Origin of the sequence: Burkholderia sp. HMSC10F09 (genome assembly GCF_001806955.1) — a bacterium.
GTDB classification, from domain to species: Bacteria; Pseudomonadota; Gammaproteobacteria; order Burkholderiales; family Burkholderiaceae; genus Burkholderia; species Burkholderia multivorans.
The window spans coordinates 1-56,769 of sequence record NZ_KV786504.1; the positions used below are offsets into that span (position 1 = coordinate 1).

A 56,769-nucleotide genomic window follows, 5' to 3' on the forward strand; every position below is an offset into this window, starting at 1 on the left:
CGCCGAACGCGGTGCGCAGGACACCGCGCGCATGACGCCGCGCGCCGGCCGTGCGAGCTACCTCGGCGAACGCGCGATCGGCACGCCCGACGGCGGCGCGGTCGCCGTCGCGTACTGGCTGCGCGCGCTGCTGCCGCACGTCCGATAACGCGGCGTGTCATGGCCGCGGGTCGCCGGCGAGCGGCCCGCGCGGGTCTTCGGCACGGGGAAAACCCCAATCCCGACATCGTCCTATGACATCGGGCATGGCAAATTGGCGGGATTACTTTGAACCTCGTCGGCGCCCGCCCGGGCGCATGCTGCCAACGAGGATCCCTTATGCGATACGTGCCATCGTGGACTTCCGTCTCCGCGCCGTCCGTCCCGGACGATACGGTTTCCCATCGCGGCGACGAGCCGCACAGCCTGCCGCGCGTCGCGATCGCGGCCGCCGCGCTCGGTAACGCGACCGAATGGTTCGATTACGGCATATACGCGTACGGACTCGCGTATATTTCCGCTGCGCTGTTTCCCGGCAACACGGCCAGTGCGACGCTGTTCGCGCTCGGCACGTTTGCGATTTCGTTCCTGATCCGCCCGCTCGGCGGCCTGTTCTGGGGCCCGCTCGGCGACCGGCTCGGCCGCAAGCGCGTGCTTGCGCTGACCGTGCTCACGATGTCGGGCGCGACGCTGCTCGTCGGCCTCCTGCCGACCTACGCGACGGCCGGTTGGCTCGCCCCGGCCGCGCTGATCCTGCTGCGCATGGTGCAGGGTTTTTCGACCGGCGGCGAATACGGCGGCGCAGCGACCTTCATCGCCGAATACGCGCCCGACTCGCGGCGCGGGCTGTGCGGCAGCTTTCTCGAATTCGCGACGCTGGCCGGCTTCTCGCTCGGCGCGCTACTGATGCTCGGCTTCGCGCTGCTGCTCGGCGACACGGCGATGCATGCCTGGGGCTGGCGCCTGCCGTTCCTCGTCGCGGCGCCGCTCGGTCTCGTCGGCTTCTATTTGCGCTCGCGTCTGGAAGAAACGCCGGTGTTTCGCGAACTCGAGGAGCAGGCGCACCGCCGCGAACAGGCCGCGCCGGCCGCGATGCCGATCGGCCGCCTGCTGGTTCGCTATGCGCGGCCGTTGCTGCTGCTCGGCGGGCTCGTCGTCGCGCTGAACGTCGTCAACTACGTGCTGCTCGCCTATATGCCGACGTACATGCACAAGGAGCTCGGCGTCAGCGAGAACATGTCGCTGCTGATCCCGCTGATCGGGATGCTCGCGATGATGGTGCTGCTGCCGTTCGCGGGCTGGCTGTCGGATCGCGTCGGCCGCAAGACGATGTGGTGGATCTCGCTCGTCGGCCTGTTCGTCGCCGCCGTGCCGATGTTTACGTTGATGACGCATGGCGTGCTCGGTGCGTTCATCGGCTTCGCGGTGCTCGGCGTGCTCTACGTACCGCAGCTCGCGACGATTTCCGCGATGTTTCCGGCGATGTTCCCGACGCACGTCCGCTACGCGGGCATGGCGATCGCCTACAACGTGTCGACGTCGCTGTTCGGCGGCACCGCGCCGATCGTCAACGACTGGCTGATCGCGCGAACCGGCAATGCGCTGGTTCCCGCCTATTACATGATGGCCGCGTGCGCGGTCGGTCTGGTGGCGCTGGTCGCCGTGATCGAGACGCGCGGATGTTCGTTGCGCGGCGATACGGTGCCGGGACAGGCACGTTGAGGTGCTGCGACGCGAGCGTGCGTCGGTGACGATGAACCGAACCCGGCTGCGGCCGGGTTCGTCGTTTCAGGGTTCATCGCGGGCGGCATCGATGTGACAACAAACGCCCTCTCCGCGACCTCCGAGCCCGTTGTACACTTGGCCAGTCCCGCATTGCACATCACGACGAAGGCTCTCTACCTTGACCGAAAATGCCTCGGTAGAAGCCACCGTCGGCATGACTGCAAGACGTGCACCGAATTCCTTTTTCACTTCGCATTTGGCCGCAGACAGCGGCCGATCCGGATCCTTGGCCCGTCCACCGACATGCGCTCGCCGTTCCCGTTGCAGGCTCACGTCCATTTGATGAATCGGCTCGCCGCTCGCGCGCCGACGCGTCGGCGCATATGCGACTGCAAGGTGTCACATGAATGACGACGCGCTGACCTTCGACGCGCTTCGCCCGCGCCTGCAGAAGATCGCGTACCGCATGCTCGGCTCCGTCGCGGATGCCGAGGACATCGTGCAGGACGTGTGGCTGCGCTGGCACGAGGCGACGGGCGAGGCGATCGAGAACGCCGAGGCGTGGCTTGTCACGGTGACGACGCGGCTGTCGATCGACCGACTGCGGACGGCCAAGAGCCGGCGCGAGCAATACCCCGGCATTTGGCTGCCGGAACCGGAACTCGGAGATCCGCTCGCGACGCCGGAAGAATTGACGGAGCGCGCGAACGACGTATCGGTCGCGTTTCTGATGCTGCTCGAACGACTGACGCCCGAGGCGCGTGCGGCCTTCCTTCTCCACGAAATCTTCGACGTCGACTACGAGCAAATCGCGAAGGTGATCGGCAAGACCGAAGCGGCCTGCCGACAGCTGGTCAGCCGGGCGCGGGCGCAACTGCGCGACGAGCGCCGGCCGGGCCGAGCCGTCCCGCGCGCGACGCACCTCCAGTTGCTGCAGACGTTCTCGCGAGCTGCCGCGCAAGGCGACTTCCCGTCGATCCAGGCGCTGCTCGCCGAAGATGCAATGCTGATCGGCGACGGCGGCGGCAAGGTGCAGAGCTTCCCGAAGCCGATGCTCGGCGGCCGGCGTATCGCTCAGCTGTTCTACGCGGCGTGGCTGCGCTACGGCAGCGGTGTCGAGATGCGGCCGGTGGTGCTGAACGGTCAGTGGGCCATGCTGCGCTTCATCGTCGGACAGCTTGAATCTGCAATGGCGTTCGAGACGGACGGCACGCGCATTGTCCGGATCCTCGTGCAGCGCAATCCGGACAAACTGGCGCGCATCGCGGCCGTCCACCCCGCCGCGTGACGGCGGACGATCGGCGATCGGGCGTGGGCCACCCTGCGCCGATTGATGCAGCCGACGCAACACGATGCGTCCCTTCCCGTACCTTCCGCACCCGGCGGCGCACTCCTAAGATGACTTCGCGCGGCTCACTGCCGCTCGCGGCACCCGCGCAGCGCGGGTGATCCCCCTCTTCATCGCCAGGAGCCGTCATGACGCAGCGTCTCAACTACGTTCAGCAATCGCCTGAACTGTTCAAGAAATTTATCGAGCTCAGCAACCTGCTGCGCAGCAGCACGATCGAGGAATCGATCCGCGACCTGGTGTCGATCCGGGCGTCGCAGATGAACGGCTGTGCCTTTTGCCTCGACATGCACGTAAAGGAGGCCCGCCTTCATGGCGAGCGCGAACTGCGCGTGCACCATCTCGCGACATGGCGCGAATCGACGCTTTTCTCGCCGCGCGAGCGAGCGGCGCTCGCATGGACCGAGGCGCTGACGAAACTCGGTGAACACGGCGTCCCGGACGACGTCTACGACCGCGTGCGCGGCCAGCTATCCGAAAAGGAATTGTCGGATCTGACGTTCGAGGTGATGGCCATCAACGGCTGGAACCGCGCGAACGTGGCGTTCCGGACCGTGCCCGGTTCGTCGGACAAGGCCTTCGGCCTCGACAAGGCGAATCTCGCCTGAGCCTCGGGCCTGCCGTTTCGTCCATCCTTTTATCGCCGCCGTCCGACTGCGGCCGGCGGCTCACAGGAATCCCCAGATGATCCGCATGAAACACGCGCTGCTGCTCGCGCTTTTGGGCGGCGTGATGGCCGCCGGCGCGCAGGCGGCACCCTCGGCGATTGTCGCGCCGCTGATGACGAAGCCGCTCGACGACTATCCGGGCAAGGAAGCCGAGATGATTTCGGTCGAGTACCCGCCCGGCGCGGGCGATCCCGTCCACCGCCACTACGCGCACGCATTCGTGTACGTCGTCGAGGGCTCGATCGTGATGCAGGTGAAGGGCGGGCAGTCCGTCACGCTGAAGCCGGGCCAGACGTTCTACGAAGCGCCGGGCGACCTGCACACGGTCGGCCGCAACGCGAGCCTGACGCAATCCGCAAAGTTCATCGTGCTGTTGTTGAAGGACAAGGGTGCGCCCGTGCTCGTGCCGGAAAAGTGAACCGGACATGACCTCCCGCTTCCCCGAAAAAAAAATCGACCGACGGTGTCACAGGCGGCGGAGCCGAAACGTCTTGTCGAATACGGAACCACGACTTTCGCGCCCCCATGTCCGACACCTCCATCCGCCGCACTGACGCCGACGATCCGTTTGCCCGCAGCTTCTCGAGCTGCTATGCGGGCGTCGTCACCTTTCTTGCCGTTGTCACCGAAGGGAGCTTCGCCCGCGCGGCCGACCGCCTCGGCGTCGGCCGCTCGTCGGTCAGCCGCCACGTGCAGCGGCTCGAGGACCGGCTCGATACGCGGCTGTTCCAGCGCACGACGCGCAGCATGTCGCTCACGCGCGAGGGCGAACTGTTCTACGAGAACTGCCGCCCGGGCATCGACCATCTCGCGCAGGCGCTCGAGGACATGCGCGAACTGCGCAGCGGCCCGCCCAGCGGCCACCTGCGGATCGGCTCGACGCCCGGCTTCGGCCGCAAGGTCATCGCACCGCTGCTGCGCGACTTCCACGCGCGGTACCCGGACATCTCGCTCGAGCTGCTGCTCAACGACCGGCCGGTCGACTTCTCCGCGGATCGCATCGATGTCGCGTTTCGCGACGGGCGCATGGAGGACAGCGCGATCGTCGCGCGCCAGTTGATTCCGATGCAGATGATCGTGTGCGCGTCGCCGGCATACGCGCATCGATACGGCTTGCCGCGCCACGTCAACGAACTCGCGCAACATCGATGCATCAATCTGCGCACCGCGTCGGGCCGCGTGAAGGAATGGGAATTCAAGGTCGACGGGCTCGCGCAGCAGGCGCAGCTCGCCGCGCATCACACGTTCAACGACATGGATCTCGTCGTGCGTGCCGTGCTCGACGGGCTCGGCATCGCCCAGCTGCCCGCCTACCAGGTTTGCGACCTGCTGGCCGACGGGCAGCTGGTGAGCTGCCTCGGCCAGCATGCGCCGGACGATGGCGGCCATTACCTGTGCTACCTGAGCCGAAAGCACCTGCCGACACGCATCCGCGCATTTATCGACTACGTGATCGAGCAGACGCGCGCACGCGACCTGCAGTGCCCGACGACGATGACCACGATGACGACGACGTTCGAGGCGGTCGATTGATGCATGCGCGACAACACTGTAGGGGCCTGTGGTGCGCTACCGGGCCGAACGGTCCGTGCCTACCATGCGCACTGTTCGAACGGCGCGCAATTCGATGCGTACGCCGTTCGGCAACAGACAGGCGTCGTCGCGACCACGCGACGCACGCCGGATTCGGTAACACGCAGCGGCGCGCGACGCGCACGCTCGTTCAAGGAGAACATTCGTGAAGATCGTCGTCATTGGTGGGACCGGGCTCATCGGCAGAAAGGTCGTCAAGTATCTCGGCGCGCGCGGCCACGAAGCCGTCGCGGCGGCGCCTGCGACGGGCGTCAATACGATCACCGGCGAAGGACTGCGCGACGCGCTGGCGGGTGCGGACGTGGTGGTCGATCTCGCGAACGCGCCGTCGTTCGAGGAGGCGGCCGTGAAGGCCTTCTTCGAGGTGTCCGGGCGCAATCTGTTCGAAGCCGAGCACGCGGCCGGCGTGCGCCATCACGTCGCGTTGTCGGTGGTCGGAACCGATCGTCTCCATCAAAGCCCGTACTTTCGCGGCAAGATCATCCAGGAGAACCTGATCCGGGAGTCGGGCATACCGTTTACTATCGTGCGCTCGACACAGTTCTTCGAGTTCCTCGGCGCGATCGCTCAATCGGGTACCGACGGCGAACGGATCCGGCTGACGACCGCCCACTTCCAGCCGATCGCGTCGGACGACGTCGCCTCGGCCGTCACCAATTTCACGCTCGGTGCACCGCTGAACGGCATCGTCGAAATCGGCGGTCCGGACCGCGTGGCGATCGCCGACCTCGTTCAGCACTTTCTGTCCGTCACGCACGACGCACGCACGGTGATCCGCGACCCGGCGGCTGGCTACTTCGGCGCGACGGTGCAGGACGATACGCTCGTGCCGGGGCCCGCCGCGCATCTCGGCGCCACCACGTTCGACGCATGGTTCGCGCAGAACCGCGCGGCAAGCTGAGCGAATACCGACGATCGCGCGTGCCATGACTCCGTTGCGCCCACCGCCGCTATCGCTGCTCGACAAGTATCGCGGACGCGAGCCCCAGACGCTGTATTCGGCCACGGTGACCGTGACGGGCGGCGCCGCGGCGCATGGCCGCGCATCGGGCATCGCCCGCTCGGACGACGGTCAGCTCGAGCTGGCGTTGCGTCTGCCGCCCGCGCTTGGCGGCCCCGGCGACGGACCCAACCCGGAACAGTTGTTTGCCGCGAGCTATGCCGCGTGCTTTCACGGCGCGCTGAGCCTGCTGGCCGCGCAGGCGGCCGTACCGATGGACAGCGCGTCGGTGTCGGCGTCGATCGACTTCTGCCGCGATCCGATGGACGGTCTGTTCATGCTGAACGCCAATATCCGGGTTCGGTTGCCGGGCGTCGAGCGCGCGGTCGCGGAAGAACTCGTTCGAAATACCGAGCGCTTCTGCCCGTACACCAAGATGGCGCACGACGGCATCACCCAGGTCGTGGCCCTCGCGTCCGCCGACGATTCGCGCGAAGACTGAGCGCGTGTCGTCATTCTCGCGCGATGCTCTTCCGTGCCGGAAGTCTGCGTCGCGCCACGTTCACCTTCGTTTCCATGAGGGACTCATGCCGTCATTCGACAAGCAAGTCGTACTGATCACCGGCGGTGGCGCCGGCATCGGGCTCGCGGCCGCCGTCGCGTTCGCGCGCGAAGGCGCGCACGTCGTCATCACGGGGCGCCGCGAGGCCGCGCTGGCCGCCATCGCGCAAAGCGTGCCCGGCGTCAGTTACGTCGTCGCGGACGCCGGCAATGCGGCCGATGCGGCTCGCACCGTGGATGCCGTGATCGCGCGCTGCGGACGGCTCGACGTGCTCGTCAACAACGCGGGTGCCGGCGCCATCCTCCCGCTCTCGTCGGCCAGCTTCGAAGCGATCAGCGCGATCTTCGCCGTCAACACGCTCGGGCCATCGTTGCTGGCGAGCGCTGCGCTGCCGCATCTGACCCGCGTGCGAGGCAGCATCGTCAATGTGTCGAGCACGTACGGGCACAAGGCTGCGGCGCTGCTGTCGCACTACGCGGCCAGCAAGGCGGCGCTCGAACATATGACGCGCTGCTGGGCGCTGGAACTCGCACCGGCCGGCGTACGCGTCAACGCGGTGGCGGCCGGCCCGACCGAAACGGAATTCCTGTCGGAGCGGATGAGCCTGTCGACCGCCCAGGTCGATGCGATCAAAGCACAAGAGCGCGAGCGCATCCCGCTCGGCCGGCGCGGCGAGCCCGAGGACGTCGCGGCCTGGATCGTCGCAATGGCCTCACCGCAGGCGGCATGGATGACGGGCCAGGTCGTGACGGTCGACGGCGGGCTCGACGCCACGTGAGCGGCGGTTGTTTCCGCCGATCGCGCGTCGGATGCAGTGCCGTTCAGATTCCGTATGGCACGGCTGACAATCTGAATCTCGGCTCGCCCGATGGTTTCCCCGCAGCGAGGCGTACACCATGCACCTACGAAAAGCGTACACGCTGCCCGAGTTCATCTACTGGTCGAGACGGCAACTTTACGCGTTGATCGCGTGCGGCTCGGTGCCGATCTGCCGTCAGATCGAACGTGAACTGCTGGATATGCTCGGCGAAACCCGTCACGCCTCCGACGGGGAGCCTGACGCGTGCATCGTTCTCTAACGCGTGCCCAAGAACAACGTTCGCCATCGTGGCTTGTTGTCTTTAGAACAACATCGTGTGGGCATTCGCGACGCTACTGGCGTTCGCCTCCGCTCACTAGAATGCTTCGCATGCCCGGTCGAATACGAGCAAAAAGGAAGCGCAAACGCTTCGCACTCGTGCTCGTGAACCGCGCTGCCCGGTGCGAATGACTCCACTCAATCAACAGGACTATTGAATATGAGCGCAACCATTCACAATGTGCGACCCGTCACCGACAATCTCGGCAGAGGCGGTTCGGGCGAGCTCGTGCCTTCCCGCTACGCCGTGCGCGTCGGCGACGTCGATGTCGTGCTGATCAGCGACGGCGTTCTGCCGCTGCCGACCTCCACCATGTCCACCAACGTGAGCGAAGCGGACCGCAACGCATGGTTCGACGGTCGCTTCCTGCAACGCGACATGTTCGACTGGGCGTTGAATATCGCGCTCGTGCGCAGTGGCGAACGCCTGATCTTGATCGACTCGGGCGTCGGCGACGGTTTCGAATACTTCACGCGCGCCGGTCGGTCGATGATGCGCCTGGAGTCGGCCGGCATCGACCTGGCCGCGATTACCGATATCGTGATCACGCATATGCACATGGACCACGTCGGCGGCCTGAATGTCGATGGTGTGAAGGCGCGGCTGCGCCCGGACGTGCGCATTCACGTGTCGGCGAAGGAAGTCGCGTTCTGGAAGGATCCGGACTTCAGCAAGACGGTGATGCCCGAGACCGTTCCTCCGGCGCTCCGCAAGGCCGCCGCGAAGTTTGTGGAACGCTACCGCGAAAACATCGTGCCGTTCGATCAGCGCGTCGACATCGCGGCGAGCGTATCGGCGCGCGTGACGGGAGGGCACACGCCGGGGCACTGTGTCGTCGATGTCGCATCGAAAGGCGAGAAACTGACCTTCGTCGGCGATGCGATTTTTGAAGTCAACTTCGACCATCCCGATTGGCAGAACGGCTTCGAGCATGATCCCGAAGCGTCGGTGGACGTGCGGATCGCGCTGCTGCGCGAAGCCGCCGAGACGGGCGCGATGCTGGCCGCGGCCCATGTCGCGTTCCCGTCCATCGGCCACATCGCAAAGAACGGCGATCGCTTTCGTTTCGTGCCCGTGACGTGGGATTACTGATCGATTCCCGCGTATCGTGCGTCCGGCGACGTTGCACTGACAATTGGTGAAAGGTCGCCGCGCGTTCACGAGATTCGCGGCGCTTCCCCGGCAGGCAGCGTTTCGAGACTCGCAAAAAAAACGCCGCCGTACTTTCGTACGACGGCACCCGTTATGCGCTGCCGCAGCGAGAACGCGCACAGCCGAATCGCGCGCTTACCCCGCCACGGCGAGATTCCGCTCCGCGACCTCGTCGACGGCTTCCCGCACGATCGCGACGATCTCGTCGGCCTCCGCACGCGTCATCACGAGCGGCGGCGCGAAACCGAGAATGTCGCCGTGCGGCATCGCGCGCGCGATTACACCGCGCTGCAACGCGGCGGCCGACACCTGCGCGCCGATCTTCAGCGCGGGATCGAACGGCGTACGCGCGTCCTTGTCGGCCATGAACTCGAGCGCCGCGAGCATCCCGACACTGCGCACTTCGCCGACGAGCGGATGCGCACCGAACGCGTCGCGCAGCTTCGCGCCAAAATACGCGCCGACTTCGGCCGCATTGCCGACGAGGTTTTCGCGTTCGAGAATCGCGAGGTTCGCGAGCGCGGCGGCCGCGCAGACCGGATGCCCCGAATACGTCCAGCCGTGGCCCATCGGCCCGTGCTCCTGCGAGCCGCGCGCGATCACGTCCCACACCTTCTCGCCGACGATCACGCCCGACAGCGGCGCATAGGCACTCGTCAGCCCCTTCGCGACGGTGATCAGATCCGGCTCGATGCCGAAGTGCTGCGCGCCCATCTTCGAGCCGAGGCGCCCGAACCCGCAGACGACCTCGTCCGAGATCAACAGAATGTCGTGCTTGCGCAGCACCGCTTGAATCGCCGGCCAGTAGCCGGCCGGCGGTTCGATGATGCCGCCCGTGCCCATCACCGGTTCCGCGATGAACGCGGCGATCGTTTCGGCGCCCTCTCGCGCGATCAGCTTCTCGAGCTCGTCCACGCAGTACGCGACGAACTGCGTTTCGCTCATCCCGACCGGCGCCTTCCGGTACCAGTGCGGACAAACGGTGTGCTTCACGCGGTCGATCGGCAGGTCGAAATGCTGATGGAAGCTCGGCAGGCCCGTGAGGCTGCCCGTCACGATGCCCGAACCGTGATAGCCGCGTTCGCGCGAGATGATCTTCTTCTTGTTCGGACGGCCGAGCACGTTGTTGTAGTACCAGACGATCTTGACCTGCGTCTCGTTCGCATCGGAACCCGACATCCCGTAATAGACCTTCTTCATGCCGGCCGGCGCCCAGTCGATGATGCGCGACGAAAGTTCGATGATCGCGTCGGACGAGTGCCCGACATACGTGTGGTAGTACGCGAGCTGCTTCGCCTGCTCGTACATTGCGTCGGCCACTTCCGTGCGGCCGTAGCCGATGTTCACGCAGTACAGGCCGGCGAACGCGTCGATATAGCGCTTGCCCTGATGGTCCTCGATGCGAATGCCCTGGCCGCCGCGCACGATCTTGCCGGGCAGCGCGCCGGTTTCGTGGTCGTACGCGTGCGTCGACGGATGCATGAAGTGGGCACGGTCCTCGCGCAGCAGCGCGTCGATGGATTGCGTCATGATGAACTCCTTTGAATGATCAGGCCGCCGCCGCGACGGGCAGGCCGAGGTTGCCGAGACAGAAGTACTTGGTTTCGGTGAACGGTTCGAAGCCTTCGATGCCGCCTTCGCGGCCGAGGCCCGACGCCTTCATGCCGCCGAACGGAATCGGCGCACCGGTGAATTTCACGCCGTTGACCGACACCATCGCGAAATCGAGCCGGCGCACGAGCTGGAAAATCGTGTCGATGCGCGTCGCGCACACATACGCGGCGAGCCCGTACTCAGTGTCGTTCGCCTTCGCGACGACTTCATCGAGCGTGTCGAATGCGCATACGGCCGAGATCGGCGCGAAGTTTTCCTCGTCGTAGACGCGCATGCCGGGCGCGGCGTCCGCGATCACCGTCGGTTCGTAGAACCAGCCGCCGAGCGCATGCGGGCGACCGCCGGCCACGATGCGCGCGCCGCGCGCACGCGCGTCGTCGACACGCGCGACCGTGGCGTCGAATGCCGCCTGATGCATCAGCGGCCCGACATCGACGTCCGGCTCGAACGCCGGTCCGGTCTTCAGTTCGCGCACGGCATCCGCATAGTGCGTGACGAATGCGTCGTAGAGCGGGCGCGCGACGAAGATCCGGTTCGCCGCGCAGCAGTCCTGCCCCGACGTCTGAAACTTCGCAGCGACCGCAATTCGCACCGCCTGATCGAGATCGGCGTCCTCGGTCACGATGAACGGCGCGTTGCCGCCGAGTTCGAGCGCGACCTTGCGGATGCCCGCACGCGCGGCCGTTTCGGTCACGAGGCGGCCGACACGCGTCGAGCCGGTGAAGCTCACCGACCGCACGCGCGCATCGCCGACCAGCGTTTCCATCGCCATCTGCGGCTCGCCGAGCACGACGTTGAACACGCCGGCCGGGAAGCCGGCTTCGTCGGCCAGCTGCGCAAGGGCAAGCGCCGAGAACGGCGTCTCGTGCGCGGGCTTCACGACGGTCGTACAGCCGACCGCGATCGCCGCTGCGGCCTTGCGCGTGATCATCGCGGCCGGGAAGTTCCACGGCGTGATCAACGCGGCGACGCCGACCGGCTCCATCACGGTGCCGAGCTGCGCGCCGTCGATATGCGTCGGTATCGTGCGGCCTGCGACGCGCTTCGCCTCGTTCGCAAACCATTCGACGAAGCTTGCCGCATAGCGGATCTCGCCGCGCGCCTCGGCGAGCGGCTTGCCCTGCTCGAGCGAGAGCAGCGCGGCGAGGTCGTCGAGGTGGCGCAGGATCAACGCGTGCCAGCGCAGCAGCGCCGCACTACGCGCGGCCTGCGGCGTCCAGCGCCACGTTTCGTAGGCACGCTGCGCGGCATCGATCGCCGCGACGATCTGCGCACGCTCGAGCATCGGCACGTGGCCGATGACGGCCTGATCGGCCGGATTCACGACGGCGACCGTCGCGGCACTGTCGCTGTGAATCCAGCGACCGTCGACATAGCACATCGACTTGAACAGAACGGGGTGTCCGGGCAGCATGCTGTGTCTCCTCGTTGGTTGGGCACGAGCTTCATTCTGTCGTGCCGCCGGCTCCGGAAATTTCGGTTTATGCGGCTGGCGCTTGCGGTTTTTTCGGTATTGCCGCGCGCCGGCGCGAAGTTTTCATTGCCAGTCCGGCGCGCCGCCGGATTCGCACTTCACGACCTTCGTCACGATGTACGTGAAGTAGCGCTCGATGCCGAGGTCTTCCATCAGCAGCGCATCGATGAAGCGCTGGTAGTGATCGATGTCGCGCGCGACCACCTGCAGCACGTAGTCGACGCCGCCGCCCGTCGCGTAGCATTGCGCAACCTCGGGCGCCGCGCTCACGCGTTCCTCGAAACGCCGCATGTCGGGCGCGGTATGACGCGACAGCGTCACCTCGACGACGATGCGGCTGCCCGAGAACGCACCGACCCAGTCGACGTCGGCCCGGTAGCCGCGAATCACGCCGCTTTCCTCGAGCTTGCGCACGCGCTCCCACGCGGGCGAGATCGACAGGTTCACGGCTTCCGCGAGCTTCGATTTCGTGATGCGCCCGTCACGTTCGAGAATGCGCAGGATCGCGAGATCGTATCGGTCGAGCTTGATCACGGCGTGCGCATCCTATGCGGCGACCGGAATGTTGCGCTCGACGATGTCGGCGACCACCGCGATCGTGTCGCCGGCCTGCACGAGGCCCGGGAAATGCCGCGCGGCCAGCAGCCCGCGTCGCTTTGCGACGTATTCGACCGGTGCGACGCCGGTGCGGTCGATGTCGTGCACGCGCGCGAGCACGTCGCCGGCCTCCACTTCGCTGCCGAGATCGCAACACATCTCGAGCAGCCCGCGATGCTCGCTCGTCGTGAAGCACGCGCCGTCGGGCATGTCGAGCAGCGTCGTCGTACGCGGCGCCGTGCGCGCGACGCCGCCGTCTTCGTTCGGATGCGTCGCCAGCACGCCGGCATGCGCGAGAAATCCGCGCACGCCGCGCTCGGCGATCGCGACGCTCGCCGCGGTCGACGTGCCGCCGCCGCCGAGTTCGGTCGACACGAACACCTTGCCGGCCGCTTCGGCCGCCGTGTCGTACAGGCCGACGCTGTCGAGTTCGAGCATGCGCATCGAATACGGCGCGCCGAACGCGCGCATCGCACGCTCGCAGCGCGCTTCCTGCTCGCGATCGTCGAGCACGTGAATCGCCGCGAACGGCACGAAGTCGAGCGTGCGCCCGCCCGCGTGGATGTCGAGCACGTGCGTCGCGAGCGGCAAGAGGTGCCGCTGGAAGTAATCGGCGATCTTCTCGGTCACGGTGCCGTCGGGCCGCCCGGGAAAACTGCGGTTCAGGTTGCCCGCATCGATCGGCGACGTACGGCGCCCGGCACGAAACGCCGGATAGTTCATGAACGGCACGATGATCACGCGGCCCGTCACGTCGGACGCCTTCAGCGAACCGGCGAGCTTCGCGAGCGCGACCGGTCCTTCGTACTCGTCGCCGTGATTGCCGCCCGTCAGCAGCACGGTCGGCCCGTCGCCGCGCTTCACGACGGTCACCGGAATCATCACCGCGCCCCAAGCGGAGTCGTCGCGCGAGTACGGCAGCTTGAGGAAGCCGTGCTGTTCGCCGTCCGCGTCGAAGTCGACGGTCGGCACAATCGGTGAAGCACGCATCGGTCTACTCCTTCACGAACAGCTTGCGCGGCGTGTTGCAGAACGTCTCGACACCGGTTTCGGTGATCAGGATGCTTTCGGTGATCTCGAGCCCCCAGTCGTCGAGCCACAGCCCCGGCATGAAGTGGAACGTCATGCCCGGTTCGAGCACCGTGCGGTCGCCCGGTCGCAGGCTCATCGTGCGCTCGCCCCAGTCCGGCGGATAGCTCGCGCCGATCGGATAGCCGCAGCGGCTGTCCTTCTCGATGCCCGCGCGGCGCAGCACCGCGAAGAACGCGTTGGCGATGTCCTCGCAGACGTTGCCCGGCTTCGCGGCCGCGAGCCCGGCCTCGATCCCTTCGACCACCGCGCGCTCGGCCTCGATGAAGTGCGCCGGCGGCTTGCCGAGATAGACCGTGCGCGACAGCGGACAGTGATAGCGGCGGTAGCAGCCGGCGATCTCGAAGAACGTGCCGGCGCCGCGCTCGAACGTCGTGTCGTCCCAGGTCAGATGCGGCGCGGCTGCGTCGGCGCCGGTCGGCAGCAGCGGCACGATCGCCGGATAGTCGCCGCCGAAGCCGTCGGCGCCGCCGATGCCGGTCGCGTAGATCTGCGCGACGAGATCGCTCTTCTTCATGCCCGGCTCGATCGTTTCGACGATATGCGCATGCATCCGTTCGACGATGCGCGCGGCCACGCGCATGTATTCGATCTCGCGCGGCGACTTCACCGCGCGCTGCCAGTTCACGAGTGCCGTCGCGTCGACCCAGCGCGCGGCGGGCAGGTGCTTCTGCAGCGACGCGTACGCGGCCGCGCTGAAGTAGTAGTTGTCGAGTTCGACGCCGATGCGCAATGCGCCCCAGCCGCGCGCCGCAATTACTTCGGTCGACAGATAGTCCATCGGGTGGCGATCCGGCGACTGCACGTAATGATCGGGATAGCCGACGATGTCGTCGTGCGCCATGAACACGGTGCGCTTCGCGCCGTTCGCGTCCTGGCCGCGGCCGAACCAGACGGGTTCGCCGTCCATCGGCAGCAGCACGCACTGGTGTACGTAGAACGACCAGCCGTCATAGCCGGTCAGCCAGCCCATGTTGGTCGGGTCCGTGACGATCAGCAAGTCGATGCCGGCCCGCTGCATCGCCGCGCGCGTCTTCGCGATGCGCGCAGCGTATTCGCTGCGCGCGAACGCAAGACGCGGCGCGGCTTCGTAGGTTTCGATGACTGCAGACATCTGTCTCCTCTCAGGTCGTGAGGTCGTTGTGAAAAATCGTTCCGGCGCCCGCGGCGCGGGCGCGCTGCAGCGCGAGAACGGCAATGGCAGTGTCCTGCGCGCCGGTTCCGGTCAGGTCGCAGATCGTGATCTCGTCGCGATGCGTGCGGCCGGCGCAACGGCCGGCAATCACTTCGCCGAGTTCGGGAAAGACCGCGTCGGCCGCGACGGCGCCGGCCGCGATCGCATGTCGCAGCTCGCCCACCACACGGGTCTGCTGCAAGCGGTCGCAGACGTAGCGCGCGGCCGCGAATACCGACGGCGCGAGTTCGGTCTTGTATTCGGCATCGGAGCCCATCGCAGTCACGTGCAGCCCCGGATGCAGATCCTCGGCATTCACGAGCGGCTCGCGGCTCGGCGTCGTGGTGACCGCGATGTCGGCATCGGCGAGCGCCGCATGCACCGATCGCGCGACGGTCGCCTCGATCCCGTGCGCGCTGCGCACGTCGGCAGCAAATTGCGCCGCGCGTGCGGCATCGCGCGCCCAGACCGTCACATGCGCGACGTCGCGCACGAGCCGCAATGCGTCGAGCTGCAGCCGCGCCTGTTCGCCGGCGCCGATCACGGCCACGCGCCGCGCATCGGCCCGCGCGAGATGACGCGCGGCGACCGCGCCCGCGGCGGCGGTGCGCACGGCGGTCAGATAACCGTTGTCGAGCAGCACGGCCTCGGTCAGGCCGGTACGCGCGGACAGCACGAGCATCAGCCCGTTCAGGCTCGGCAGGCCGAGCGACGGGTTGTCGAAGAAGCCGGGGCTGATCTTGATCGCGAAGCTGTCGAAGCGCGGCAAGTAGGCGGTTTTCACATCGACTTCGCCGTGACGTGCCGGCAGCGCGAGATTGAGGATCGGCGGCATCGCGACGGGCTCCGTCGCGAGCGACACAAACGCGGCTTCGACCTGACCGATCGCGTCGAGATCGAGCGGCACCAGCGTGTGCAGTTGCGCCTGGCCGAGCAGCGTGATGGGATGCGCCATATCAGTTCTCCGCAATCAGCCGGCGATGCGCGGCCATGTCGATGTTCGCGCCGCTCACGACGACCACGATGGGCCCGTCGCGCCGGCTGCGCGGAACGGCTTCGTCGAGCAGCGCGGCGATGCCGACCGCGCCCGCGCCTTCGACGACGAGCCGCTCTTCGCGATAGGCGTGCGCGATGCCGCGTGCGATCGAGCGCTCGTCGAGCAGCACGACGTCGTCGGCCAGCGCGCGCGTGAGGTCGAACGTGTAGCGGTTGTCGAGACCGATGCCGCCGCCGAGCGAATCGGCGAGCGTCGGCTGTTCTTCGACGTCGACGGGACGACCGGCAGCGAGGCTCGCATGCATGGCTGCGCCGCGCGCCATCGACACGCCGATCACCGCAATCGACGGCCGGATCGCTTTCGCGGCAAATGCGACGCCGCTGAACAGCCCGCCGCCGGACAGCGGGACGATCAGCGTGCCTGCATCGGGCAGCGCTTCGAGAATCTCGACGCCGATCGTCGCCTGGCCCGCGATGATGCGCGGATCGTCGAACGGCGGCACGTACGCATAGCCTTCGTCGCGTGCGAGGCGTCGCGCCTCCGCCTGCGCGTCGTCCTGGCTGGCGCCGACGATCGCGACGCGCGCGCCGAGCGCGGCTACCGCATCGACCTTGTTCGCCGGCACGAGCGACGACATGCAGACGGCCGCTTCAAGGCCGAGCGCGCGTGCCGCATGAGCGACCGCGCGCCCATGATTGCCGGTCGATGCGGTAACGACGCGCGTCACGCGCTGCGCCGCGAGTTCCGCGAGCACATTGGTCGCGCCGCGAATCTTGAAGCTGCCCGTCGGCTGCAGCGTTTCGAGCTTCAGGTGGACGGGGACGCCGGCGCGCGCCGACAGCGCAGCGGAAGCGACGAGCGGTGTGACGCACGTGCGCCCGGCGATGCGTTGGCGCGCGCGGTAGACGTCGGACAGCGACAGGAAGGACATGGAACGCACGCCTCATTGATGTGGTGCGATCCAGTCTAATGTTCCAAATTGCGCTTTCGAATGTCCTGGTACATTGTGCGGCGCTTGTGTGCGGCGCCGCATCGCTGCAGCGGAAAGTCAGTGGAAATCGTGCACGTGCGGATATTGCTCGAACACGCCGGCCATTGTCTCGAGCGCCGCATTGCACGCGGCGTCGGTGGTTTCCGCGCCGATGCACACGCGCACCGCGTTCGGCCGCTCGGTACCGCCGACGAGAAACGGATCGGGCGACGTGACCGCGATCTTGCGCGTGCGCAATTCGCGCACGAGGCGATCGGCCTGCCAGTAGTCGGGCACGCGCAGCCACGCCGACAGCGCGTTCGGATGCGCGCCGAGCAGATATGGGCCAAGCGCGGCCTTCACCATCTCCTGCCGCACCGCGAGCCGCTGCCGCTGCAGCTCGACGAGCCGGCGCGCGGTGCCGTCCGCGATCCAGCGCGTCGCGATCTCGGCGATCGGCGACGTCGCCATCCAGCTGCTCACGCGCAGCACGCTCTCCACGCGCAGAGCAAGGCGCCGCGGCATGGCCAGGTAGCCGGTGCGCAACCCCGTCAGCACCGATTTCGTCATGCTCGTGCAGTAAAAGCCGAGCTCGGGAATCATGCTCGCGATCGGCGTGGCGGTTTTGGCGGGAAGCGCGCCGTACACGTCGTCCTCGATCACGTACACGCCGTAGCGCGCCGCAATCCGCGCGATCGACCGGCGTCGCGAATCGGACATCATCGAGACGGTCGGATTGTTGAGCGTCGGCGTGCAAACGAGCGCGCTGATCCGCTCGCCGTCGCACATTTCCTCGAAGTGTTCGGGGCGGATCCCGTGCTCGTCCATCTCGAGCCCCTTCAGCGTAAACCCGAGCACGTTCGCGGAGCCGATCACGCCATGATCGGTCAGGCTTTCGCAGAGCACGGTGTCGCCCGGGCCGACGATCGACGCGAGCGCGAGAAAAATGCCGTGCGCGGCACCGTTCGTGATCAGCAACGATTCCGGGTGCACGGGCATGTTCAGCGACGCGAGCCATGCGGCGCCGGCTTCGCGATGCGCGTCGAGGCCGGCGATCGGCCGGAACGAGCGGATCCACGGCTGATCCTCGGTGCCGGCCAGCTCCGCGCAGACGGCCCGCCATGCCGCGTCGTGTTCCGGCGTATGCACGATGCGCGCGATCGAGAAATCGACGAGCTCGCGTTCGGCCGTATCGAGCATGTAGTTCGACATCGACTCGGTCACGCGCGCGGCGACGAAGCTGCCGCGCCCGACCTCGCAGCGGATCAGGCCCTGCCTTTCGAGCTCCTTGTACGCGTTGGTCACGGTCTGCACGCTGACGCCGAGACTGGCCGCGACGTCGCGCTGCGGCGCGAGCCGTGCGCCGGGCGCAAGCGCGCCGCTCTCGATGTCGGCGGCGATCGCCTTCACGAGCCGCTTGTATTTCGACTCGATGCCATGCACGGCGCCGATCGCGTCGTGCCAGCGTGTCGATACCTCGGTCCGTCCCATCTCGATGTCTCCGTCGTTGCTTCCGCATGGTCGCTCAGAAAGACACCCGAAAAATATTGTCCTAGTGCAATCGCGTGCGAAAGCAGGACGCTGCGGGCCGTACCGCGGCGTGCACTTTGCGTGCCTGCTACGCATGTCTTACGAAAAGATGACAGTCCGGCCTCCGCACGCGCGGCGCCCGCGCCGTGTCCGAGCGCGGGGTCGCGGAACGGCTGACGTCAGACTATTCAATATTGAGCGCACCGGACCGGACGAAGGCACAGCCTCGGCATCGCGCCGCTTGACCGTGCGTCGCGCGCGGCCTAGATTCGTCGTTGCGGGCGGCCGAACCGCACGACGACGTGACAGCCGGATGACACCGAACGATAGTTTGCTATCGAATGGTTTTGCCCTATCATCTCGCCCATGACGAATCTGCACGATCTCCGCCTCGCCGTCAGCAGCCTGCTGGTGCTCAGCGCGCGCAAGTGGCGCCGCGCGAGCGACAGCATGCTCACCGCGTACAACGTGTCCGAAGCGTGCGCGACGCCGCTGCTGATCGCCGGTCGCCTCGGCGAAGGCGTGCGTCAGGGCACGCTCGCCGAGTACGTCGGCATCGAAGGCCCGTCGCTCGTGCGTCTGCTGGATCAGCTGTGCGCGGCCGGCCTCGCGCGCCGCGACGAAGATCCGCACGATCGCCGAGCGAAAACGATCTCGCTGACGGCCGAGGGCCGCGCCGTCACCGAGAAGATGGAGGAAGATCTGCGCGTGCTGCGCGCGCAGGTGCTCAAGGGGATCTCGCGCAGCGACCTCGAAGCGACGCTGCGCGTGCTGACCGCATTCAATGGCGCCGACGCACATGCATCGACGCCGCGCGCGCCGCACTCCGCCGCTTCCGCGTCATGACCTACCCGAGCCTTCGCGACTGGCTGTTCTCGGGCAAGACATTCGCCGCATCGATGCTGGCGCTGTATCTCGGCCTGTACTTCCAGCTGCCGCGTCCATACTGGGCGATGGCGAGCGTCTACATCGTGTCGAACCCGTTCGTCGGCGCGACGCGCTCGAAGGCGCTGTATCGCGCGCTCGGCACCGCACTCGGCGCGGCGGCGGCGATCTTCTTCGTGCCGCCGTTCGTCGAGACGCCGCTCCTGTTCAGCGTCATCGTCGCAACATGGTGCGGCACGCTGCTCTACCTCGCGATCTCCGACCGCACCGCGCGCAGCTACGTGTTCATGCTTGCCGGCTACACGATGCCGCTCGTCGCGCTGCCGACCGTGACGAACCCGGCCAGCGTGTTCGACGTCGCGATCGCGCGCACCGAAGAGATCGTGCTCGGGATCGTCTGCGCGAGCGTGGTCGGCAGCACGGTGTTTCCGAACCGGCTCGCGCCGACGCTGATCGAGCGCACCGACGCCTGGTTCAGGGATGCCGCGTTCTACGGGCGCGAAACGCTGTCCGGCCGTATCGCCGGCAAGGCATTGAGCGCCTGCCGGCAGCGGCTCGCGACCACGATCACGGGCCTCGAATTCCTGCTGAGCCAACTGAGCTACGACCATGCGCATCCGCGCGTGCTGTCGCGCGCGCAGGCGCTCGCGGGGCGAATGCAGCTGTTCCTGCCGCTGATGTCGTCGCTTGCCGATCCGCTCATCGCGCTGATGCGCGACCTGCACGTGCGGCCGCCCGCACTCGATGCCTTGCTCGCCGACGCCGCGGCATGGTTCGACGCACCGCTGCCCACGATCAAGCCCGGCACCGACGGCGACATGGCCGACGATCCGGTCGCGGACCGCCTGCGCGCCGGCATCGCGGCGCTGCAGCCGACCGACGAGGCACTCGCGAGCTGGGACGGCGCGCTGCTGTCGAACGCGCTATGGCGGCTGCGCCAGGTGATCGACATCTGGCAGGACTGCCGTTCGCTGCGCGCGCTGATCGCGAACGAATCGGGCGTGTGGCAGCCGCGCTACCGGCACTGGCGGCTCGGCGGCACCGAGCGCTTCTTCGATCGCGGCATGATGCTGTTCTCGACGCTGACCGTCGTCGGCGCAATCGTGTTCGCATGCTGGCTGTGGATCGAATCGGGCTGGCACGACGGTGCCGGCGCCGTCACGCTCGTGGCCGTCGCGTGCAGCTTCTTCGCGGCGCTCGACGAACCGGCGCCGATGGTGTTCCGGTTCTTCCTCGCGACGGCCGCGAGCGTCGTGTTCGCGGGGCTTTACCTCTTCGTCGTGCTGCCGCACGTGCACGATTTCCCGATGCTCGTGCTGATGTTCGCGGGCCCGTTCATCCTGATCGGCACGCTGCTGCCGCGACCGCAGTTCAACATGGTCACGATGCTCGTCGCGGTCAACACGGCGACGTTCGTCAGCATCCAGGGCGCCTATGACGCCGACTTCTTCGTGTTTCTGAACAGCAACCTTGCAGGCGTCGCGGGACTGCTGTTCGCCTACGTGTGGACACGCGCGACGCGGCCGTTCGGCGCCGAGCTCGCGGTGCGGCGGCTGCTGCGCTCGGGCTGGGAGGACGTCGCACGCTCGGCCTCGACGCAACCGCTCGAGGACCAGCGCAACCATGCGTCGCGCATGCTCGATCGCGTGACGCAACTGCTGCCGCGTCTCGGCGCCTCCGACGACCACCGTCATCCGTCGATCGAGAGCTTCCGCGACCTGCGCATCGCGCTGAACGCGCTCGATCTGCGCCGGCTGCGGCGCAAATTGTCCGGCGATCTGTCCGACGCGATCGATCGCGTGCTCGCCGGCGTAACCGACCACTACGCGCGCTGCGCCGCGGCGAATGCGCGTCAGCCGGTACCGCCCGCGCTGCTCGAATCGATCGACGATGCGCTGCGGCGCGTGGTCGGCCGCAATCTGCCCGGCGCGGCACCCGCGCCCGGCGATGCGCCGCCGGCCGGTCACGCGATCCCGGTCATGCATCGCCGGCTGCGCGACGCGCTGCATGCGCTCGTCGGCCTGCGTCTGTCGCTGTATCCGGCCGCGTCCACCCGCGCGCCGCAAACGCCCGACGGAGCGCAGGCATGATGCCGCTTCCCTACCCGACTTTCCGACCGCGACCATGATCGGCGAAATCGACATTCTCGGCGTGTTCGTGCCCGCTCCGCTCGTGCTGATGCTGATCGCCTACCTGATCAACGTCGCCGTGCGCACCGTGCTCGATCGCATCGGCTTCTACCGCCTCGTCTGGCACCGTTCGATCTTCGATCTCGGCATCTACGTGTTCGTATTCGCCGCCGTCGTGATCGTGTCCCACCATTTCGTGGCTACCTAACGTGAACGTGAAAAAACCCTGGCTCTCGGCAGGACAGGTCCTGCTCACCCTGATCGTCGTCGTCGTCGCCGCGCTCGTGCTATGGCGCGTGATCGACTACTACATGTTCTCGCCATGGACGCGCGACGGGCACGTGCGCGCCGACGTAATTCAGGTCGCGCCCGACGTGTCGGGGCTGATCACGTCCGTCGAAGTCGCCGACAACCAGGCCGTCACGCGTGGGCAGGTGTTGTTCGTGATCGACCGCGCGCGCTACGCGCTCGCGGAACGGCTCGCCGAAGCGACGCTCGCCCAGCGCCGCGCGACGCTCGCGCAAGCGAAGCGCGAATATGCGCGCAACCTGCAGCTCGGCAATCTCGTCGCGAGCGAGCAGGTCGAGGAGAGCCGCACGCGCGTCGAGCAAGGCGAAGCGGCGGTGCAGGATGCGCAGGTGTCGCTCGACACCGCGAAGCTGAATCTGCAGCGCACGACCGTCGTGAGCCCCGTCGACGGCTATCTGAACGATCGCGCACCGCGCGTCGGCGAATACGTGCCGGCCGGCCGTGCCGTGCTGTCGGTCGTCGATCGCAACTCGTTCCGCGTCGACGGCTATTTCGAGGAAACCAAGCTGCGCGGCATCCATATCGGTCAGCCCGTCGACATCTTCGTGATGGGCGAACCGCACTCGCTGCGCGGTCACGTGCAGAGCATCGTCGCGGCGATCGAGGATCGCGACCGCACGCAAGGGTCGAACCTGCTGCCGAACGTGAATCCCGCCTTCAGCTGGGTGCGGCTCGCGCAGCGCGTGCCGGTGCGCGTCGCGCTCGACGAAGTGCCGGACGATTTCCGCATGATCGCGGGGCGCACCGCGACCGTCGCCGTGCGCGCGCCCGATACGCAGCGCCGCGACCGCGCGCAGCCGGTCGCGCCGGCCGCACCTGTCGCACCTACCGCGTCCGGCACGGCCGCCAGCGCGGCGGGAGCGTCGCAATGAAGCGGCCCGGTCTTCGCGTCGCGGCGACGCTTGCACCGCTCGCCCTCGCGCTCGGCGCATGCAAGTCGGTCGGCCCCGACTACACGCTGCCGCAGCAGGCGTACGTGAACGCACCGCTTGCCAATCACGCGCTCGACGATGCGAACGGGACGCTCGTTTCGCACGATGCGGTACCCGGCAACTGGTGGCAGCTGTACGACGATCCGGCGCTCAACGACCTCGTGCGCAGCGCGCTGACGTCGAATACCGACCTGCGCGTCGCGGCGGCCAATCTCGCGCGATCGCGTGCGGCGCTCGAGGTCGCGAACCAGCAGGGCGGCTTCTCGGGCCGCACCGAAGCCGCGGTGCAACGCGCGCAGGAATCGGCCGAGCAGTATCTGCTCGAGAACAAGCTGCCGGTCGTCAACGAAGGGTCGGTCGGCATCAACGTGTCGTACGAGATCGATCTGTTCGGCAAGCTGCGGCGCGGCGTCGAAGCGGCGCGCGCGGACAGCGAGGCCGTGCAGGCCGCCGCCGATCTCGCGCGCATCACGGTCGTCGCCGACGTCGTGCGCGCATACGTCGAAGCGTGTTCGGCCGGTGAGGAGCTCGAGATCGCGAAGCAGTCGGTCGCGCTGCAGCGGCAGCGTGTCGCGCTGTCGCAGCGGCTGCGTGACGTCGGTCGCGGCAATCAGACCGAGGTGACGCGCGGCGTCACGCAGGTCCGCACGCTCGCCGCCGACATCCCGCGCTTCGAAAGCCGCCGCAAGATCGCGCAGTACCAACTCGCCGCACTGCTCGCGCGCGCGCCGGCCGACTTGCCGAAGGCCGTCACCGAATGCGCACGGCTGCCGAAGCTGCGCCGGCCGATTCCGATCGGCGACGGCGCCGCGTTGCTGCGCCGCCGTCCCGACGTGCGCGAGGCCGAGCGTCAACTTGCGGCTGCGACCGCGCGCATCGGCGTCGCGACCGCCGCGCTGTATCCGTCGATCAGCATCGGCGCGTCGGCGGGATCGGTCGGCGTCGCCGCCGATCTCTTCTCGTCGACGACGAATCGCTGGTCGTTCGGCCCGCTGATCAGCTGGACCTTTCCGGTCAACGGACAGCGCGCGCGTGTGCGCGAGGCCGAAGCCGCGACCGGCGGTGCGCTCGCGCATTTCGACGGCGTCGTACTGAATGCGCTGCGCGAAACGCAGTCGAGCCTCGCCGCGTATGCGGCCGACGTGCAACGCGCGGACGAACTGCGTACCGCGTACGAGTCGGCACGCAGCTCCGCGGACGAAACGCATCGGCTCTATCGCGCCGGACGCGAGTCGTTCATCGCCGATCTCGACGCGACACGCACGCTGACCAGCGTGCACGCGCAAGTCGCGGCCGCCGAAGGACAGGTCGCGGCCGATCAGGTGAGATTGTTTCTCGCGCTCGGCGGCGGATGGGAAGGTGACGCGACGCCCGCTGCGTCGCAGCAGGAGACGTCGTCGGCACGGCCGGCGACGGCGGACGGCGGACGGCGCGGCGAATAACGCGCGATAAGCGTGTCGTGCAGGGCGAATGCCGCACGCCGGTCGCATCGGCGGTAAACTCGACCGCACTTTCGTTGTTCATTTGCCGCGCGCGATGCGGCCCGTCCCCGGAGACTCGCCATGCGAACCAGTGCCCGCAATCAATTCACCGGTCAGATCAGCGCCGTCAAGACGGGCGCCGTCAACGACGAAATCACGCTGCGCACGCAGGACGGCCTCGAGATCGTCGCGGTCATCACGCACGGCAGCGCCGCGTCGCTCGGCCTGTCGACCGGCACGAAAGCGTTCGCGCTCGTGAAGGCGTCGTCGGTCATCGTGATGGTCGATGTCGATGCCGGCAAGGTCTCGGCGCGCAACTGCATCGCGGGCACCGTCGCGTCGGTCGCGAAGGGTGCCGTGAATTCGGAGGTCGCGATCAGGACGGCCGGCGGCACCGAAATCATCGCGATCGTCACGAACGATAGCGTCGAGCGACTCGGACTCGCGAGCGGCAGCGCCGCGACGGCGATGTTCAAGGCATCGAGCGTGATCGTCGGCATCGAGTGAAGGATTCGAAGCCGGTTGATGCGAGCGCGTGTACGGAAGGTGCCGAGACATTTCGCTCGCTGCTGTCGGGCGCGGTCGATCCGGGCAGCCCCGACGCGCGGTTGTTCGCCGCGCTCGTCGCGGCGCGCGCGAGCCGCAACGAGCTCGCGCTGCTCGGTCTGTCGCACGCGCAATTGACGCGGCTGCTCGCGCGACATTTTCCGGCGTTGTCCGGCGACGTCGCCGCGGCATTGGCAGCGCCTTTTATCGTTCGCTCCTTGCCGCCCGCACATGCCACGTTCGTCGCGACCTTGCATGCACTGCTGATGCGCGATGTCGGCGCTGCAGTGGCGGTCGACGACGCCGACTGCGTCGCTTCGATCATCGCGCATGCGTGTCTGCGCGGCGATCATCTGTGGCGCGACCTCGGGCTCGACGGCCGTGGCGCGGTCGCGGCGATGCTCGATCGCTATTTTCCGGCGGTCGCGGCGCGCAACGTCGGTCAGCTGCGCTGGAAGAAATTCCTCGCGCAGGAAGCCGCTGCATCGCTCGGCTTGCCGCCGGGGCCCGCGCCCGGATGTCCGGGCTGCGAGGACTTTCCTGTTTGCTTTCCTCCGCAGCGATAGTCGGTCGCCACGGTTGCGCGGCTGCGTCGCCTCGGTCCGCTGTGCCGCTACTCGGAGCATCTCGCCATGACCGATATTGCCAGCCCCAATCTGCCCTCGCGCGATTTCGACGCGACGTCGCGCTTCTACGCCAAGTTCGGTTTTATCGAAACCTGGCGCGATGAAGACTGGATGATTCTGCGGCGACGCGATCTGTTACTCGAGTTCTTTCGGCATGCCGATCTCGATCCGGCTGAAAGCTGGTTCAGCTGCTGTTTTCGCCTCGACGACGTCGACGCGTTCTTCGATGAAGTGATCGCGGCCGGCATACCGGAGACGACGACCGGATGGCCTCGCGTGCATCGGCCAAAGCCCGAGGCGTGGGGTGGTAAGGTCGGTGCGCTGGTTGATCTCGATGGAACGTTGATTCGGCTGGTTCAGAACGGCGGGTGAATGTAGGCCGTTGGGGGCTTGTGGGGCGAACGGTGGGCGGTGCGCCGTGCGCGGATGCTGTCGGTACGGTGGTTACGCCTGGTGCGTCGGTCAGTGAAGATTGCGCCCGATTGATGAACGCGTGCGCCTTGCTTACCAGGCGTCGCGTTGCTCATCGAGAGATGGGCGAAGGTATCGCATCATTTCCGGCGAGCCTCGCGTCGAAAGGGACCATGGACGATGGCGATGTCGGCGCAGGATGTGGTCTCGAACACGGAGCATCGGCAGCGCAATGGGCTCAAGTCCGTTCGTTCATGGCGAACGGTATGTGTCGTCGCTCGATCAGGATCACGAATTTTCCGAGCTGCACTTCGCACGAATCGTGTGCCGACTTCGCTTGGGAACGCGAAATGCTACGCGTCGATGAACCGTGCAAGCGTCCATGCCGCTGCTCGCGCGTGACGTTTGTCACTTCGCGTTTACGGCGCCGCAGTTCAGAACGACGCGACAGGTCGGCTGCATGCCTGCCGCCGATGGACGTCGCCGCGCGATGGCGCAGCGACGTATCCGACCTTACTCGTTACCAGCCGCTTGCTGTTCGACTTGCGGCGCCGGTTCGACCGACGGTTGCGTGTCCGCGGCGGCCGGCTGCTGCACGGCGGCGTCCGTCTGCGCGTCGGCCTTCGGCTGCTGCGCGCCCTTCGCCGGCTTCGCAGCACCCTTGCCGGGACGCCGCGACTTCAGGTGTCGCGCACGCGCCGCATCGTCGCGCGTCACGCGCCCTGCTTCGTTGCCCTGCAGGTCGACGCGGACCGCATCTTCAACGAGGCACGACCAGTAACGGTTGCCGCGACACCACGTCGACATCGCATCGCGCAGCTCCGCTTCGCTCAGACCGAGCGTCTGTGCTTCGCGCGCGAGGTCTTCCCAGATACCGACCTTCAGCGGCACCTTCGGTGCCGGATTCTTCGGGAAAGCGCGCGGAAAACGCCGTTGCAGTTTTCCGATCGCGACGATCACGGGATCGACGGGCGCCGACGGCTTTGCCGGCGCGGCCTTCGCGCTCGTCGCTGCTTTGGTGCCGGCACCCGATTTGGCCCCGCGAGGCGGACGATCGCCGGACGGCTTCGCGCCGGTGTCCGGACGCGTTGCCGGCCGCTTCGCGTTCCGTTCCTGCTTGGCCTTCGCTGCGAGCTGCGCCCGCAATTCGGCAAGTTGTTCAAAACCCATAAATTCAATCCACCAGGAGTGTAAGGCGTGATTCGCGCGGCCATCGCGCGTATCGACGTCGGACCACGCGCTTCGCCGCATCGGCTGCAGCATCTGCCGCCGACGCGGATCGCGACGAAACCGCATCGCGCACGCCACTGTTTCAGGCACCGGCCAAGATGCCGGACAAGGCAGGAGTCGAAGTATACCGGTACGCGCGGATGACGGCTGACTCACTGGTCCGGATCGGCCGGAATGCGTGGACGTGGACGGCGACCGACGGGTCGGTGAGCGCAGGAAAGCGGCGGTGCTGGGTAACGAAAATGGACGGGATGTCAGGCGCAATTGGGCACGATGATTTCCGGTGTGGCGGCGTGCTGCGCGACGGGAAGGAACGATTCTCCAATCGTGAGACGGAGGCATGGTGCCATGAGGAGTCGAGATCGCGTTGCGCAAGATCGCGCGAATGTTGTCACCTATATCCCGTCGCCTCAGCGGTGCGATGAACGGACGGCGCGAAACGCGCGTCGATGCCCCCGTCTATTTCGTTGCGTACGCATCCTTTTCGTCCCGAGTCGCATCGCTGCCGAAAAGCACGAAAGTGCGTAGTATGTCGTGCAGCGTCCGGCTGTTGTGCGTCCATGTCATCGCGTGCCCGGCCGCATACACATCGCCTATGCAAACCCGGTTGCGCAACGGAGCAGATCCATGGTTTCCCCACACGACACCGCGCAGGAAGACGTCACGCGCGAGGAAATTCATCATCGGCAGATCGACATGCGCGGTTATCGACGCAGCGACGGCTTGTTCGAAGTGACGGCGTGTCTGACGGACCGAAAGCCTGTCGACTTTACGCCGCCCGGCGATGCACGGATGATCGCCGCACATGCGCCGATTCACGATCTGGGCGTCACGCTTGTCTTCGATGGCGACATGATCGTTCGCGCGGTTTCCACCTTCATCAAATCGCATCCGTACGCGCAATGTCCCGGCGGCGGCGATTCGCTGCAGGCGCTGGTCGGCCTGCGCATCGGTGCCGGGTGGAACAGCGAGGTCCGCAAGCGTCTGCCGTCGTGCGACACCTGCACGCATTTGAAGGAGATCCTTACGCCGCTCGCGACGGCCGCGTATCAGACGATGGTCGGATTTCGCCCGTCGTCGCTGAACGAGTACGACAGCAACGGCAAGCCGGTGAAAATAGACAGCTGCTATGCCTACGGCGCTTCGCGCGATCTCGTAAAGCGTCTCTGGCCAGAACATCATCGACCGGAAGCGGCGAAGACGGGAGATTAGTCGAGCGCGCATCCGGCGACGGCATCACGAATCAAAAGATGCCGAGCGCCAGTCCTGCCGCGAGCGCTGCGCCGAGCTCCGCGCAGCGCGCCAGATCGTCGGCGCCGATGGTCTTCGGCGCAAGAATGCGCTCCGGTGTTTGCGCATGCGTGCATACGATCAGGCCCGGCGCCACGTTGTTGAGTCGCCAGCCGGTCGCGATCCGATCGATCTGGCGTAGCGCGTTCTGACCATCGCTGCCCGCGCAGATCATCGCCGCATACGGCCGGCCGTTCACGCGATCGAGGACGGGGTAATAACAACGATCGAAGAAATCCTTCATGACGCCGGACATCGCCGCAAGATTTTCCGGCGTCGCGAAGAGATACGCGTCGGCGGTCAATACGTGCTCCGGCGTAGTCGCATCCGCGCGCTGCAGCCGGACGTCGACACTCGATTCGTCGCGTGCAGCCGCGGCAGCCGCCTCGGCCATCTGCCGCGTCCCGCCGGTCATCGTGTGATAGACGATCAGCAGCGTTTTCATTGATCGGTCCTCACGCTCCGATGCGTCCGTACTGGTGATATGCATATCGGTGTCGATAAGCGCAGCAGGCTTCAGCGATTCCGGCCTCGCCGCCCCGCGCAGGAAGTGCGCTCAATCTCACGATTTGACCGGGGCGTCCTTGCCGTCGGCGCGCGAGTAGCGCGCGAGAAACATGTCGGCCGCCGATTCAGCAACCCTGAGTCGCTCCTGCGAATCGAGCGGCGGCTGGCCCATCGTCAATTGCGGCCAGAACGCAAACGCCTTCACGATGCCATGCAGTTGTTGGGCGGAGAATATAGGGTCCGATACAGACAAACGTCCAGCGGCGGACGCTTCGCGGATCCATACGGTGACATCTTCTTCGCGCTCGCCGAGGCGCGCGACCATGTCGCGTGCGCGCTCCGGCGAATGCATCGCCGCGCCGATCGCGACACGCGCAAGTGCCAGGAACGACTCGTCGTTCAATAACTTTAGTTTGCGATTCAACAGCGCGACGAGTTGCTCGCGCAACGGGACATCGTCGCGATATGCAGGTGTGCCGTCGTCCTGCGTCGCGTTCCACAGTTTCTGCAGGATCGCGACGAACAGCGCGTCCTTGCTCGGAAAATGATTGTAGACCGTGCGCTTCGATACGCCGGCGTGGGCAGCGATTCGATCCATGCTCGTTGCGTCGTAACCGGAAGCGAGAAACGCCTCGATCGCCGCATCGACAATGGCGGCACGCTTGCGGTCGGTGAGGCGCTGTGGAGACGAGGTGGTGTTCATTCGAAAAATTTTACACCGCGTAGTTTACTTTTTCGAATAAGAAACTACACTGCTGAGTGTACTTTTTCGGACGAGTCGAACATGGCCTCACCTTTTACTTTTGTGCAGCGCGCGCTAGGGCTTACGGCCGGGAAGCGTAGTCGCGCGTATGGTCGTCGTTCAACGCAGCATAACGGCGAGCGCTTCGTCAACGTGAGGCCGCGGCCAGCCGAGGGATTCGGGAAGATGCTCCGGATCGCATGGAACATGCTCGTCAATAAACCACAAGGCACGATGCCCGCCGCCGCACTGCCCGTCGATCGGCTGACCGTATCCGAACTCGAGGAAGCGCCGGACCGCAGCCTGTACCGTCTTGGGCATTCGACACTGCTCATCAAGTTGCGCGGCGAATGGTGGTTGACCGATCCCGTGTTTTCGGAGCGCGCATCGCCGTTCCGCACGCTCGGTCCGAAGCGGTTCCACCCTACGCCGATCGCGCTCGGCGACTTGCCTCCGTTGCGCGGAGTCATCCTGTCGCACGATCACTACGATCACCTCGATCGTGAAACGGTGCTCGCGCTCGCTTCAACGACTCGCGTATTCGTCACGCCGCTAGGTGTCGGCGACCGCTTGATCGAATGGGGCGTCGATGCAGCGAAAGTGCAGCAGCTCGATTGGTGGCAAAGCGTCGAGATCGATGGGCTGGCGCTGACGGCCACCCCCGCGCAGCATTTCTCCGGCCGAAGCCTGTTCGATGGCGACAGCACGCTTTGGGCATCATGGGTCATCGTCGACGATAGTCTGCGCTTGTTCTTCAGCGGGGACACCGGTTACTTCGATGGCTTCAAGGCAATCGGCGATCGCTTGGGGCCGTTCGACGTGACATTGATCGAGACTGGCGCGTACGACGCGCAGTGGCCGTACGTGCATATGCAGCCAGAAGAAACGGTTCAGGCTCATATCGATCTACGCGGACGACAACTCGTACCGATACACAACGGGACATTCGACCTTGCCATGCATCGTTGGCAAGATCCGTTCGAAAGAGTGACGGCACTGGCTGTGGCGCGTGGCGTTGCACTGTCGACGCCGCGGATGGGTGAACGTCTCGATCTCGATGCACCGCATCGCGGCGAGCAATGGTGGCGTGCCGTGCCTGAGGAGAAAAGCGCGTCCGGAAGGAAGGCGCGCCGCTGGCGGTTGTGTCCGGCGGAAGCCGAGAGGTAAGCTCACGGGCGATATCCCCTTGCGAATATCGGCAATGCGGTCGTCCCGCGGCCCTCCTCCAAACCGTGCGTTGCGTCGGTTTGCACACGCGTTGTCACGTGACAACCGGCCGGGATCGGCGCGCGGCATGACCGCCGTTTCGGGCATCAGACTCGGCAATGAATCTTGTGCACGGGCGATTCGTATCGATCACGACCCCACACGTATCAATCAATACAGCGTCACTCTCAAGAAGCTCACCGGGTAATGTCCTGAGGCGTGGGCCGTCATCCGCCCCCGTTTCCCGCCCTAACGCGGTGTATTCTCCGTGAAACAGCTTGAGCAATCCAGCGTAAACCCTTGTGTCCAAAGGATCCCGGCGGCGCGTCAATTTTTGGCGATTGTTTCACGGTTGCGCTCAAAGCCAGCGGAGGGCGGTTTTCACGTCACTACGCTCGGCCCACTCGAGCACATTGGCGGAGATCGCCAGCGTCCGACGTGTAATCAAGAGCGTTGCGATGTAAGGCGGGGTTTCCGGTGCCCTTTTATTAGGGACACATCATTGCATGATGCGACAGCTGCTAACTCAGCTGGCGTGCAGTTGAGCCCGATGCCGCCCGGCCCGATTCCAACGGCTGTCTTTCCGCGGCGAACGTAGCGCCCTCTCTTCTTTCGAGCCGCCCGGAGCGATATCCAACGGCCCACGTCGTTGTCACGTGACAACTCGACTCCCGCAGCCGTGCTACGCACTTCTGCAGTTACGGAGCGTCGTAGGCGTCAGGGACCTACTGACACGATCGTCGAGGAGATGAAGCAGCAAAAGGGGCGTTGATTTAAGGCGGCAGACCCCGGCAGCCCGCTGAGCGTCGCCGGCGGGAGTTGTCACGTAACAACCGCGAACCAGAGGGGCCGCGACAAGCGCAACGGGAGCCCAATTTATCGAAAAGGCGCCTAACTCAGCGTCGTTCTCCTGCGCGAGCGCCGTGGAGGTACGTCGCTACGGGCATCCCGGTTGTCACGTAACAACCGCCCGCCCTACTGTCGCACTTCTATAGTCCCGCGTTCGCGAAGCGCAATTTAACGAGACCTATCAACCCTCGTGCTCCGGAATCACCGCACGATCATTTTTCTATCCAGCGTCGTTATCCGAGCCACCCAGCCATTCGACCTACTTGTCACGTGACAACCACATTTCGTAAAAAATCGAGCTTTGTGAAAGCGTTTGTCTGGACAATCAGCGTTTCGCTGAATATATTACGCAAAACTCCGTGGAGAATTTAATGGCCTTCAAAATCGCCGTAAGCAATCAAAAAGGTGGAACGGGGAAGACAACCATCTCCGTCAATATCGCCGCGGCATTCGAAGCCGGCGGGAACAAAGTGGCGCTGATCGACGCGGACCCTCAAGGCACTTCGGTCCGCTGGGTAACGAGCGGCGAGAACACGCTCCCGATGACAGTCCTGTCGCTGGCACCTGCCGGGCGCGGCATCGGCGCCGAAATTAAAAAACAGGACGCAAACTTCGACGTCATCGTCGTCGACTGTCCTGGCAACCTCGAGGACCCGCGCATTGCCTCCGTGCTCGAAGTGGCCGATTTCTGCCTGGTGCCGTTGTCGCCGTCGCCGGCCGATCTGTACAGCACCGTCGCGATGATCCGCATGATCGAGTCGATGCGCGCCGTTCGCAATCCCAATCTCTCTTCCGCATTAATGCTGAATAGCGTCAATGGAAAAACTAAAATGCGTGAAGAAATTTTAAAAATTCTAAGAGCAGAAGAAATAGGGGAGCATCTGCTCGACAGCCAGATCGCACAACGCGAGGTCTATCGCCAAACGTTCGCGCTCGGCACGACCATTCACCATCACAACCGGTATCTGAAGGGGCTGAAAGAGGCTCGTGCCGAGATCGAAAAGCTCGTGACCGAAATGGCCCAATACATCGCATCGACGCGCGCAACGGGAGCCGCTCATGGCTAAGGACACATCCAAAGAGAAAAAGCCGACCGGCAATCTGCATCTCGCGGCAGGCCTGCTGCGCGGGCTCGCGCAAGAAAACGCGGCGCTCGAAACGCGCATACCCGAGCCGCCCTCGGCGGCGAAAACAGGCGTCGGCGCCGCGGTGGCGGCCGCCCCCGGCGTCACGCCACCCGATGCGCTGGATCTCGGCGCGCCGCAACGCGTCGCGGTCAAGGACTGCATTCCGAACCCGTTCAACCCGCGCGTGTTCTACTCCGAATCGAGCCTGCACGAACTCGCGTTGACGTTGAAGCGGGAAGGGCAGATCGAGCCGATCAAGGTCACGCGGCTGCCGGAGTTTCCGGGCAAACTCGTCGTGATCGACGGTCAACGCCGCTTGCGCGCCACGAGCATCAACGGCGACGAAACGATCAACGCGACGTTCCGCACCGATCACACGCCGGAGCAACTCTATACGATCGCGTATCGCGCCAACCACGATCACGAACGCCAGACGATCTTCGACGACGCAGTGGCATGGAAGCGCCTGCTCGACGAGAAGGTCTTCCCCGACCAGAACACGCTCGCGGAAAAGATCGGCAAGGACAAGGCATCGATCAGCAAGACGCTGTCGCTGAACGCCCTGCCGAATACGCTGCTCGAGCGCATGGCGGCCGCGAGCGACGTCGTCGGCCTGCAGGCAGCGTATTTCCTTAAGCTGATCTTCGAGCGCCTGGGCGAGGCGACCGCCGACCGTCTGCTGACGGCCGTCATCGATCGCAAGAAGTCGGTGCGCGACCTCGAGAACTTCCTGCGCGCGCAGAGCGACGACACCAAGAAGGCGGGACGTACACGCTACAGCGTCCGTCACGATTTCGCGCTCGAGTCACGCGCGATCGGCCAGTTGAAGACATATCCCGACGGGCGTCTCGACCTGCAGCTGAAGGGCGTGGACGCAACCCATCAGGAAGCGCTCGCCGACAAGCTCAAGGCCGTCATCGACGAATACGTCGCCGCACTGACCGCCGCACAGCAGTAAAACGAAACAACGCAGACCTCGCGTCCACGCCGCACGCCACGTCGGAGCGATCCGACGTACGTGGACGCGGATCCGCGCGGTCTCGTTCAGTTGGTGGCGAGGCTGCTCTTGAGCAGGAACTCGAGCAGATCGTCCGACGTCGGCTCGCCCCAGGTGTCGAGCGCGAGCCAGCGGAAGAAGCTCGTTTGTGCGAGCTTGCTTGCCTTCTTCTTCGGCGACAGCGTCAGGTCCTTCGACCCGGCAACGGTCTCGTTGTAGCGTTCGATCAGCTTGGTCTGATCGTCGATCTCGAGCTCGCGGAAATACGCGCCGGCTTCCTCGACCTTCGCGGCCAGATACTTGTCGCGAATCTGCTCCTGCTTGCTTTGCGCGGATTCCTGGACTGCTGCGCCGGTCTCGGCGCCTTGTCCGTCGGACAGCGTGTAGCCGTGCGTCAGCGCTTTGCGGAAATACGCGGCCACGTTGTCGATCGGCGCGGCGTTCTTTTTCGTAGTCCGATTGAGCGTATAGGCGATCGCCGCCTTGATCCGCTGTACGCCGTATTGCGTAATGAGCCGACGCGCTTCGGAGCGCGGGATGCCGAACTTCGCGACCTCATCGACGAGCGCTTCGTTCTTGACGTCGCCTTCCTCGACCGTATCGGCGCTCGGCTTGCGCGTGACCTTGAACTGCACGGCCTCGACACTGCGGCCCGACTTGTGTTCGATCAGTTCAAGCGTGTGGTCCGATACTTCGTTCACCTCCTGAATGCACGGCACGAGGACCTTGCTCTTGAACAGCTTGTACTCCTTGTACGACTGCGATGCCTTGTCCTGACCCAGAATGAGGTCGCGGAACTTCGGCAGCGGGATCTTGGCGGTGATGCCGATCCCTTCGTAGCGCACGGTGTTTTCCCACAGCGCAAGCGAATGCGATCGACGAAACTCGCGCGCGATGCGCATATCGATCAACGCATAGATCTCGGGGTTGAGCAGTTCGCTGCGAATCTGGTCGGAGAAGCTGTACTTCAGGACCGATTGCTCGAGCTCCGCGCCCGCCAGCAAGCCCGACGCCTTCCACACGGTCGACCGGTCGGCGGCGAGGTAGTCCCAGTTCACGACGGTGCTGATCAGCGAGTTGACCGTATCCTTCACGTACTTCGTGTTGTTGCTGTTCAGCCCGCTCTCGTGCGAAAGCGCGGCAATCGAAATCGAGAAGCTCGTGCGGCCGGGCTCGAACGCTTCCTGCCGAAGCGCGTTCTTGATGAGCGAACTGAACATCTTGCGCTGCTGCAGTCCGATCTTCCCCGACTTGGGTGCGATGTGAATCGCCTGGACCGCCTTGCGCAGCAAGTCGGGAGGCTCGGGTGTCTGAAACAGCGAAACCTGTTTGTCGGAGCCTTTGCTTGCGGGCTTGCGCGGCATCGTGGTGTCCGGATAAGGTGACCGTATTGAGGGCGGACTTTATACCTTTTCGCGGCGGCGAGCAACGCCCCTGTTCCAGCGTCACTTGCACAACGGACGCTAAGCCGTCGACGCAAAAGGGAAATTTTTTGTGTGTCGATCGGCGCGTCGTCCCATAGGCATATACCTTTCGGCCAAAATGCGTCCCACAAACAGCTACCTTTGACGCTCGAACACCCGCGCCCGGCATGGCTCTTGCCGAATCGAAGGTAGCCTTCCATGGGAACTTATCGGGGCTGTACCGGAACGGAACCGGCATTTCGTGGTGCCGTGCAGCACGGTCGCGATTTTCTCCCATAGCCGGCTACCTTTTCAAAATCCCATAAATGGATACCTTCAAACGCATCGACAGTGAGAGGTTTCGCACGATCGCCGCAGGGGCCGCGCCAAAGCATCCCATAAACCGCTACCTTACTGCGTTCCCATAAAAGGGTACCTTTCTCGTCGGAGGCACCTGTTTATGGGAGACCACGCCGCGCGCATGACCTTCGATGCCATCCCGAGCGCCGAACCGCTGCCCATAAACGGCTACCTTTCGCCGATACCATAAACGGCTACCCAAACAGGAACGCAATGCCTCTCGACATTCGGCATTTCGCAGCAACGCACCATAAATGGCTACCTGAAGGCGATCCCATAGATGGCTACCCAAGCCATTTCCGGTCTGAAATCCCATAGACGGGTACGCTCTTCCCATATCCACATCCCCGGTTCCCCACAGGCTGGTACCCAATCCCCCAAATCCACAGACCTCACCCCCCACGATCTTCTACCTGTGCTCCCATAAATGGGTACCGATCCCCCTTCAAACCCTTACTGGACAAGGCTGTGAGGCTGCTAAAAGTAGTTAAAGAAGTAAACGTTGCTTTCTAAAGATGTAAACACACGTGTGCTTTTGCAGAAAGACCTACCCCATAAACCGCTACCCAACGATGCCAACGTGGTTCAAGGTGACCGTCACAGTGGTGCTCACCGGAGTTGAGCGACGAAAATTTCCTTTTCCCGACAAGGACTTACGTGTCGAACATGACCTCACATGTGAGCACCTACTCACAAACTGAAAACGTAGAAACCTATGGGAGAAAACCGCCCGCGAAACGGCGATCGGACCGTATAGGTTCCCGTCTATGGGAGCATCTAGGCAGCGCAGTCGTGTCATTCCGCACGCAATCGACGCGGGCGCCGCACTGAAACAGCTGTGGGGCAGACGGCCATTCACGCGGTTGAATCGCTGTCGAGCGGACTTGTGGCAAGCAGACTTGTCCTAGCCGAGCCGCGGCGCTTTGGACAACCCGCTCGCCGGACCCTTGCTGAAGCGCTGCGAGTAGCACTGTCGCGCTTGGCACCTCACACGATCCTTCACATCGCGATAACGGCTCCGTTCCCAAACCCGATCGAACCGCAAATCGACCGCAGCTTCATCCGGACTAGCCCAACTCGGTCAGATATCTCCCATAAACGTATCCCCAAGCCACCATCGCGACGTGAACCCGGCCGTCGCGTAACGCGGTTATGATGCACAGGCCCCGTCCGGTTTCTCTACCGCTCGGGGAGCAGGGGTGGTATCTCGATGTGCTGTCTGTCCGTGACCCATTACACAAGAGAGTTCAGCGATGCGAATCCAGACGAAAAAACTGATGCTGGCCGCGACTGCGGCTGCGTTCCTGCTTGGCTCGACGGCGCCCGTGTTTGCGCAGTCGGATGCGAGCGCACCGGCCGCGCAGGACGCCAAGGCTGCCAAGCAGGAAGCGCGCAAGGCGGCACGTGCCAAACGCAAAGCCGAACGCAAGGCGGCGCGCGCGAAGAATACCGCTGAGCTGAAGAAGCTCGAGGACGCGGGCTACAAGCCGGCCGTCAACGATCCGAATTATCCGCAGAACCTCCAGAACGCCGAGAAGAAGGCCGCCGGTTCGGGCCAGTAAGCGCCGACCGGTTCGCAAGCCGCGGATGTCCTCGCGGCTTGCGTGCCGCAGCGATGACTGCGGCGCTCCACGAGTCGCTTTCGATCGGCGGCCGACACATCGCGCCTCGACAATCCCTTCTACGCCGGGCTCCCCGGCATGCCCATCCGGCCCATCCGGCAGGCACCTCACACGCCGATCAGCGCAGACCGCCCGAACGCTCCGCACGTCCCGCCAGCTTCAGCCAGTCCCTGAACGCGCGTACCGCTTCATCGTCGATCCGCGTGGCCGACACGTAGGTGAAATACCGCCACGCCGGCAACGCCGGGCCGCTGAACGGCTGCACGAGCCGGCCGTCGGCAATATCGTCGGCGACGAGCGCGATCGGCCCCATTGCCACGCCGAGTCCGTCGAGCGCGCCCTGCAGCGTCAGGTAGAAATGTTCGAGCGTCAGCGCATGCCGAGGCACGAGATTCGGGCAGCCGGCCGCTGCGAGCCATTCCGGCCACATGCCGGGATAGGTGGCCGCATGCAGCAACGTGAAGTTCGCCAGATCGGCCGGCGTGCGCAGCGGCGTGCGCTCGAGCAGCTTCGGCGCGCACACCGGCAAGCGGACTTCGGACAGGAATTCGTCGGCCATGTAACCGTCGATCGTCTGCGGGCCGCCGCGGATGATCAGATCGGCGCTGTCGCGCAGCTTGTCGATCGGCTCGTTCGACGTCGACAGCCGCACCTCGATCGTTGGATGGGCGACCTGAAACGACGACAGTTTCGGCACCAGCCAGCGCAACGAAAACGTTGCGGGCGCATTGACGCGCAGCACGCGCTGCTGGCCTTGCCCGAACTGCTGCGCAGTCGCGAGCGCGATGCGATCGAACGATGCGCCGACTTCCGCAAGATACGCACGCCCTGCATCGGTGAGCACGACGCGTCGATTCAGACGTTCGAACAGCGGCTTGCCGAGCCAGGTCTCCAACTGCTGCACGTGCCGGCTGATCGCACCGTGCGTGACGCACAGTTCGTCGGCGGCAAGTGTGAAGCTGCCCAGTCGCGCGGCGGCCTCGAATGCGCGTAGCGAATTCAGCGGCGGAAGTCGACGTGCCATGCTTTTCGAGTCCGTGTGAGTTTTTCTGACGAAATCGCTCAGATTTAATCGTTTGATTGCCGGGAGACGCTTTGCGACTATGCCACACGAGCGGCCGCATCGGCCGACGCGAGTGTCTGAATTTCTCACATGGAGAATCGAGCGTGGCAAATGTGGTCGTGGTAGGCGCCCAATGGGGCGACGAAGGCAAGGGGCGGATCGTGGATTGGCTGGCGGCACGGGCCGATGTCGTCGCGCGCTATAACGGCGGTCACAACGCCGGTCACACGCTCGTCGTCGGCGGGAAGACGTACAAGCTCGCGCTGCTGCCGAGCGGCATCGTGCGCGGCAAGCGCGGCGTGATCGGCAACGGCGTTGCGCTCGATCCGGAAGCGCTGCTCGCCGAAATCGCGCGAATGGCGGAGCTCGGGCTGCAGGTGACGCCGGACAACCTGTCGATCGCCGAAAACGCGACGCTCGTGCTGCCGATTCACCGCGCACTCGATGAGGCACAGGAGCGGCTGCGCCGCGAGCCGATCGGCACGACGCTGCGCGGAATCGGGCCGGCGTACGAGGACAAGGTCGGCCGCCGCGGGCTGCGCGTCGGCGATCTTGCCGAACCTGCCCGCCTCGCCGACAAGCTCGAGGCGCTGGTCGACTATCACAACGCATGGTTCCGTGGCCTTGGCCTCGAGGTCTGCTCGCGCGATGCGATGTTCGACAGGCTGATGGACATCGCGCCGAAGATCCTGCCGTTCGTGCGGCCGGCGTGGGCCGACCTGAACGACGCGACCGACCGCGGCGAGCACATCCTCTTCGAAGGCTCGCAGGCCGTGATGCTCGACATCGACTGGGGCACGTATCCGTTCGTGACGTCGTCGGCAACCGTGGCCTCCGCGGCGGCGGCCGGGACCGGGCTCGGCGCGTCGAAGCTCGGGCACGTGCTCGGCGTGACGAAGGCCTACGCGACGCGCGTGGGCGGCGGCCCGTTCCTGACCGAGCTGACTGACGCAACCGGTGAAGCGCTGCGCACGCGCGGCCAGGAATTCGGCGTGAACACCGGCCGGCCGCGGCGGTGCGGCTGGCTCGATGCCGCGCAGTTGCGTCAGGCCGTCAGGGTGTCCGGTATCGATTCGCTGGCGCTGACCAAACTCGACGTGCTCGACGGCTTCGACTCGATCGAGCTCTGCGTCGGCTATGAACTGGACGGCGCGCGCGTCGACCGTCTGCCCGCGAGTCTCGATGCCCAAGCGCGTGCACGGCCCGTGTACGAGCGGTTCGACGGCTGGCAACGCAGCGTGAAGGGCGTGCGCGAGCGTGCAGCGTTGCCGCATGCCGCGCAGGCGTTCATCGCACGCGTCGAAGCGGCCGCGGGCGTTCCCGTATCGATGATCACGACCGGCGCGGAACGGGACGACACGATCGTGTTGCGCGATCCGTTCGACCCGGCGCCGCGCGTCTAATGGACAGGGCGTATCGTCCCGTCCCGGCATGACGTCGGACGGCGCGATATGCCCGTTCGCACGCCTTGCGGAACGCGGTCTTCCGCCGCGCTGCGGGCACCGTACGAGACCGCGCACGGCGAACTGGACACGCTATCGACGCTGCTGTACTGTTCCGCACAATTCGCGCCGGACCGGCCACAGTCGTAGCGGCTCTCGACGACGGAGACACGCGGCGACGCCGCGGCACGGCGCGGTTTCAATCCCGGGGACATGGCGATGGACACGTTACAGATGATGCGCATTTTTGTCCGGGTCGCGGAGGAGGGCAGCTTTACGAGCGCCGCCCAGCGGCTGGACATTACGACAGCCTACGCATCCCGCTCGGTCGCGCAGCTGGAAACGCATCTGCGCACGCGTCTGCTGAATCGCAGCACCCGCCGCATTGCGCTGACGGACGCAGGCCAGCGCTACCTCGACCGTTGCCAGCGGATTCTCGCGTATATCGACGAAGCCGAAGCCGAGGCGGCCGACGCGCAGGCAAAGCCGTCGGGGCGATTGCACGTGCACGCGACGACGAGCTTCGGGCAGGCGTACGTCGTGCCTGCGGTCGTTCGCTATCGACAGCGCTATCCGTCGGTCGCGGTGGAACTGACGCTCTCGCAGCATGTGCCCGACATCATCGACGAAGGCTACGACGTGTCGCTGCAGCTCAGCACGGCCGAATTGCCCGACTCCGGCCTCGTTTCGCAGCGGCTCGGCGAAATGCATAGCGTGCTGTGCGCGTCGCCTGCATATCTGAAAGAGCGCGGCACGCCGCGTACCGTGAGCGATCTGGAAGGGCACGCCTGCCTGCAGATCGTCACGCCGATCTTTCCGCGCGATCGCTGGCATCTCGATGGACCCAACGGCCGCGAGACGTTCGAACTGCCGTTGCCGGACTTTCAGGTGAACATCGCCGACGCACTCGGCGCAGGGCTGCGCGCCGGTCTCGGCATCGGCGCATTGCCGATGTCGACGGCCTTGCCGGCATTCGCGAGCGGAGCGCTCGTGCGCGTGTTGCCCGAGTACCGGCTGCAGAAGCTGACCGTCTATACGCTGTATGCGTCTCGTCAGTATCTCGATGCGAAGATCAGGACGTTCGTCGATTTTCTGCGCGAGTGCGTGCCTGAAATGCTCGCGGCCGACGAGGCCGCGCTCTGTGCGGCACAGGAGTCGCGCGCGAACGCATGACATATCGGCCGCACTTGCGGCCATCATTGATACGGAATCCTTGGCATCGGATGCGCGGCGCTTGCGGAAGCGGCGCGCCACGTACTCCGGTTCGCAATCGGTGCGCATGTTGCCGGCCGCGCCGCTGCATGCGACCGTGCCGGCAAGAGCGATACATCGATCGAGCGGCGAGCGTTGCGCTCGCCCGCTTCAACGGCCGTCAGGCCGCCTTTTGCCAGAGCGTGCGGCCGAAGAACGTCAGCGTTCGGTCCCACGCGAACTGCGACCACACCGGATCGAACTGCGTGCCAGCGATGCGGCCGGGCCCGACGGCCGTTTCGTTGGCGAACGCGTGATGAGCGAGATACCGGTGGAATTCGATGTCGACCTTGGCGTCGCTCAGCTTCTTTTCGAGTGCGTCGACCTGGTCGATCGTGAAGAACGCGTCCTGCGTGCCCCAATGACCCATCACCGGCACCTTGATCTTCGACGCATCGAGATAGTCGAGCGGAGGGAAGCCGTACCAGGTGACGCCGGCGTCGGCGTCCGCGAATTGCAGCGACAGCAGCGTGAGCGCACCGCCCATGCAGAAGCCCGTCACGGCGACGCGCTCGGCGCGCGTCTTCAGATACTGGACGGCGCCGGGAATGTCCTGCGACGCGGCATCGCCGAAATCGAGCCCCGTCATCAGATGGTGCGCTTCTTCTTCCTCGACCGTCGACTTGCCACGATAGAGATCGGGCACGAGCGCGAAGTAACCGCAGCGCGCGAGGCGATCCGCGACACCGCGGATCTGGTCGTTCAAGCCCCACCATTCCTGAATGACGACGACCGCGGGCGCGCCGTCGGTCTTCTCCGGCGTCGCGAGGTAGCCTTGCAGCTCCTGGCCGTCCGGGCGGCGAAACGTGATCATGGAACCGGATGTTTGAGACATGAAACCGCTCCTTTTCGAAAAATGCCATTGATGCGGCATCGGAGTCGGCCGGCGAACGCGATGACGATCGGGGCTTGCCCGGCGGTTCGAGATGACGCTCGCGTTCGCTGCGGCCGGCGCCGACCACGCGGCCATTCTATGCGCAAATGCGGGGTGCCGGCGTTCAGGACGGCAGGCCGAGCGGCGGGGGAGCGGGGCGCATCGTGTCGCTGCGTGTCACGGTGCGCGCGTTGGCATGCACGCATGCATCGATGTGCACGCGCTGACAAAACAACACCCCGCCCCGATGAACGGGAGCGGGGTGCGAGGCACGGCGCGCGCGTACCGCAGTACGCAGGCGGCATTACTGGCCGAAGTAGATCGAATCGCGGCCGTCTTGGCGGGCGGCGGCGACGCGGCCGGCATGAATGCGCGGCGCAGCTTGCGCGCCGTATCCGGTTGCATCGGCGTTCGTCACGCGTTCCTGCGCGGTCTGCAGCGCGCGCGGATACTGCGTGTCGGAAACTTCCGGCTTGTAGCCGGCCTGTTCGAGCTGGACGAGTTCGGCGCGCACCTGCTCGCGCGTCAGTTGACCCGACGGGTTCGATTGCGCAAGCGCGCCATACGATGCAGACAGTGCGGCGGCTGCGACGGCAGCGTAGATGAACGACTTCATGATGACCTCCGGTTTCGTTGATTTCGCGCTTCGCTCTTTGCGTTCAGCGGTTGATTGCATCGTAGCGATCGCGTAACGGACCGGAAATACGCGTGCGGGCGAATCATTATTGCAACCGAGTAAACGATTCGCGGATTACGGGGCAGGCGCCATTTGTCTGGAGATTGGGCGACGTAGGCGGCGCACGCGCCGCGGCGGTCGAATCGGCGCGATGCAACGGACGCGTGCGCAGCAGCGCGTCCGCATGCCCGGGCATCGAAAAGTGCTTGTCGAGAGAAACGAGAAAAGGTTGTCAACACAACTTGTTGCGCCGTCATCGGCTGTCTGGACGCGAGCCCTGAAGCATCATCGGGTCGACCCCGCCGGCACCGAGCAATGCGAAACAACGCGACGCACCGGATCAAAGACAAAGCCGACGAAGACGCGCGCCACGCGGCTGCTATTCGGTCACGATGGCCTGCCGTTTCCGATACTCGGCAGGCGTGATGCCGACGTGTTTCGCGAACGAGCGCCGCAGCGTATCGACGTTGGCGAAGCCGCATTTCGCTGCGACCTGCTTCGGCGTATCGCGGCCGTTCTCGAGCAGCTGACGCGCGGCCGAGATGCGCGTCGCTTCGACCCACGCGGCCGGCGTCATGCCGACTTCCGCGCGGAACAGCCGCGCGAAGTGTCGCGGGCTCATGCCTGCGTGCTTCGCCAGGTCGGCGACCGAGTGCGCGAGTTCCGGATGCGCCGCGATCCAGCGCTGCACTTCCTGCAGCACCGAGCGGCCGGCGGGCCGCGCTTCGCCTTTACGGCTGAACTGCAGCTGCCCGCCCGGTCGCTTGAAGAACATCACGAGCTGCGACGCGACGCGTCGGGCGATGTCGCGTCCGAGGTCCTCCTCGACGAGTGCCAGCGCGAGATCGAGGCCGGCCGTCACGCCGGCGCCGGTACGGAGCTTGCCGTCGCGCACGTATAGCGCGTCGGCGTCGACGGTGATCGTCGGATGTGCTTCGGCAAGCGCTTCGGCCACGGCCCAGTGCGTCGTCAGATGGCGGCCCTTCAGCAGGCCGGTCTCCGCCAGTACGAACGCACCCGTGCAGATCGAGCCGTATCGCCGGCTCTGTACGGCCGCGGAGCGTAGCCATGCAAGCACGTCGGTGCGTAGCGGGACGCGCCCCGCGCCCGGCGCGCCCGCGACGAGCAGCGTATCGATGCGCGCCGGGACGTCTGGCGCGACCCAGTCAGGCAACAGTTGCGCGCCGGAAGAACTGCGGATCGGCCCCGATTCGCACGCGATCACGCGCAGCGTGTAGAACGCTTTTCCGTATTCGACGTTCGCCTGCGCGAACACGTCGAGCGGCGCGGAAACGTCGAGCAACTGAACACCCGGGACGGCAAAAACACCTACGACTTTCGGCATGAACGATGGCATGACTGACAACGCGACGCGTTGCAGTATAGACGTGCGCGAGCCGCACGGGACGGGACTGAAGCGGTGCTGCGGGCCGAATCGGACACGCTTTGCCGGCCGCGTCAGCCGATCGCGCAAAATGGCAGGATTTGGCGTAATACGTCTGTTGAAGACAGGGGTGTCGATGCACAGAATCGACATATCTTCAATGGAGGTCGACCATGACTGTGAACGTTGCCGGCATCACGATTCCCGATAGCCAATTGGCGCGCGAGATCACCGAACTCGTCCGCGATACCGAGTCCCCGCTGCTGTTCCACCATTCGAGTCGCGTGTACTACTTCGCGGCGCTTGCCGGTCGCCGCCGGGCGCTGAAGTACGATCCGGAGCTGCTCTACTGCGCGTGCATGTTTCACGACATGGGGCTGACGCATCGGCACAGCAGTGCGTGCGAGCGCTTCGAGGTGGACGGCGCCAATGCGGCGCGCGATTTTCTCAAGAGCAAGGGCATTGCTCAACAAGACATCGACCTCGTGTGGACGTCGATCGCGCTGCATACGACGCCGGGCATTCCGCAGCACATGCATCCGGTGATCGCGCTCGTGACGGCCGGCGTCGAAATGGATGTGCTCGGCCTCGCGTATTCCGAATTCACGGACGTCGAGCGCGAAGCTGTCGTTCATGCGCATCCGCGCACACCGCACTTCAAGGAGGACATCATTCAGGCGTTCTACGACGGGATCAAACATAAGCCGCACACGACGTTCGGCAATGTGAAGGCGGACGTGCTCGCCGACAAGGATCCGCATTTTCATGCGACGAATTTCTGCAGCGTGATTCGATCGTCGGCGTGGGCGGGCTGATTCCGGGAGTGGCTTGCAGGCGGGCCGGGCGGGTATGGCAGTCGCCCGCCGCAAGGAATTCGTCGCGCTGTCTCGGCTGAATGCCCGCAGACGGTGCGAAGGGCCGGACTGCCTGCATCGCCCCGTGCGCCGTAATGGGCGCGACTTCCTGCTTTAGAAATGGGGCGCAGACAGCGCGGCCCGGCCGGTAAGGACCGACTCGTCCTCTAACGGAACGAACCCGCGACAGCAGCGCGCGGTAGCTCGAGCGCTGCTCCATGCTGGACCTTCGCCGATTGGCCCTTAATAAGTTGTTACGTGACAACCCGACCCGCCTACGACGTCACTTTATATACTGAAAGACGCGCGCCACCCTCCAAAACGAATCTCCGATTCGCACCTCCTGCTGCGCCTGCTGCCCGTTCGCCGGCCAAAAACCGCGCCTCCACGACAACCCGCCGACCTACGGCAAAACGCCTATAATAAACGGGCAAATTGCCGGAGACTCAGCTCATGAGCACCATCGCTTTTCATCCTTCGGGCGTCGCACATCCGCGCCAGGCCGAATTCACGATTCTCGAGCAGCTGCTCGCGATTCCTGTGCGCTCGGGCGCGGATCTCGCCGAACTGGCGAGCGCGCGCGTCGATGTCTCGGTGATCGATCGTCTGTCCGAGCGCGGCCTGAAGTCGGACGAGCTAGCGTTCATCATTCCGAGGCGCACGCTGAGCCATCGTCGGCAGGCGCACGAGCGCCTGTCGCCGGAGGAGTCCGACAAGGCCATCCGGCTCGCGCGGATCGTCGCGCAGGCGACGGCCACCTTCGGCGATCAGGACAAGGCGATGGCGTGGCTGCGCCGCGGCCTGCAACGCTTCGGCGGCCGCACGTCGCTCGACATGGCGAGCACCGAACACGGCGCGCGGTTGGTCGAAGAGGCGCTGACGCAAATCGACGAAGGGTATTTCGCTTGACGACGCTGTGGCGAATCAGCAATTACGCCGACCTGAGAGGGATCGGCGGATTGCGTGCCGGCGGGCGCTGGCACTTCGCCGGGCAACCGGTCGTCTATCTCGCCGAACATCCGGCGCTCGCCTTGCTCGAGACGCTCGTTCATTTCGAAATCGCGACAGTCGCGCAGCTGCCGAGCGGATACCAGTTGCTTCGCGTCGAAGCGGCCGAATCGGTCGACGTCGCCGAAATCGTGGAGGCCGATGCGCCGGCCGACTGGCAGACGAACGTCGACTGGACGCGCAGCGCCGGCACCGAATGGCTGCATACGCAGCCCACCGCGTTGTTGCGCGTACCGAGCGTCGTCGTCCCGCATGCGCACAATTTTCTGTTGAACCCATTGCATCCCGCCGCCGCCGACGTGCGGATCGTCGAGATCATGCAATCGCCGTACGACAGCCGCATTCTGCGGCTGATTCAATCGAAGCCCGAATGACCCGTAACGCTCGCGCTCTTTGCGCGATGGCGCTCACCGCTCGTGCGCCGCGCGGTCGGCGGCCGCATTCGGCGGTAGCGTTTGCCGGATGCGCGTGACGGTTCGCGTGCTGACGAGGCCGAGCATCGCGCTGACGTCGGCATGCGTGTGACCGGCCAGCAACTGACGGCGCGCGAAGGTATTGCGCAGCACACGCGGACTCATGTCCGACGCCTCGAACCCGATCGCGGCGAGTGCGTCGCGCACGACGAGTAGTAGAAACATGTCGTTCATCGGCCCGCCGTCGCGCGGCGCGGGAAAGAGCCGCGCGGACGCATCCGAATGGGGCGCGCAAGCCGCCAGCCACGCCGCGAGCGGCGCGACGGCAAACGCAGCGAGTTCGATCCGGCGTGCCGGCCGTGTCCGCTCGCGCGGCACGGTCAGCACCGGTCGGGGTTCGTCGAGCGTGAGTGCGTCGCGCGTCGTGGCGCGGATTTCCGCCGACGTGATGCCGGTTGCGAGCAGCAGCGCGACGATCGCGCGGTTCCTGCATGCGGTGGGCGTATCGTCGGCGCGCGGTTGCACGTGACGTTGCAGCGCGGCGTCCGCGTCGGGAGGCAGATAGCACGGCTCCGGCTCGGTGTCGGGCCACGCGAGCGCGTGCGCCGCACGCGCGGCCGGATGCACGCGGCGCACGCCGGCTTCGACAAGATGCCGGCACAGCCGGTCGATCAGCTTCGCATAGCGCACGCGCGTGGACGTGCCGGGCGCGCAACTGCGCTCGAGTTCCGTCAGAAACGTCGCGACGTGGTCGGGCCCGAACGTCGCGAGCGATGCGCGGTGCGCATGCAGGTGGCGTAGAAATCGTTCGAACATCGCGACGTGCTGCACGATCGAGCGCGGCGCGAACGGCTGCCGCCGCGCGCCCGTCGCGCTCGTTTGCTGCCACGCCCGAAATGCCCCGACGGGATCGTCGATCCAGCGACTCGTATCCATGACGCCGTTATAGCCGCAATGCAGCGAAGTCTGCAAATCGGGCGAACGCACAGTGCGCGAGCTTACCCACGCGCGGCTTGCGCTCATCGACGAGTTGCGGAAAAAAAATCATCCGTGCGACGATCGAACCCATTGCCCGCATGCCGAGGGAGTCGCGGGCGACGAGACGTACTTCACAACGATGCGCGACAACGTCGACCGACAATGAATAGAACAGCGATCTTCCCGTATGCGTCCGCGCTGCTCGCAGCCGTCCTGATGACGGCGTGCGGCGGCGACGTGGAAAACGAAGCGGCCCGCTCGTCCACGACGGCCGACACCAGTTGTCTCGCGCTCGACAACGGCGGCGCGACCGTCGTGGTGGGCTCGAACCAGCCGGGCGACCCGTCGTTGCCGGAAGCGTCGTCCGGCTATCGCACCGGCATGAAGCCCGTCTATGCGAAGCGCTATCTGGTCGCGACCTCGAACGCTTACGCGAGCGCGGCGGGATGCGCGGTGCTGAAGAAAGGCGGTACGGCAGCCGATGCGGCCGTGGCCGTGCAAGCCGTCCTCGGGCTGACGGTGCCCGAGGCGACCGGCCTCGGCTCGGGCGGCGTGCTGCTGTACTACGATGCGCGCAACAAGATGCTGCAGGCGTACGACGGCCGCGAAACGGCGCCTGCGGCCGCGACGGAAAACTATCTGCGCTATGTCGACGACCAGAGCGACCGGTCGCCGCCGCAACCGAACGCTCGCGCGAGCGGCCGCTCGATCGGCACGATCGGCGTGCCGCGGCTGATCGAGGCGTTGCAGCAGGATCACGGCAGGCTTGCGTGGAAAGACCTGTTCGGCGACGCGATCGCGCTCGCGACGAACGGCTTTCCGATCGGCGGCCGGCTGGCCGACGCGATCGCGGCGAATGCCGCGAACCTGAAGCGCGATCCCGACGCCGCTGCGTATTTCCTGAACGCCGACGGCTCGCCGAAGACGCTCGGCACCGTGCTGAAAAACCCCGCATACGCCGATACGCTGACGGCGCTCGCGCAGTCGGGCGCGAAGGCGCTGTACACAGGACCGATTGCAGAGGACATCGTCGCGAAGATCGCGATGGCGAAGGGCGCGGACGGTTCGACGATCACGCCGGGCAAGACGACGCTCGCCGATCTCGCGGCCTACGAAGCGAAACGTCGCGAACCGGTATGCACGACCTATCGCAGCTATTGGGTGTGCGGGATGCCGCCGCCTTCGTCGGGCGGCATTGCGGTCGCGTCGGCGCTCGGCATTCTCGAGAACTTCGATCTGAAGTCGCTGAAGCCGACCGCGATCGATCTCGAAGGCGGCAAGCCGACCGTCGCCGGCGTGCATCTCGTGTCGGAAGCCGAGCGGCTCGCGTACGCGGATCGCGACAAGTACGTCGCGGACACCGATTTCGTGCCGCTGCCGGGCGGCACGTGGGACACGCTGCTGAACAAGCCGTATCTGAAGTCGCGCGCGGCGCTGATCGATCCGGGCAAGAGCATGGGCACCGCGCAGCCGGGCGATCTCGGCGCGGTGCCGCTCGGCGTCGACACGACGCTGATCGAGCACGGCACGAACCAGTTCACGATCGTCGACGGCGACGGCAACGTGCTGAGCGCGACGACGACGGTCGAATCGAGCATGGGCTCGTTCCATATGACGCACGGTTTTCTGCTGAACAACCAGCTGACCGATTTCTCGGCGAACCCGCTCGACAGCGCGGGCAATCCGGTGGCGAACCGGCTGCAGCCCGGCAAGCGGCCGCGCAGCTCGATGGCGCCGACGATCGCGTTCGCCAAGGCGGCCGACGGATCGCGCGGCGACTTCGTGATGGCGACCGGCTCGCCAGGCGGCGGCACGATTCCGCAGTACGTGGTGAAGACGCTCGTCGGCGCGCTGGACTGGGGCCTCGACGCGCAGCAGTCGGCCGGCCTCGTCGATTTCGGCGCGAGCAATAGCCCGACGACGACGATCGGCGGCGAACATCCGAACGTCACCACGTCGAACAATGGCGCGAACGATCCGCTGATTGCTGGCCTGCTCGCGCTCGGCCACAAGGTCTCGACGTCGGCGCAGGCGAGCGGCGTCAATACGGTGATGCGCGTGACGCTCGGTCAGACGCCTGCGCTGCAGGGCGGGACCGATCCGCGTCGCGAGGGTCTCGTGCTCGGCGACACGATCCGACCGTAAGCACGAAGCCGGCGCGAGCCAAGCCACCGCCCCGCCATTCCGATCGCGATCGGCGGCGGGGCGTTTCGTTGCTGCGATAGCGCGCGCGTCGAGCGCAGCCAAACATCGCCCGAACTACATGTCGAAACCGACGATGCCGGCCTGCTGAAGTGCCGGACGACTCGAGTCGATCGCGCCGCAATCCGGCAATTGTCAAACTGTGTGAGTCAATCGTCAGCATTTGCAACGGAAGTAACAGTCCCCGCAAAACAGCGGTTTCGTACGCGACGCCGGCTACATTACGCCCACTTGCCGCATGTCGCGGCGAGGCATGCGACAAGCCGCATGAACGCGGCCCGCAGCAACAACATCTTTGGGGAGAATGACCATGAACAAGATTCGCACGATCCTGCTGGGTGCCGCGCTGTCGGCTGTCGCGACCTCGGCTGCTTTCGCGCAGACGGCACAGACCGGTGCAGACGGCTCGGTCGGCGTCGGCGCACAGGTGCAGACGCCGCTGCTGAGCGGCGGCGTGGGCGCGCAGGGCGGCGCGGGCGCGAATGCGGCCGGTTCGGGCAACGTGATCGGCGGCGCGCTGAGCGGCGTCGGCAAGACGGTCGGCGGCGTCGGTTCGGCAGCTGGTAACGCGGTCGGCGGCGCGACGCACGCAGTCGGCACGGCCGCAGGTTCGGCGAAGGATGCTGCCGCGTCGGCCGTCCATTCGACGAAGGCGCACGTGAAGCATGCCGCGGCGTCGGCGAAGACCCACGCGCAAGGCGCGATGACGACCGCAGGCGACGTCGCGGGCGGCGTGAAGGCGAAGGCCGGCGAAGCGCTGGCCGGTACGACGAACGCTGCACAAGGCGGCGCGTCGGTCGGCCTGAAGGGTTCGGTGTCGGCGCAAGGCTCGGCGCAGTAACCGATCCAGGTCCGTAACGGCCCGGCTCGCTTCGATGCGGGCCGGGCCGTTTTTTTCGCGCGCGCGATGCGACGTCCTTCCCCGGCATCGCATCTCCGATACGGACGAACCGCACGCGAATGGCGCCGCACCCGTTCGGGATGGCATCATGCTTTGCTGCTGCGGCTCGATTGCGGCGGGCGCTTTCAGGTACCATCGCCAGCCGTCGGCAACCGGCAGCATGATGCCGCGCAACGTCGATCGCACGCGATACGACGGCAACCGCCACGCGCGCCATCCAACAGGGGAATTTCGTGAAGTTCATCCACGCGGCAGACATTCATCTCGACAGCCCGCTGCACGGCCTGAGCGCGTATCCGGACGCGCCGGCCGCGCAGTTGCGCAGCGCGTCGCGCGATGCGCTGCGACAACTGGTGGATCGCGCGATCGACGAGGGAGTCGCGTTTCTCGTGATTGCCGGCGATCTGTACGACGGCGACTGGAAGGATCACAACACGGGCATCTTCTTCGGTCAGCAGATGGGACGTCTGCGCAAGGCCGGCATCCGCGCGTTCGTGCTGTGGGGTAACCACGACGCCGAAAGCGAAATGACGAAGAAGCTGACGCTGCCCGACAACGTCACCGTATTCCATCATCGCAAGCCGGAAACGCATCGGCTGCCCGAGTTCGAAGTGGCGTTGCACGGACAGAGCTTCAAGGACAAGGCGGTCGTCGACAATCTCGCGACCGGCTACCCCGATCCGGTGCCCGGCTACTACAACATCGGCGTGCTGCATACGGCGCTCGAAGGCTATGCAGCGCACGCGAACTACGCGCCATGCACGCTCGCGGAACTGCATGCGAAGGGCTACGACTACTGGGCGCTCGGCCACGTGCACGAGTTTCAGCAATGGACGGGACCGTCGACGATCGTATTTCCGGGCAACCTGCAGGGACGGCATATCCGCGAGACCGGGCGGCGCGGTGCGGTGCTCGTGACGGTCGAGCAGGGACGCACGCAGGTCGAGCGTCTGTACCTCGACGTGTTGCGCTGGGAATCGCTGGCGGTCGACGCGTCGGACTGCGTGAGCGTTGCCGATCTGTCGCGCAAGATCGGCCAGTCGCTGGAGACGCTGCTGAGCGTCGATGCGCATGTGCCGCGCGCGGTACGCGTGACGGTGACGGGACGCACGCCGGCGCACGGATTGTTCTTCGGGCGCGCGACGCAGCTGCGTGCGGAGGTGCTGAATCAGATCGGCATCATCGGCAATGAGCGGCTGTGGCTCGAGAAGGTGCGGCTCGCGACGTCGCCGCCCGAGCAGCCGTACGGCGCCGGCGAACCGCTGGAAGCGCTCGACGATCTGAAGCAGATTCTCGCCGACGCCGCGCACGATCCCGATTTCCTCGCGCTGCTCGAACGCGATCTGAAGCCGTTCCTCGGCAAGGTGCGCAGCGACGTGAAGGAGGACGTGCCGCTGCTCGCGCTCGCGCGCGAAGGCGATCTGATGGCACTGGTTCGGCAGGTCGGTCCCGCGCTGCTCGCGCGACTGGCGAGAGGAGAATGAGCGATGCGCATCGGTCAACTCGATCTGATTCGGTACGGCAAGTTCACCGACGAGACATTGCTTTTTCCGGCGGCGACGCAGGATTTCCATGTGATCGTCGGGCCGAACGAAGCCGGCAAGTCGACGATTCGGACGGCGGTGACGGAACTGCTGTTCGGGATGAAGCTGCAGACGCCCCTCGACTTTCTGCATGGCACGCCCGATCTGCGGATCGGCGGCGTGCTCGAAAGCGGCGGGGCGACGCTCGCGTTTCATCGCGCGCGCGGCCGCAGCTCGCTGCGTACGCCCGACGACGACAAACTGCCCGACGACTATCTCGCGGCCGTGCTTGACGGCGCGACGCGCGAATTCTTCGAGCAGATGTTCGGGCTCGACCACGGTCGGCTTGTCGATGGCGGACGCAGCATCCTGGACGCATCGGACAAGCTCGGCCAGGTGCTGTTCGAATCGGCGGCCGGCGTCGGCCGGCTCGGCTCCGTGCGCGACGAACTCGACGCACGGGCCGCGGAACTGTGGGCGCCGCGGCGCAGCGGCAGCGCATTTGCGGTTGCCGAAACGGCGTTCAACGAAGCGGTGGCCGAACTGAAGGCAGTGCAGGTGCGCACGCGCGACTGGGTCGACAGGAAGGAAGCGCGCGAAGCGGTCGAGCACGAGATCGCGCTGGCGCGCACGGAGCTGCGGCGGCTCGAATCGCTACGCTCGAAATTCGAGCGCGTCCGACGGCTTGCGCCGTATCTGAAGGAACTGGCGCTCAACGAGGCCGCCTTGGCGGAGCTCGGCGACGTGGTGGACCTGCCGCCGTCCGCGGGTGCGGAGTTGCTGAAGGCGCAGGGCGATCTCGCCGCGGAGCAAAAGGTGCTCGAGGCGCGCCGCGCGGATCTGATCGCCAAGCGGCAGGCGCGCGATGCGATCGACGGCGATACGGATGCGCTCGCGCGCGCGGCCGACATCGAAGCGCTCGAACGGCTGCGCGCCACGTGCGCGCACCACGCACAGGATTTGCTGCTGCTCGGCGCGGAAGTCGACCGGCATCTGTCGGCCGCGTTCGACGCGGCTGCGCAACTCGGCTGGCCGAGCGACGAATCGGCATTGCGCGCAGCGTTGCCGTCGGCGCTCGCGTTGAAGACGGTCGAAAGCCTGCTGCGCGAACACGGCGCGCTTCATCAGGCGCTCGTCGGCGCACGCGATTCGCTCGACGAGCGGATGCGCGAGGCCGATCAGGTGCGCGAACAATTGGCGAGCGTGTCGACCGTCGACGTACCGGAGCCGCTTCGTGCCGCGCTCGTCGATGCGCGCGGCCTGCGCAACATCGGACAGCGCGAGCATGCGCTTGAAGCCGAAATCGCGAGCGCCGAGCGCGTGCTGGCCGGCGCGCTCGATGCGCTCGGTCCGTGGCGCCGGCCCGTCGACGCGTTGCATGCGCTCGACGTGCCGTCCGCGGCACGGGTCGGTGCGCTGCTCAAGGCGGAAAGCGAATGCATGAGTGCGGTCGCAGCGGCGCGCGATGCGCGCGACGCTGCGCAGGAAGAGCTTGAACGGCTGGCATTGCAGGAACGGCATTTCGCCGAGAACCACCCCGTCGTCACGACCGCGGAAGTGCTTGCCGCCCGTGCGCGCCGCGACCGTGCATGGAGCGATGTGCGCAGCGGTGCGGTCGACCTCGCGGCGGGCGCACCGGCCGTCGACGACGCGATTCGCGTCGCCGACCAGCTCGTCGATGCGCAGCTCGGTGCGACGCAAGCGGCCGCGACGCTGCAATCGCTGCGTCAGCAAGTCGAAACCGCGCGTGCGCGCGTCGCACGCCGGCAAGCGGTGCTCGACGACCGCGAACGCGACCTCGCCGCACATCGCGACGCGTGGGCGGCATGCGCTGCGGCGGCCGGCGTGCCCGGCATGCCGCTCGATGCAATGACGGACTGGCTGGCACGACGCGATGCGGTATTCGTCGCGCAGGCGGACGTCGAGCGGCTGCGCAACGAACGCGACATGCTGCGCGACACGCGCACGCGCGCAGAGTCGGCACTGCGCGCGGCGTTGCGCGCCGTATCGCGCGGCGACGACGCGCAAGGGCTGGACACGCTCGTCGCGACGGCCGAGACGTTCGTGCAGTCCGCGGAGAAGGCGAGTGCGCGCAAGGAGAGCCTCGACGAACGCGCACGGGAAGCCGAGCGCGGCTGCGCGACGGCGCGATCGCGCGTCGATCAGGCGCAGTCCGCGTACGACGCATGGCAGCAGCAGTGGCGCGACGCGCTCGCCGATGCACGGCTTGCCGCCGGCGCGACGTCGCTCGCGGCAGCGGAGGGCGCACTGGCACTCGCGAATACGGTGACGGCCGAGCTTGCTGCGGCCGATGCGCCGCGCAACCGGATCGCGACGATGCGCGCGGAGCTGGCCGCGCTCGAGGCAGGCGCGCGACGGCTCGCCGAAGCGCTGGCGCCGGAATGGCTGACGATCGGCGACTGGCTCGAAGTCGCGCGCCGGCTGAGCGCGCGCCTGTCTGCCGCGGTGGAAACCGCTCGCGCGATCGAGCGTGCGGACGAAGCGATCCGGCAGGCCGACGACAAGGTCGCCGACGCTGCCGCAGCAGTGGCCGGCGCCGATGCGCGCGTCTACCCGCTGCTTCAGCTGGCGGGCGTCGCGACGATCGACGAAGCGCTGCGGCTTGCCGAACGTTCCGACCGTCGTCGCGCGCTTCGGCAAGCGGTCGATGCCGCGCAACAGCAGCTGACGCGCGACGGAGACGGGCTGTCGCGCGCGGCGCTCGAAGCGGAAGTCGCGGAATACGAGATTGCGGCCGTACCGGCGCACCTCGAAGCCGTGAAGCAATCGATCGAGGATGTCGGCAAGCGGCTCAATGCGCTCGCGCAGCAGCAGGTCGTCGCCGAGCAGGCATTCGGCGCGATCGACGGACACGCCAATGCGGCGCTCGCGGAGGCGAAGCGTCAGGAAGCGCTGGCCGCGATGGGCGATGCGGCCGAGCAGTATCTGGAAGCCGCGACGGCGAGCCGTTTGCTGAAGTGGGCGACCGATCGCTATCGCGACCAGAAGCAAGGGCCGATGCTGCGGCGCGCCGGCGAGATTTTTGCGGGGCTGACGCTCGGCGAGTTTGCACGGCTGACCGTCGATACCGAGCGGACGCCGCCTGCGCTGTATGCACGGCGCACGAGCGGCACGTCGGTCGAAGTGGCCGGGCTCAGCGAAGGCACGCGCGACCAGTTGTTTCTCGCGCTGCGGATCGCGGCGCTGGAGTTGCAGCTCGGCAGCCGGACGTCGCTGCCGTTCGTCGCCGACGATTTGTTCATCAATTTCGACGATACGCGTGCGAAGGCCGGGTTCGAGGCGCTGCGCGATCTGTCGACGCGCACGCAGGTGCTGTTCCTGACGCACCACGACCATCTGCTGCCGCTCATCGCGGATGTGTTCGGCGCCCAGGTCAACGTGATCGAGCTGCAGCGGCAATCGGCGGCTGCATGAGACGCAGCGGGCCGGTATGGCAGCGCACGCGTCCGGCGGCCGCATGCGCGTACGATGACGGATTCGGTGCGCGGGCGGTCGACGCAGCCGCGCGTGCGTCCATACGACGGGAGGTGTCATGAACAAGCTGATCGCGGCCATCGCGTTCGCGGCGGACCGGCATCGGAATCAGCGTCGCAAGGACGAGGAGGCGTCGCCATACATCAATCATCCGATCGCGCTCGCCGACGTGCTGGCGAACGAAGTCGGCATCGAGGACGAACGCGTGATCGTCGCCGCCGTGCTGCACGACACGATCGAGGACACGGAGACGACCGAGCTGGAACTGCTGCGTCTGTTCGGCAAGGACGTCGCGGACATCGTGCTCGAAGTCACCGACGACAAGTCGCTGCCGAAGGAAACGCGCAAGCGGCTGCAGGTCGAGCACGCGGCCCACATCAGCCGCCGCGCGAAGCTCGTGAAGCTCGCCGACAAGATCTGCAATCTGCGCGACATTGCGCAGCATCCTCCGGCCGACTGGCCGCTCGAGCGCAAGCAGCCGTATTTCGACTGGGCGAAGTCGGTCGTCGACCGGATGCGCGGCGTGCATCCGGGGCTCGAAGCGATCTTCGATGCCGCGTACGCCACGCGGCCGAGCGAGTGAGGCGCCGCGATGCGTGACGATCGTTCGACCGGCCGTGCGCGGGGCAGGCGCGGTGAGGCGTCGTCGACGCGCGCGGTTGCCGGCGTCGACGTCGGCGGCGACAAGAAGCAGTGCGATCTCGTGATCCTGCGCGGTTCGACGGTCGTCTGCCATGAGGCGCGGATCGCGCCCGAAGCACTGCTGCCGCTATGCCTCCAACATGACGTCGTTGCCGTGGGTGTCGACGCGCCGAGCCAATGGTGGGCCGGTAACGGACGTCGGCCGGTCGAGCAGGCGCTCGCGCGCGAGCGCATTTCGTGTTTTCCGACGCCGACGCGCGAGCAGGCGATCTCGAGTGCGTCGGGCTTCTTCGACTGGATGTTCGTGGGTGAGCGCGTGTATCGGGCGCTCGCCGGCGCGTATCCGCTATTGGTCGACGCGCACTATGGCGGCGGCCGTGTGAGTTTCGAGACCTATCCGTATGCGATCACGTGCGCGTTGCTCGGCAAGGCCACGGCGTCGGCGAAGCAGAAGCGGATTCAGCGTCGACAGTTGCTGGAACGGCTCGGGATCGACGTCGCAACGCTGCGGACGGTCGATGCGCGCGATGCGGCGTTATGCGCGGTGACGGCACGATTCGTGATCGAAGGAAGCGCGCACGCGTATGGCGATGCGCAAGGCGGGCATATCCGTGTGCCGGTCGTGGCGGAGCCGATCGTCCTCGATCCGTCGTAGTGGCGGCTGCGTCGTTGTTTTGCGTTCCCGCGCTGGAGAGCGACCGAGCGCGCCATTCGGTTCGAGCAAGCGGCCGGCCGTTGCGGCCGACGCAGCACATGTCGAACGTCGGAACGTCGGCATGCGTGAAGTCGGCACATTGCCGATTCCGATGTGCGATGCGATGAGTCGTCAGTCCTCGAGGATGGACGAGGGCACGCTCGCC

54 protein-coding genes (1 of these 54 only partly in view) are annotated in these 56,769 nt (G+C 66.0%); 35 read left to right on the plus strand and 19 right to left on the minus strand.

Annotated elements, in window-relative coordinates; genetic code table 11:
- Positions 1–148, plus strand: a 148-nt coding sequence (locus tag HMPREF3115_RS28375; RefSeq protein ID WP_141751614.1) for a DAK2 domain-containing protein, incomplete at its 5' end; no start/stop codon positions are given.
- Positions 149–318: 170 nt separating this feature from the next.
- A complete protein-coding gene (locus HMPREF3115_RS01125) occupies positions 319–1,701 on the plus strand; it encodes an MFS transporter (RefSeq protein ID WP_035956917.1) in 1,383 nt (460 codons plus the stop codon).
- A gap of 66 nt (positions 1,702–1,767) precedes the next feature.
- Here HMPREF3115_RS01125 and HMPREF3115_RS31840 read toward each other — a convergent pair whose 3' ends face one another.
- Positions 1,768–2,043, minus strand: a complete 276-nt coding sequence (locus tag HMPREF3115_RS31840; RefSeq protein ID WP_125902313.1) for a hypothetical protein — start codon at positions 2,041–2,043, stop codon at positions 1,768–1,770.
- Positions 2,044–2,107: 64 nt separating this feature from the next.
- Here HMPREF3115_RS31840 and HMPREF3115_RS01130 point away from each other — a divergent pair, with 64 nt between their 5' ends.
- The 9 genes from HMPREF3115_RS01130 to HMPREF3115_RS01170 all read left to right on the plus strand — a co-directional run bounded on the left by HMPREF3115_RS01130 (position 2,108) and on the right by HMPREF3115_RS01170 (position 9,046).
- Entirely contained in the window at positions 2,108–2,992 is an 885-nt protein-coding gene (locus HMPREF3115_RS01130) for an RNA polymerase sigma-70 factor (protein WP_070553243.1), read from the plus strand.
- Positions 2,993–3,180: 188 nt separating this feature from the next.
- Positions 3,181–3,660 (plus strand): carboxymuconolactone decarboxylase family protein, encoded by a 480-nt coding sequence (locus HMPREF3115_RS01135; RefSeq protein ID WP_006399314.1) that lies wholly within the window; start codon positions 3,181–3,183, stop codon positions 3,658–3,660.
- A 76-nt stretch (positions 3,661–3,736) separates the two neighbouring features.
- The gene (locus HMPREF3115_RS01140) at positions 3,737–4,138 is read left to right on the plus strand and encodes a cupin domain-containing protein (protein ID WP_053299133.1); all 402 of its coding nucleotides are present in this window, start codon (positions 3,737–3,739) and stop codon (positions 4,136–4,138) included.
- A 107-nt stretch (positions 4,139–4,245) separates the two neighbouring features.
- Entirely contained in the window at positions 4,246–5,253 is a 1,008-nt protein-coding gene (locus HMPREF3115_RS01145) for a LysR family transcriptional regulator (protein WP_070553244.1), read from the plus strand.
- 205 nt (positions 5,254–5,458) lie between these two features.
- A complete protein-coding gene (locus tag HMPREF3115_RS01150; protein WP_069221540.1) occupies positions 5,459–6,214 on the plus strand; it encodes an SDR family oxidoreductase in 756 nt (251 codons plus the stop codon).
- Between the two features lie 25 nt (positions 6,215–6,239).
- Positions 6,240–6,755, plus strand: coding sequence for an Ohr family peroxiredoxin (locus HMPREF3115_RS01155; RefSeq protein WP_006405494.1), 516 nt, complete (start codon positions 6,240–6,242; stop codon positions 6,753–6,755).
- Positions 6,756–6,840: 85 nt separating this feature from the next.
- Positions 6,841–7,593, plus strand: a complete 753-nt coding sequence (locus HMPREF3115_RS01160; RefSeq protein WP_035488506.1) for an SDR family NAD(P)-dependent oxidoreductase — start codon at positions 6,841–6,843, stop codon at positions 7,591–7,593.
- Positions 7,594–7,711: 118 nt separating this feature from the next.
- Entirely contained in the window at positions 7,712–7,894 is a 183-nt protein-coding gene (locus HMPREF3115_RS01165) for a hypothetical protein (RefSeq protein WP_053299137.1), read from the plus strand.
- Between the two features lie 219 nt (positions 7,895–8,113).
- Positions 8,114–9,046, plus strand: a complete 933-nt coding sequence (locus HMPREF3115_RS01170; RefSeq protein ID WP_070553245.1) for an MBL fold metallo-hydrolase — start codon at positions 8,114–8,116, stop codon at positions 9,044–9,046.
- 195 nt (positions 9,047–9,241) lie between these two features.
- Here the strand turns inward: HMPREF3115_RS01170 and HMPREF3115_RS01175 are convergent, their stop codons facing one another.
- The 8 genes from HMPREF3115_RS01175 to HMPREF3115_RS01210 form a co-directional block, all read right to left on the minus strand.
- Complete coding sequence (locus tag HMPREF3115_RS01175) at positions 9,242–10,636, minus strand: aspartate aminotransferase family protein (protein WP_070553246.1); 1,395 nt, start codon at positions 10,634–10,636, stop codon at positions 9,242–9,244.
- Positions 10,637–10,655: 19 nt separating this feature from the next.
- Complete coding sequence (locus HMPREF3115_RS01180; RefSeq protein WP_053299139.1) at positions 10,656–12,134, minus strand: NAD-dependent succinate-semialdehyde dehydrogenase; 1,479 nt, start codon at positions 12,132–12,134, stop codon at positions 10,656–10,658.
- A 123-nt stretch (positions 12,135–12,257) separates the two neighbouring features.
- On the minus strand, positions 12,258–12,728 hold the full coding sequence (locus HMPREF3115_RS01185; protein ID WP_006405501.1) for an Lrp/AsnC family transcriptional regulator: 471 nt from the start codon (positions 12,726–12,728) through the stop codon (positions 12,258–12,260).
- A gap of 12 nt (positions 12,729–12,740) precedes the next feature.
- Positions 12,741–13,781 (minus strand): N(2)-acetyl-L-2,4-diaminobutanoate deacetylase DoeB, encoded by a 1,041-nt coding sequence (gene doeB / locus HMPREF3115_RS01190; RefSeq protein WP_006405502.1) that lies wholly within the window; start codon positions 13,779–13,781, stop codon positions 12,741–12,743.
- A gap of 4 nt (positions 13,782–13,785) precedes the next feature.
- Entirely contained in the window at positions 13,786–14,994 is a 1,209-nt protein-coding gene (gene doeA / locus HMPREF3115_RS01195; protein WP_070553247.1) for an ectoine hydrolase DoeA, read from the minus strand.
- Between the two features lie 10 nt (positions 14,995–15,004).
- Positions 15,005–16,009, minus strand: a complete 1,005-nt coding sequence (locus HMPREF3115_RS01200; RefSeq protein ID WP_070553248.1) for a cyclodeaminase — start codon at positions 16,007–16,009, stop codon at positions 15,005–15,007.
- Position 16,010: 1 nt separating this feature from the next.
- Positions 16,011–16,982, minus strand: coding sequence for a hydroxyectoine utilization dehydratase EutB (eutB, locus tag HMPREF3115_RS01205; protein ID WP_006405504.1), 972 nt, complete (start codon positions 16,980–16,982; stop codon positions 16,011–16,013).
- A 117-nt stretch (positions 16,983–17,099) separates the two neighbouring features.
- Positions 17,100–18,512, minus strand: coding sequence for a MocR-like ectoine utilization transcription factor EhuR (locus tag HMPREF3115_RS01210; protein WP_006405505.1), 1,413 nt, complete (start codon positions 18,510–18,512; stop codon positions 17,100–17,102).
- Positions 18,513–18,917: 405 nt separating this feature from the next.
- Here HMPREF3115_RS01210 and HMPREF3115_RS01215 point away from each other — a divergent pair, with 405 nt between their 5' ends.
- The 8 genes from HMPREF3115_RS01215 (at position 18,918) to HMPREF3115_RS01250 (ending at position 25,831) form a co-directional block, all read left to right on the plus strand.
- Positions 18,918–19,397, plus strand: coding sequence for a MarR family winged helix-turn-helix transcriptional regulator (locus HMPREF3115_RS01215; RefSeq protein ID WP_006405507.1), 480 nt, complete (start codon positions 18,918–18,920; stop codon positions 19,395–19,397).
- Positions 19,394–21,526, plus strand: coding sequence for an FUSC family protein (locus HMPREF3115_RS01220; RefSeq protein WP_006399334.1), 2,133 nt, complete (start codon positions 19,394–19,396; stop codon positions 21,524–21,526). The genes HMPREF3115_RS01215 and HMPREF3115_RS01220 overlap by 4 nt, the downstream gene beginning before the upstream one ends.
- A 34-nt stretch (positions 21,527–21,560) precedes the next feature.
- Positions 21,561–21,773, plus strand: a complete 213-nt coding sequence (locus tag HMPREF3115_RS01225; RefSeq protein WP_006399335.1) for a DUF1656 domain-containing protein — start codon at positions 21,561–21,563, stop codon at positions 21,771–21,773.
- Positions 21,774–21,780: 7 nt separating this feature from the next.
- Complete coding sequence (locus HMPREF3115_RS01230; protein WP_069221698.1) at positions 21,781–22,746, plus strand: efflux RND transporter periplasmic adaptor subunit; 966 nt, start codon at positions 21,781–21,783, stop codon at positions 22,744–22,746.
- The gene (locus HMPREF3115_RS01235) at positions 22,743–24,248 is read left to right on the plus strand and encodes an efflux transporter outer membrane subunit (protein ID WP_065496835.1); all 1,506 of its coding nucleotides are present in this window, start codon (positions 22,743–22,745) and stop codon (positions 24,246–24,248) included. Before HMPREF3115_RS01230 ends, HMPREF3115_RS01235 begins: the two co-directional genes overlap by 4 nt.
- Before the next feature lie 120 nt (positions 24,249–24,368).
- The gene (locus HMPREF3115_RS01240; RefSeq protein WP_006399338.1) at positions 24,369–24,794 is read left to right on the plus strand and encodes a TOBE domain-containing protein; all 426 of its coding nucleotides are present in this window, start codon (positions 24,369–24,371) and stop codon (positions 24,792–24,794) included.
- Positions 24,791–25,399 (plus strand): nitrogen fixation protein NifQ, encoded by a 609-nt coding sequence (locus tag HMPREF3115_RS01245; protein WP_070553249.1) that lies wholly within the window; start codon positions 24,791–24,793, stop codon positions 25,397–25,399. Before HMPREF3115_RS01240 ends, HMPREF3115_RS01245 begins: the two co-directional genes overlap by 4 nt.
- Positions 25,400–25,465: 66 nt before the next feature.
- Positions 25,466–25,831: a bleomycin resistance protein gene (locus HMPREF3115_RS01250; protein WP_070553250.1), complete on the plus strand. Its 366-nt coding sequence runs from the start codon at positions 25,466–25,468 to the stop codon at positions 25,829–25,831.
- A 552-nt stretch (positions 25,832–26,383) separates the two neighbouring features.
- Here HMPREF3115_RS01250 and HMPREF3115_RS01255 read toward each other — a convergent pair.
- Positions 26,384–27,040 carry a ProQ/FinO family protein gene (locus HMPREF3115_RS01255; protein WP_039223382.1) on the minus strand — a complete coding sequence of 219 codons (657 nt, stop codon included), beginning with the start codon at positions 27,038–27,040 and terminating at the stop codon, positions 26,384–26,386.
- Between the two features lie 687 nt (positions 27,041–27,727).
- Between HMPREF3115_RS01255 and HMPREF3115_RS01260 the strand changes: the two genes are divergently transcribed.
- Complete coding sequence (locus HMPREF3115_RS01260; protein WP_006405514.1) at positions 27,728–28,312, plus strand: DUF2889 domain-containing protein; 585 nt, start codon at positions 27,728–27,730, stop codon at positions 28,310–28,312.
- A 31-nt stretch (positions 28,313–28,343) separates the two neighbouring features.
- Here the strand turns inward: HMPREF3115_RS01260 and HMPREF3115_RS01265 are convergent, their stop codons facing one another.
- Together HMPREF3115_RS01265 and HMPREF3115_RS01270 are read right to left on the minus strand one after the other, a co-directional pair.
- Positions 28,344–28,835: a flavodoxin family protein gene (locus HMPREF3115_RS01265; protein ID WP_070553251.1), complete on the minus strand. Its 492-nt coding sequence runs from the start codon at positions 28,833–28,835 to the stop codon at positions 28,344–28,346.
- Between the two features lie 117 nt (positions 28,836–28,952).
- Complete coding sequence (locus tag HMPREF3115_RS01270; protein ID WP_006405516.1) at positions 28,953–29,600, minus strand: TetR/AcrR family transcriptional regulator; 648 nt, start codon at positions 29,598–29,600, stop codon at positions 28,953–28,955.
- A gap of 81 nt (positions 29,601–29,681) precedes the next feature.
- Between HMPREF3115_RS01270 and HMPREF3115_RS01275 the strand changes: the two genes are divergently transcribed.
- The 3 genes from HMPREF3115_RS01275 to HMPREF3115_RS01285 all read left to right on the plus strand — a co-directional run bounded on the left by HMPREF3115_RS01275 (position 29,682) and on the right by HMPREF3115_RS01285 (position 33,779).
- Positions 29,682–30,806, plus strand: coding sequence for an MBL fold metallo-hydrolase (locus tag HMPREF3115_RS01275; RefSeq protein ID WP_070553252.1), 1,125 nt, complete (start codon positions 29,682–29,684; stop codon positions 30,804–30,806).
- A 1,259-nt stretch (positions 30,807–32,065) separates the two neighbouring features.
- Positions 32,066–32,761, plus strand: coding sequence for a ParA family protein (locus HMPREF3115_RS01280; RefSeq protein ID WP_006399349.1), 696 nt, complete (start codon positions 32,066–32,068; stop codon positions 32,759–32,761).
- The gene (locus HMPREF3115_RS01285; RefSeq protein WP_006411397.1) at positions 32,754–33,779 is read left to right on the plus strand and encodes a ParB/RepB/Spo0J family partition protein; all 1,026 of its coding nucleotides are present in this window, start codon (positions 32,754–32,756) and stop codon (positions 33,777–33,779) included. Before HMPREF3115_RS01280 ends, HMPREF3115_RS01285 begins: the two co-directional genes overlap by 8 nt.
- A gap of 86 nt (positions 33,780–33,865) precedes the next feature.
- On the opposite strand, the gene HMPREF3115_RS01290 is transcribed toward HMPREF3115_RS01285, so the two are convergent.
- Positions 33,866–35,182 carry a replication initiation protein gene (locus tag HMPREF3115_RS01290; protein ID WP_006405519.1) on the minus strand — a complete coding sequence of 439 codons (1,317 nt, stop codon included), beginning with the start codon at positions 35,180–35,182 and terminating at the stop codon, positions 33,866–33,868.
- 1,652 nt (positions 35,183–36,834) lie between these two features.
- On the opposite strand from HMPREF3115_RS01290, the gene HMPREF3115_RS01295 reads away from it, so the two are divergent.
- The gene (locus tag HMPREF3115_RS01295) at positions 36,835–37,143 is read left to right on the plus strand and encodes a hypothetical protein (RefSeq protein WP_006405520.1); all 309 of its coding nucleotides are present in this window, start codon (positions 36,835–36,837) and stop codon (positions 37,141–37,143) included.
- 178 nt (positions 37,144–37,321) lie between these two features.
- Here HMPREF3115_RS01295 and gcvA read toward each other — a convergent pair whose 3' ends face one another.
- Complete coding sequence (gene gcvA / locus HMPREF3115_RS01300) at positions 37,322–38,227, minus strand: transcriptional regulator GcvA (protein WP_070553253.1); 906 nt, start codon at positions 38,225–38,227, stop codon at positions 37,322–37,324.
- Positions 38,228–38,370: 143 nt separating this feature from the next.
- Between gcvA and HMPREF3115_RS01305 the strand changes: the two genes are divergently transcribed.
- Positions 38,371–39,669 carry an adenylosuccinate synthase gene (locus HMPREF3115_RS01305; RefSeq protein WP_070553254.1) on the plus strand — a complete coding sequence of 433 codons (1,299 nt, stop codon included), beginning with the start codon at positions 38,371–38,373 and terminating at the stop codon, positions 39,667–39,669.
- Between the two features lie 258 nt (positions 39,670–39,927).
- Positions 39,928–40,881, plus strand: coding sequence for a LysR family transcriptional regulator (locus HMPREF3115_RS01310; RefSeq protein WP_006408597.1), 954 nt, complete (start codon positions 39,928–39,930; stop codon positions 40,879–40,881).
- A 199-nt stretch (positions 40,882–41,080) separates the two neighbouring features.
- Here HMPREF3115_RS01310 and HMPREF3115_RS01315 read toward each other — a convergent pair whose 3' ends face one another.
- The 3 genes from HMPREF3115_RS01315 to HMPREF3115_RS01325 form a co-directional block, all read right to left on the minus strand.
- Positions 41,081–41,794 carry a dienelactone hydrolase family protein gene (locus HMPREF3115_RS01315; protein ID WP_053299151.1) on the minus strand — a complete coding sequence of 238 codons (714 nt, stop codon included), beginning with the start codon at positions 41,792–41,794 and terminating at the stop codon, positions 41,081–41,083.
- A gap of 343 nt (positions 41,795–42,137) precedes the next feature.
- Complete coding sequence (locus HMPREF3115_RS01320) at positions 42,138–42,449, minus strand: DUF4148 domain-containing protein (RefSeq protein WP_006405526.1); 312 nt, start codon at positions 42,447–42,449, stop codon at positions 42,138–42,140.
- 439 nt (positions 42,450–42,888) lie between these two features.
- A complete protein-coding gene (locus HMPREF3115_RS01325) occupies positions 42,889–43,854 on the minus strand; it encodes a GlxA family transcriptional regulator (protein WP_070553255.1) in 966 nt (321 codons plus the stop codon).
- 212 nt (positions 43,855–44,066) lie between these two features.
- Between HMPREF3115_RS01325 and HMPREF3115_RS01330 the strand changes: the two genes are divergently transcribed.
- The 3 genes from HMPREF3115_RS01330 (at position 44,067) to HMPREF3115_RS01340 (ending at position 46,129) form a co-directional block, all read left to right on the plus strand.
- Positions 44,067–44,708 carry an HD domain-containing protein gene (locus tag HMPREF3115_RS01330; RefSeq protein WP_059936006.1) on the plus strand — a complete coding sequence of 214 codons (642 nt, stop codon included), beginning with the start codon at positions 44,067–44,069 and terminating at the stop codon, positions 44,706–44,708.
- Between the two features lie 492 nt (positions 44,709–45,200).
- Positions 45,201–45,656 (plus strand): type II RES/Xre toxin-antitoxin system antitoxin, encoded by a 456-nt coding sequence (locus HMPREF3115_RS01335; protein ID WP_006399363.1) that lies wholly within the window; start codon positions 45,201–45,203, stop codon positions 45,654–45,656.
- Positions 45,653–46,129, plus strand: coding sequence for an RES family NAD+ phosphorylase (locus HMPREF3115_RS01340; protein ID WP_053299153.1), 477 nt, complete (start codon positions 45,653–45,655; stop codon positions 46,127–46,129). Before HMPREF3115_RS01335 ends, HMPREF3115_RS01340 begins: the two co-directional genes overlap by 4 nt.
- Before the next feature lie 33 nt (positions 46,130–46,162).
- Here HMPREF3115_RS01340 and HMPREF3115_RS01345 read toward each other — a convergent pair whose 3' ends face one another.
- Positions 46,163–47,104, minus strand: coding sequence for a tyrosine-type recombinase/integrase (locus tag HMPREF3115_RS01345; RefSeq protein ID WP_070553256.1), 942 nt, complete (start codon positions 47,102–47,104; stop codon positions 46,163–46,165).
- Positions 47,105–47,308: 204 nt separating this feature from the next.
- Between HMPREF3115_RS01345 and HMPREF3115_RS01355 the strand changes: the two genes are divergently transcribed.
- The 6 genes from HMPREF3115_RS01355 (at position 47,309) to HMPREF3115_RS01380 (ending at position 56,564) form a co-directional block, all read left to right on the plus strand.
- A complete protein-coding gene (locus tag HMPREF3115_RS01355) occupies positions 47,309–49,291 on the plus strand; it encodes a gamma-glutamyltransferase family protein (protein ID WP_070553258.1) in 1,983 nt (660 codons plus the stop codon).
- Positions 49,292–49,658: 367 nt separating this feature from the next.
- Positions 49,659–50,189 (plus strand): hypothetical protein, encoded by a 531-nt coding sequence (locus tag HMPREF3115_RS01360; protein ID WP_070553259.1) that lies wholly within the window; start codon positions 49,659–49,661, stop codon positions 50,187–50,189.
- A gap of 293 nt (positions 50,190–50,482) precedes the next feature.
- Entirely contained in the window at positions 50,483–51,733 is a 1,251-nt protein-coding gene (locus tag HMPREF3115_RS01365) for a metallophosphoesterase family protein (protein WP_070553260.1), read from the plus strand.
- A gap of 3 nt (positions 51,734–51,736) precedes the next feature.
- Complete coding sequence (locus HMPREF3115_RS01370; RefSeq protein WP_070553261.1) at positions 51,737–55,207, plus strand: ATP-binding protein; 3,471 nt, start codon at positions 51,737–51,739, stop codon at positions 55,205–55,207.
- A gap of 118 nt (positions 55,208–55,325) precedes the next feature.
- The gene (locus tag HMPREF3115_RS01375) at positions 55,326–55,850 is read left to right on the plus strand and encodes an HD domain-containing protein (RefSeq protein ID WP_070553262.1); all 525 of its coding nucleotides are present in this window, start codon (positions 55,326–55,328) and stop codon (positions 55,848–55,850) included.
- A 9-nt stretch (positions 55,851–55,859) separates the two neighbouring features.
- Entirely contained in the window at positions 55,860–56,564 is a 705-nt protein-coding gene (locus HMPREF3115_RS01380) for a DUF429 domain-containing protein (RefSeq protein ID WP_065496854.1), read from the plus strand.
- Between the two features lie 171 nt (positions 56,565–56,735).
- On the opposite strand, the gene HMPREF3115_RS01385 is transcribed toward HMPREF3115_RS01380, so the two are convergent.
- Positions 56,736–56,769: the end of an ATPase gene (locus HMPREF3115_RS01385; RefSeq protein WP_175835881.1), read on the minus strand. Its footprint extends 404 nt past the window's final position; only the last 34 of its 438 coding nucleotides appear in the window; the start codon falls outside the window, past its right edge — the gene reads right to left on this strand; the stop codon is at positions 56,736–56,738.

Coding starts and splice junctions, on each gene's coding strand:
- HMPREF3115_RS01275 (WP_070553252.1), top strand. CDS start 29,682: ATGGCCTCACCTTTTACTTTTGTGCAGCGCGCGCTAGGGCTTACGGCC.
- HMPREF3115_RS01260 (WP_006405514.1), top strand. CDS start 27,728: ATGGTTTCCCCACACGACACCGCGCAGGAAGACGTCACGCGCGAGGAA.
- HMPREF3115_RS01265 (WP_070553251.1), bottom strand. CDS start 28,835: ATGAAAACGCTGCTGATCGTCTATCACACGATGACCGGCGGGACGCGG.
- HMPREF3115_RS01360 (WP_070553259.1), top strand. CDS start 49,659: ATGAACAAGATTCGCACGATCCTGCTGGGTGCCGCGCTGTCGGCTGTC.
- HMPREF3115_RS01375 (WP_070553262.1), top strand. CDS start 55,326: ATGAACAAGCTGATCGCGGCCATCGCGTTCGCGGCGGACCGGCATCGG.
- eutB (WP_006405504.1), bottom strand. CDS start 16,982: ATGTCCTTCCTGTCGCTGTCCGACGTCTACCGCGCGCGCCAACGCATC.
- HMPREF3115_RS01285 (WP_006411397.1), top strand. CDS start 32,754: ATGGCTAAGGACACATCCAAAGAGAAAAAGCCGACCGGCAATCTGCAT.
- HMPREF3115_RS01180 (WP_053299139.1), bottom strand. CDS start 12,134: ATGCTGCCCGGACACCCCGTTCTGTTCAAGTCGATGTGCTATGTCGAC.
- HMPREF3115_RS01280 (WP_006399349.1), top strand. CDS start 32,066: ATGGCCTTCAAAATCGCCGTAAGCAATCAAAAAGGTGGAACGGGGAAG.
- HMPREF3115_RS01320 (WP_006405526.1), bottom strand. CDS start 42,449: ATGAAGTCGTTCATCTACGCTGCCGTCGCAGCCGCCGCACTGTCTGCA.
- HMPREF3115_RS01315 (WP_053299151.1), bottom strand. CDS start 41,794: ATGTCTCAAACATCCGGTTCCATGATCACGTTTCGCCGCCCGGACGGC.
- HMPREF3115_RS01125 (WP_035956917.1), top strand. CDS start 319: ATGCGATACGTGCCATCGTGGACTTCCGTCTCCGCGCCGTCCGTCCCG.
- HMPREF3115_RS01380 (WP_065496854.1), top strand. CDS start 55,860: ATGCGTGACGATCGTTCGACCGGCCGTGCGCGGGGCAGGCGCGGTGAG.
- HMPREF3115_RS01200 (WP_070553248.1), bottom strand. CDS start 16,009: ATGGCGCATCCCATCACGCTGCTCGGCCAGGCGCAACTGCACACGCTG.
- HMPREF3115_RS01160 (WP_035488506.1), top strand. CDS start 6,841: ATGCCGTCATTCGACAAGCAAGTCGTACTGATCACCGGCGGTGGCGCC.
- HMPREF3115_RS01145 (WP_070553244.1), top strand. CDS start 4,246: ATGTCCGACACCTCCATCCGCCGCACTGACGCCGACGATCCGTTTGCC.
- HMPREF3115_RS01355 (WP_070553258.1), top strand. CDS start 47,309: ATGAATAGAACAGCGATCTTCCCGTATGCGTCCGCGCTGCTCGCAGCC.
- gcvA (WP_070553253.1), bottom strand. CDS start 38,227: ATGGCACGTCGACTTCCGCCGCTGAATTCGCTACGCGCATTCGAGGCC.
- HMPREF3115_RS01295 (WP_006405520.1), top strand. CDS start 36,835: ATGCGAATCCAGACGAAAAAACTGATGCTGGCCGCGACTGCGGCTGCG.
- HMPREF3115_RS01335 (WP_006399363.1), top strand. CDS start 45,201: ATGAGCACCATCGCTTTTCATCCTTCGGGCGTCGCACATCCGCGCCAG.
- doeB (WP_006405502.1), bottom strand. CDS start 13,781: ATGCGTGCTTCACCGATTGTGCCGACCGTCGACTTCGACGCGGACGGC.
- HMPREF3115_RS31840 (WP_125902313.1), bottom strand. CDS start 2,043: ATGGACGTGAGCCTGCAACGGGAACGGCGAGCGCATGTCGGTGGACGG.
- doeA (WP_070553247.1), bottom strand. CDS start 14,994: ATGTCTGCAGTCATCGAAACCTACGAAGCCGCGCCGCGTCTTGCGTTC.
- HMPREF3115_RS01135 (WP_006399314.1), top strand. CDS start 3,181: ATGACGCAGCGTCTCAACTACGTTCAGCAATCGCCTGAACTGTTCAAG.
- HMPREF3115_RS01155 (WP_006405494.1), top strand. CDS start 6,240: ATGACTCCGTTGCGCCCACCGCCGCTATCGCTGCTCGACAAGTATCGC.
- HMPREF3115_RS01325 (WP_070553255.1), bottom strand. CDS start 43,854: ATGCCGAAAGTCGTAGGTGTTTTTGCCGTCCCGGGTGTTCAGTTGCTC.
- HMPREF3115_RS01345 (WP_070553256.1), bottom strand. CDS start 47,104: ATGGATACGAGTCGCTGGATCGACGATCCCGTCGGGGCATTTCGGGCG.
- HMPREF3115_RS01235 (WP_065496835.1), top strand. CDS start 22,743: ATGAAGCGGCCCGGTCTTCGCGTCGCGGCGACGCTTGCACCGCTCGCC.
- HMPREF3115_RS01290 (WP_006405519.1), bottom strand. CDS start 35,182: ATGCCGCGCAAGCCCGCAAGCAAAGGCTCCGACAAACAGGTTTCGCTG.
- HMPREF3115_RS01310 (WP_006408597.1), top strand. CDS start 39,928: ATGGACACGTTACAGATGATGCGCATTTTTGTCCGGGTCGCGGAGGAG.
- HMPREF3115_RS01140 (WP_053299133.1), top strand. CDS start 3,737: ATGATCCGCATGAAACACGCGCTGCTGCTCGCGCTTTTGGGCGGCGTG.
- HMPREF3115_RS01370 (WP_070553261.1), top strand. CDS start 51,737: ATGCGCATCGGTCAACTCGATCTGATTCGGTACGGCAAGTTCACCGAC.
- HMPREF3115_RS01250 (WP_070553250.1), top strand. CDS start 25,466: ATGACCGATATTGCCAGCCCCAATCTGCCCTCGCGCGATTTCGACGCG.
- HMPREF3115_RS01255 (WP_039223382.1), bottom strand. CDS start 27,040: ATGGGTTTTGAACAACTTGCCGAATTGCGGGCGCAGCTCGCAGCGAAG.
- HMPREF3115_RS01240 (WP_006399338.1), top strand. CDS start 24,369: ATGCGAACCAGTGCCCGCAATCAATTCACCGGTCAGATCAGCGCCGTC.
- HMPREF3115_RS01220 (WP_006399334.1), top strand. CDS start 19,394: ATGACCTACCCGAGCCTTCGCGACTGGCTGTTCTCGGGCAAGACATTC.
- HMPREF3115_RS01225 (WP_006399335.1), top strand. CDS start 21,561: ATGATCGGCGAAATCGACATTCTCGGCGTGTTCGTGCCCGCTCCGCTC.
- HMPREF3115_RS01330 (WP_059936006.1), top strand. CDS start 44,067: ATGACTGTGAACGTTGCCGGCATCACGATTCCCGATAGCCAATTGGCG.
- HMPREF3115_RS01270 (WP_006405516.1), bottom strand. CDS start 29,600: ATGAACACCACCTCGTCTCCACAGCGCCTCACCGACCGCAAGCGTGCC.
- HMPREF3115_RS01215 (WP_006405507.1), top strand. CDS start 18,918: ATGACGAATCTGCACGATCTCCGCCTCGCCGTCAGCAGCCTGCTGGTG.
- HMPREF3115_RS01130 (WP_070553243.1), top strand. CDS start 2,108: ATGAATGACGACGCGCTGACCTTCGACGCGCTTCGCCCGCGCCTGCAG.
- HMPREF3115_RS01165 (WP_053299137.1), top strand. CDS start 7,712: ATGCACCTACGAAAAGCGTACACGCTGCCCGAGTTCATCTACTGGTCG.
- HMPREF3115_RS01170 (WP_070553245.1), top strand. CDS start 8,114: ATGAGCGCAACCATTCACAATGTGCGACCCGTCACCGACAATCTCGGC.
- HMPREF3115_RS01210 (WP_006405505.1), bottom strand. CDS start 18,512: ATGGGACGGACCGAGGTATCGACACGCTGGCACGACGCGATCGGCGCC.
- HMPREF3115_RS01175 (WP_070553246.1), bottom strand. CDS start 10,636: ATGACGCAATCCATCGACGCGCTGCTGCGCGAGGACCGTGCCCACTTC.